This window comes from Nonomuraea sp. NPDC049269 (assembly GCF_043197155.1).
GTDB lineage: Bacteria > Actinomycetota > Actinomycetes > Streptosporangiales > Streptosporangiaceae > Nonomuraea.
This window is the reverse complement of the sequence record NZ_JBICSO010000005.1, coordinates 111,778-168,153: the sequence shown is the minus strand read 5'-3', so window position 1 is coordinate 168,153 and position 56,376 is coordinate 111,778. Positions and strand designations below refer to the sequence as shown.

The window sequence follows — 56,376 nt, the reverse complement described above, 5'->3', positions numbered from 1 at the left end:
AAAGTCGTCCAGCGCGGCCAAGTCCAGCGCGGCCAAGTCCACCACGTCCGCCCGCGAGTTCGACATCGAACGCGGCCACGTTAGCGGCAGGCAGTGACGCCCGCACTGCGGTGATCGTTCGCTCGATCGCTGAGCTGGAGACCCGAGGATCAGATGAGCGACACGGAGATCGTCATATCCGTTGCGTTCGACCAGCTCGGGATATGCGCGGCGAGGGCCGTGACACCCAGGTCAGCGCCTCAGGGCCTGCCGGCCAACGACTCCGGCTTTCAGCCGACCGTTGTGCTGAGGGGAAGCCGCAGCACGAAGCAAGCGCCACCGGTTGCGGACTCCCTGGCGTGGAGGGTGCCCATGTGTGCCTGGGCGATGTCGCGGGCGATCGCCAGACCGAGGCCGGCGCCTTTGTGGTCGAGGCGGCGGGCGGCGCCCAGGCGGGTGAAGCGTTGGAAGATCCGTTCCCGCTCGGACTCCGCGATTCCGTCTCCGTCGTCGGCTACCGTCATCTCGGCGCTGTCGCCCATGCGGCTCACCCGGACCTCGACCATCCGCTGGGCGTGCCGTTGGGCGTTGTCGAGCAGGTTGGTGAGCAGCCGGGCTATCCGGATCGGGACTGCCTGGACAGTAACGCCCCGTTCAAGCCGGAGCTGGACCGTGAGGCGATCGACCCGGCGGGAGATCTCGTCCTGAACCAGATCTGCGAGGTCGACCTGCTGCGGCTCCACGGCCGGACCTGCCTCCAATTCGCCGATGACTCGCAGGTCGGTGAGAATCGCATCCAACCGGTCGACGCCTCTCAGCGCCTTGGCGAGCAGGTCGTGGAGATCGGTCTGGTCGGGATGCAGGCGGGCCTCCTCTAGCTCAGCGCGCAATCCCGCGACGGCCGTGCGCATCTCGTGCGAGGCGTCGCAGGCGAACTGCTGGTTCTTCTGAAGCTCCTGCTCCATCTCTCTCCGCATGTCAGGGACGACCGGGATCGTCGTCGCGGCTCGGCCCTCATAGCGCGAGTGTGGTTCCTCACCGGGGCACCGGGCTTTCAGCGGCGTCATCGCCGACGATCCCTTCTCTCGATCAGATTCGGCAGAGTCGGGGCTGCGCTCTCCCCGGAAGACGTACGGGTCGGCGATGGAGGGAGCCAGGTCGAGCCGGCCGTCGGAAGCCGGCCGCACCAGCTCGGAGACGGACTCGGGGAAGCCGCCGTAGTGGCCGCGTACCTGCTTGCCCATGTAGTTGAAGGTCAGGCCCTCGCTGATCTCGCGCGGGGATCGAATGGGACGAAGGCCGGTGACGGACTGCGTGGTGGTCATGAATTTCTCCTTCGCATGCTGCGGCAGCAGGCGGTCGCTCCGGGCGCCCCTCATATCTGACGATTTCGTCATTTATGAACAGTATCGTCAGTCGTGTAATGGTTCACCAAAGCAGTAGTGAGGATTCCGTCACTCTTGACGGATCCCACTACAGTGAAGGCGCACCACAGCCCGACAGGAGAAAGACCGACCGCCACGGCGCAGCACTGGACGAACTGACCCGCGACATGAACGACCCCGCCGAAGTCTTCGCCTACAGCTTCCGGCTCACCGGCCGCCTGCACCGCCGCAACCCCCAGCTCAGCAAGGTCCTGCTCCGGCGCCTCAGGAGGCCAACCGGTCGCCTTGATGCGCTTCAAGGGGAAGTGCTCGACCAGTCAGGTGGCCGAGCACCCGGGCCGCCTGAGCAGCCGTCCGCAAGGCAGGTCAGTCGCGGATCCCGTCGATGTCGACCAGGACGTGCCGCGGACCGCGGAAGATCTGGTTGTGGCGGTATGGCGGCGGGTCGACGACGAGCCGTGGATTCTCCACCCGGCGGACGAACTCCCCGACCGCGGCCTGGACCTCGAGCCGGGCGAGCGGAGCGCCGAAGCAGAAGTGGATGCCCTGGCTGAAGCCGAGGTGCTGGTTGTCGGGGCGTTCGAGATCGAGCTGGTCAGGGTGGGCGAACCGTTCCGGGTCGCGGTTCGCCGAGCCGTACACCAGGAAGATCGGCGCGCCCTTCGGGATGGTGGTGCCCGCGATCTCGATGTCCTCGACGGCCGAGCGGGTGTGCCAGAACTGGACCGACGACTCGAACCGCAGCAACTCTTCGACCGCGGGCACGATCAGGTCGGGGCGGCGGCGCAGCTCCTCGAGCGCCTCAGGGTGCCTCAGCAGGGTGAGCACGCTGTGGGCGATCAGATTGACCGTGGTTTCATGCCCGGCGAAGAGCAGGAGCACGGCATTGCTGGCGAGTACGCCCTCGGACATGCGCCCGTCCGGGCCGTCGTCGTGAACCATCGCCGAGAGCATGCCCGGGCCGGGCTGCTTGGCGTACTGGTCGAGCAGCCCGGCCAGGAACTGCTCGAACTCCTTCACGCTCCGGCGCCCGCCCTCCAGCCGGCGCCGCATCTCCTCGGAGGCCGCCTCCGGACCGAAATCCAGAGCGTCCAGGGCCGTCTCGATCCAGGCGTGGAAGCGCCGTTCGTCTTCCAGCGGCACACCCAGGACCTTGCAGATCAGGGCTACCGGCAGGGGGTAGGCGAACTCGTCCACGACGTCGATCCGGGTCTTGCCCCGCATCCTGTCCAGGAGGTCGGCGACGATGCGCCGGATATCGGGCTCCAGGTCAGAGATCAGGTGAGGGGAATGGGGCGGACCGAAGAAGTGCCGCGTCATCATGCGGCGATCCCGATCGTGTTCGGGCGGGTCGCAGGTGATGATGTTCGGCTCCAGATTGATGACGGCTTCCGTGATCGGCTCGGCCCCCGGCTCCGCCGCGCCCGCCGCTGGGGCATGGGCGGGCGCGGGGATCTTCCTGACATCCGAGCTGACCCGGGGATCGTGGAGAAGCGCGACGATCTCTCGGTAGGTGCTGACGACGTAGATGCCATCCGGCTGCCGGGCCACCGGGGTCTTGCGGAGCTCGGCGTAGAAGGGGTACGGATTGGCGCGGTTGGCGTAGCGGAGCGCCTGCTGCCAGGGTGTTTCCTCGCCCATGCTGTCCCTCTCCTTCCTGCTTGCCGACCGGGTTATCCGCGATCATGAAAGGCGCGTCAGTGGCCTCGAGGCCGGAACTCGGCGCTCCGCCCGCTCGGGTCGTGGCCGGTCAGGACAACGTCGGGTATCGCCGTCGGGGCACCCGGTGCCGGGAACTCCGCCGGGACCGGCTTCATGACGTCCGGCCGATCCCAGCCCGGCGGCGGGGGCGGGAACGGAGCCGATTGCTCGATCAGCCGCGCGTAGTACTCCAGCCACTTCCCATGATCGAAGCTGACGGCGGCGACGACGCGTCCCCGGCGACCGTAGGCGGCGGCAAAGCAGCGCTCCTTCACGGATCCCTGCGTGAAGACGATCTCGTCGCCGAACGGTGGTACGCCGACGGACTTGATGTTGACGCCGAACTGACCGGACCAGAAGCCGGGCAGCAACAGATTCGGGCGGTAGTCGGGCTCGAGGTTCACCATGTTGTGGGCCGCGACCTCGGCACCGAAGACGGCATTGTCCCAGTGCTCCATCGCGAGAAACTGGTACTCGTACAGCACGTGGGGCGCACGCGCCACGTCCCCCGCCACGTAGACGGTGTCGGTCACCACGCCGTTGATGTCGAAAGCGCGACCACCGGCGTCGCAGCCGACACCCCAGAAGCCGGCCGCCAGCCCGGAGCCTTCCAGCCATTCCACGTTACGGATCGACCCCAGCGCGGCCAGCACCACGTCGGCCTCGATGGTGGCCCCGTCCGAGAGCCGAGCACGCCGTACATGTCCGCCCGCGTCGCCCTCCAGCGACGACACGCCAACCCCGCAGCGCAGGTCCACGCCGTGGTCGCGCTGCATCTCCGCGGCGATCTCGCCGATCACCCCGCCCAGCGCGCCCACCAGGGGGGCCGAGCCCCGCTCGGTGAGGGTCACCGGGATGTCGAGTTCCCGGCAGACGGAGGCCGCCTCCGAGCCGATGAACCCACCGCCGATGACCAGCACCCGCGATGGCCGCTCGGCCAGCGCCTGTCGCAACCGTGCGGCGTCATCACGCGAGCGCAGCGAGAACACCCCCTCCAGGGCGGCTTCGGCCGGGTTGGGCCACTGCCGCGCGCGGGTGCCCGTGGCGATCAGCAACCGGTGGTACGGGACCTGGTCGCCGTCGGCCAGGCGCACCTGCCTGGTGGCCCGGTCCAATCCGGTGGCGGCCACGCCGAGCCGCCACTGCGCGTCCAGTTCTCGAAAGCGGGGCAGCAGAGTGTGGTCAGCCGGCACCCAGCCCTTGAGCACCTGTTTGGACAGCGGGGGACGGTCGTAGGGCTCGTACGGCTCGTCTCCGATGATGGTCAAAGACCCGCTGAAGCCCTCCTCACGCAAGGCTTCGGCGGCCCGCAGTCCCGCCAGGGAGGCACCGACGATGACGATCCGGCCGTTGGCCTTGAAGTCGCGCACCAACTCGGCGAGCGTTGCCGACATGGTCATGACGGCGCACCCCGCTCCGCACCGTCCAAGCGGTCAATCATGATCGCTCGCACCGGGCAGGCCGCGGCCGCTCGCTGAACCTGCAGGCGCCGCGCGTCGTCGGGGTTCGGCTCGTAGGTAAGCGCCTCCGCACCGTTCAGCTTGAAGATCTCGTGGGCCAGATACACGCATTGTGCGTATCCCTGGCACCGGTTCAGGTCCACGACAATACGCATGGGCCGCCCCCTTCCGTCTTCGCTTGCCCGACCATCGAAGCGGTCATTCGGCTACGCGGTCACCCAGCCTTCCGCCAGGTGACCCAGCTGGACAGCCCCCCATCATTGCCAGTGAGCGTCAGGTGACGTCGGCACGGAGGTGTGCCCCGGCCGACCCCCCACAAGACGATTTTCCGCTCCCGGGTTTCATCACCACAACCACTACCAGTGAAAACATGCTCCATGCCGGGCGTTCCGGCCGACACGGGCGGCGTGCGCGGTGACGGTGGAACCGGACTGCTACACGGTGGCGTCGGGGAGAAGCCGGTCGAGGTCGGGGAGGGGGCGTTGGCAGATTTCGTGGGCTTCGTCGGTGGGGATGCCGAAGGTGCGTAGGAGGTCTTCGGTGATCTGGTCGGTGGCGTGGGTGTCGTCGCGGTCGGGTTGGGTGTGCAGGAGTTGGCCGAGGCATAGTGCGGTGCCTGTGGCGATGACGAAGGCGAGTTCGGGGTCGTTGATGGTGAAGCGGCCGGTTTGGATGGCGGCGTGGATGTCGCGTCGGACGCGTGGGGCGATGCCGTGCTGGGAGGTGGTGATGGTGAGGCCGGTGTTGAGCAGGACCTTGCTGAGCTGGGGGTTGCGGCGGTGCAGGCGGCCGGTGAGCCGGAAGCTGTAGGCGAAGACTTCGGCGGGGTCGTTCATGTCGCGGGTCAGTTCGTCCAGTGCTGCGCCGTGGCGGTCGAGGGCGTCGTCCACGGCGGCTCGCAAGAGTTCGTCCTTGCTGGAGAAGTGGTTGTAGAACGAGCCCATGCCGACGTCGGCGGCCTGGGTGAGGTCCAGTATCGCCATGGTGGTGTTGCCGTCGGCGATGAAGGTCTGGGCCGCGTGGATGAGCGCGGCGCGGGTGCGCGCCTTACGCCGGTCCAGGCGGCTCGGTGCGGCGTCGGCCATCTGTCTGTCTCCTGTCGGGCTGTGGTGCGCCCTTCACTGTAGTGGGATCCGTCAAGAGTGACGGAATCCTCACTACTGCTTTGGCGAATCGTTACACGACTGACGATACTTTTCATAAATGACGAAATCATCAGCAATGCTGAATGAATACGACGCCCTGAAGGCGGAGGAGCGGCAGCGCATCGGCGTGCGCGGCCAGTTGCTGTACGCCACGCTCACGGCGGTCGCCGGTATCAGCACTGTCACCGCGACCGTGGGCCGGCTGGAGTTGCTGTTGCTGCTACCGCTGGCCGCCACGGTGCTGGGCTGGGGCTACGTCACCAACGATCACAAGATCACCGCCATTGGGCGGTACGTTCGCGGCCATCTGGGACCGCGCTTGGCCGGCCTCGTCGACGACGGCTCCAATGACATCGACCTGTTCACGTGGGAGAAATACCACCGCGAGGATCCACTTCGCCCCTCTCGCAAGCGGCTACAACTGGCGGTGGACCTGGCTGCGTTCTGCGTGCCCTCGCTGACCGCTCTCACCCTGCTTTGGCTGCTGGGCCCACACACTCCCATGGTCCTGCTCGGCTCGGCCGCCGCGCTGGCCGCAGTGGTGGTCCTGGCGGCCCAGATCATCCGCTACGCGGACGTGGCCGGTCCTGCACTGCGGGCATGAGCGACGGATTGGTCCACGCTCAGCCGAGGAACCGTCGGACGTCCGCGATCTCGGCGTCGAGTTGCGGCCCCGGCGCCGGCTCGCCGAACGGGGACACCGTCACCTCGCTCCCCTTCCGCCCCCACACCCCGGCGATCATCCCGTCGACGAGCACGACAGGGCGGAGGATCCCGCCGCCGGGGAACACCTTGCGGGAGTGTTCGGCGGGCAGGATGGGGTCCCGGCTCTTCCAGCCCAGCAGGTATTCGTCGAAGGCGGGTGCCAGGCGTACGAGCTGGGTGGACGCGGAAAGATCGACGCCCGCGGGCGGTCCGGCGAGGGACCAGGCGGTGCGGGCGGCGCCCAGGGACAGGCCCGACCAGGCGGCCAGGTCCTCGGGGGTCGACGGGTGGTGGGCGCGACGGTAGCGGTGGGCCAGTTCCGCCAGCGCGCGGTCCCTGTCCGGTTCGGGGACGACGGGGGCGCCGAGCCAGTCGGCGGCGTGCACGTACGTGGGCTTGCCGCCGCGTGCAGGGCCGAGCACGGCCAGGCCGTGGTGGGCGGCCAGGGCGACGAGGTGCACGATGCCCTGGCCGCTCGCCCTTCCCGCCAGCCGTTCCGCCAGCTCGGCCTTGGTGAGTGGGCCCTGGCCCGCGAGGGCGCGGTCGATCAGGGGGAGCAGGTCGTCGCCCGTCACACCCTCCTGGTGGAGGCGGCGGGTGGTGTTCGTGTCGACGCTTCTCATGCCCTCGATCTTCCCGGAACGCCGAACTCCTCCGGGATGAACCTTTCATCGTGTTCACGCTGGTCGTCGGGGCCGGGAGGGGGCGGATCTTGCGGCGGTGCGGTCCTTGTCGTCCAATTCACGGTGATCGCTCTTCGCGATTTCCGGCTCTTCCTGAGGAGAGAACTGGTGCGTCGCCGAATCACCGCCTTGTCGCTTCTCGCGGTCACCGCCCTGGCGCCCGCCCTGGTCACGAGCACGCCAGCGCACGCCTCGTCCACGCTCCAAGTCGTCTACACCAACCTGCCCTATGACGTCTGCATCAGCTTCGGCCGATCGGGCCAGGAGACCGGACGCTGGCAGACCTGGTGGTGCAGCACCCACCAGCCCGAGAACCCGATGTTCTACACCTACGACCTGTGGGCGTACGTGAACTGAGGCGTTCTTCCGATACGGGTGCTGCCGTCGTCCCCATGACGGATCGAGCAGCACCCGCAAACCTTGCTCGACAAGCCTCAGCGCGCGCGGAATCGGTCGACCGCCGCGCTGACGGCGGTCACCACCTCGCCGGGGTCGGCGGGGTTCGGGGCTGTGGTGAACGGTGTGGCCAGGCCCTCGACGGCGGCCATCGCACGGGGTCGCCAGGTGTCCTCCCATTCGGTGAGGGTTTTCAGGTTCTCCGGGCGGGCGGCGATGGCGTACTGGGTCAGCGCCGAGCTCCAGTCCTGGCTGCGGGCGGTGTCGGCCCCGGAGTCGCGCAGGAGTCGCGTGGTCAGGCCGTCGCCGTTGGCCAGGGCGAGATCGGCGAAGCACTGCTTGAGCAGGGTGTCCAAGGCGGGTTTGACGACGAGGTTGAGCGCGGTGAACGCCTCGCCCCAGTCGTAGGCGAGCAGGAGCCGCTCCAGGGTCTCCCGGGCGGGCTGCCAGGCCGGGTCGTCCTCCCAGAGGGCGCGGGCCGTCTTCCCGTCGGCGAGTGCGGCTCCGTGGGTGAGTGACAGCGACTTGGCCCGGTAGGCGATCCATTGCAGCGCGCGTAGTTCGTCGGCGCCCTGGAACAGTGCCGCGTTCATGATGGCGGTGCTCGGGGCGAGCTGGCCGACGTACTCGCTGGTGATCTGCAGGACGTGGAAGGCGAAACGGGCCGGTAGGTACAGGCGGCCGAGTACGGCGACCCAGGCGGGGTCGAGGCGGGCGTCGTGGTCGTCGGCCTCGAAGCTGTCGACGACGCCCTCGGCATAGATCTCGCGTTCGTGCTGCAGCGCGATGTAGCGCCGGTAGTTGAGCTGCGCGGGGTCGCGGAAACCCTCCCAGCCGGGGGCCTGCAGGGGCGATCCCTCCCGGTGCCGCAGGTACCACTGGTTGATCGCGCTGCCGGGGTCGAGGTCGAACGGGGCCGGTCGGCGGCCGAAGTGGTAGTGGAAGCCACGGGTGACGATGTCGTACTCGGTGGGTCTGCGGCGTTCGCCGTCGAACAGGCTCCAGGTACGCCGCCGGGTCGTGGCCATGGTCAATCCTCCCTGGTCAGGTACCAGACGAGTTCGTCGTCACCGATGTAGCGCATGCGGCCCGCGAAGCTCGCGATCGCGGGTTCGAGTCCTGCCAGCGGGAAGGGGTGCCCCGCGGCTTCCTCCAGGCTGGCGCGGGTCAGGCGCAGCAGGTGGGGAGCGTGGATGCGGACGTAGCCGCCGTGGTCCTCGACGCGGAGTTCCTTGTCTGGATTGTCCTTCTCCAGCGCGGTCACCAGCGCCTCCACGACCTCGGGATCGAATCCCCTGGCCACGGGTCCCACCAGTTGTTCGCGGTCATCGGCCACGACGGTGCTCCTCATCCCCGGCATCGGTTGTGGTGGCGCCTGCCGTCGGCCGGCACGGCTACGTAGATCCGCTCGCCGTCCAGGCGGACCGGGAAGGTGTACAGCCGGCAGGTGTCCGGGTTGTTCCCCTGGCCGGTCGTCAGATCGAACTCCCACCCGTGGCCCGAGCAGGTGAGCACCTCGCCGTCGAACTCGCCTTCCGCCAGCGGGAACTCCGAATGCGGGCACATCCCCTGGTAGGCCCGTAACTCGCCGCCCGGCAGATGGGCCAGCAGCACCTGGTCCTCCCCCACCGTGACCTCGGCGATGTCGCCCTCCCACAGCTCGTCGAGGGTGCAGACGCCCGTCCAGGACAGCTCCTCAGGATTCATCGAAGAACGCCTCCACGTGATCGAGCGGCCCCACCCCCGCCTCGCCGATGCGCTGCTCGGGCGGCAGCACGCGGCCCTCATGGCGAACGCGGATCGGGGCCGACCTGGCCGCCACCCGGTGGCCGACCGCGAGCTCGGCGATCTTCTGGCCGACGACCCGCGCCGTGTCCTGATCGTCGACGGGGACGAGCATCGCGAAGACGTCGTTCTCGAAATTCGCGCTCAGCGGTAGCAACGCCATCAGATCCCCCTCATTCGGCGGCCGGGCCGAACGCCCAGGCGTAGTCGGTGGCGTCGCGGCCCTGCTCGGCCTCGGACAGGCCCATGTAGGCGAGCGCTCCGGCCAGATCGGGCGGAACGATGTCGCCGGCCAGGAAGCGGTCGATGAGCGACTTGTGCCCGGCGAACCGTTCCGGCCGTCGGGTGAAGATCCACTTGCACGGCTCCGAGCAGAACAGGTACGTCCGGCCGTTGTGGGTGTGCCGCAGCGGGGCGGCCGAGTCGAGCGCGCCCGCCATGACGCCCGCCGCGCGGACGATCGGGATCTGGCAGAGGTTGCAGGTGATCGGCAGCGTCTGGGGGAAGGTCGCCGCGGTGTTCCCGCTGCGCAGGTTGTCCTGGATGACGTCCCAGTTGCGGCCGAACGTGCTGTTCCAGCCCGGGTACTTCTCCTCCAGCCATTCGCGTTCCGCGGCGGAGACACCCGCGTCCGGGTTCCACCACACGGTGGGCCGGTAGTTCCAGACACCGAGGTGGATGGCGTGGTGGTACCAGGTGAGTTCGTCGATGAACTGGTCCCAGTACCAGGGATAGTCCAGGCCGAAGTCGCGGAACTGCTCGGCGAACTGCTTGACGACCCAGTCCTCGATGAATTCCTTGAACGACATCCGGCGGCTTTCCAGCGGCGTGTAGTAATCCATCGACAGCCCCGTGAGCACCGCGAACGCTCTCCAGGAACGCCAGAACATGTGGTCGATCAGAAACTGTCCCCATTCCTTGTGCCCGTTGTCGATGAGCACCTTGATGGTCGGCTCGCCCTGCTGGGAATGGCGCGCCTCATCGGTCTGGATACTGGAGATCAGCGCCCCGAATTCCAGGTCGCCGACATCCATCGCATCGGCCGCCATGCCGAGGAACTGCAGGTTCGTGAAGCCCGTCTCCAGGGTGAAGGTAAGTTGCAGCGCGATGGAGACCGCGTCGTTGGCGACGAACATGTCGTCGAAAAGATGCCGGACGGCGAGCACCACCCAGTTGTTCGTGTGGAACGCCTTCAACGCCCAGTCCGCGCGCGGCTCCTTGTCCAGCAGCCCGTACGGGAAGAACGCCTGGATCTGGCCGTGCCGCATCTCGTCCAGCGCGCCGAAGGTCGCCGTGTTGCGCCAGGCCGCCGACCTGCCGAAACGCGCCATGCGCGCCTCTCCGATGGCGGCCAGGTACTCCGGCATCGTGATGGCCCCGTAGTGCGCGAGAATCACCGACTTCCAGCCGGGATCCAGTTGGTCGAACAGCTTGGAGCGGCTGATCGCGTTCTTCAGCGAGTAAGTGGCGGTGTCTTTGGTGACCTGGTTGTGGACGTACTCGCGGTAGCTGATCTTGTACGGTTCGTCCCACCGCGTCCATGCCTCACCGGAAACCCGATGGGAGCCGGATAACTCCTCCGGGAAGACCTCTTCTTCGGTGACATAGCGGAAGGTCCAATTGGTGTCGCGCGATAGGTCATACCAGTCGCTACGTGAGAGCTTCGGCATCACTGCCCCTTTTCGATTCCCCGAAGGAGTGACAGTCCCAGACTCTTCAATGTCACGGAATCGCGCTTGGGTCAAATGACGCTGATTTGTCAGCGCAGGAGCAGTCGCTTGCGGAGGCGGGTTTTTAGGGGCGTTCTGACGCGTACGGCCTGGCGGACGGCGTCGCTGTGGCGCCAGGCCGCGTCGGCGGCCTCGTGGGCGACAGCGTCGGGGGCGTAGCGGACGAAGTTGGAAATATCGGCGAGTGGCCGGAGATGGGCGGATATGTCGGCGGGATGCCGGGCCACCACGTCCTCGGCGGTCAGTGCCCGCTCCCCCTTCAGGCCGAGGTCGTCGCAGGTCTGCCACCAGGCGCCGAGCACGCGCCGCTCCGCACCCGCCACTCTCCTGCGCGCCCGCCTGCGCCACCACGGCAGCACCATCGCCGTGCCCGCGTACACCACCAGGATCCCTGCACCCACCGCCGGGACGATCACCCACAGCGTCGGCCCAGCGGAGGGCTTGTCCCCCTCCGTTGTCTTCTGGCCGGGCTTCGGCTTGTTCACGGTGCCCTGGGTGAACTCGCCCTCCAACTCCTCGCTCTCCTTGATCGCGGAGGACACCACGTCGTGGTCGTCCTTCGCGCCGCCACGGCCGGGCGTGGGGTAGAACGGCCGCCAGCCGAGCCGGTCGAACTTGATCTCCGCCCACGCCATGACGTGGCCCGATTTAACGTGATAAACCCCGCCGGACGCCTGCCCCGGCCGGAACCCGACCACCACCCTCGACGGCAGCCCGAGCGTCCTGGCCATGAGCGCGAACGTCGACGCGAACTGTTCCGACGTCCCCCTGTGCGTGGTCTCCAGGAAGAACTCCAGGCCCTTGAGCGAGTGCCCCGGCGGCGCGGTGACGTCGTACGTGGCGTTGGTGCGCAGGTAGTTCTGCAGCCGGTACGCCTGCTTGATCGGCACGTCCGCGCCCTTGGTGGCCTGCTGGGCGAGCTTGCGGAACAGCGCCTCCTGAGGCCCGGCCGGGAACGCGGTCAGCGCGGGATCACCGACCGGCGTGGCCGCGAGCAGGTCGGCCTTGGACGGCTCCGCCACCCGCGACGTCACCTCGTACGTGAACCCCTTGTCCGGCCTGCTCGCGGCCAGCAGCGCCCCGCTCCCCGGATCCACCGCCAGCCCGCGCACGCCGTCGACCTCGACGGGACGTTCCGCGCCGGGCAGCCACGTGCCGGGCAGGCCGCTGAACGTGATCGTCTGGCGTACGGTCTGCGCCTTGCCCGTCCAGTCCCCCGCGGGCACCCGGCCGCCCGTCGGCTGGAAGCGGGCGCCGGACGTCCAGCGGACGCCGTCATAGCGATCGAGTACGGCCAGCCGCCAGTTGAGCGGCTTGGCCGCCTTGACGGTGAACAGGTCCCGGTCGGGGAGCTGCAGCCAGGCCGACACGCGATCGAGCGGGCTGACGCTGTCGACGCGCATCGGGGGTGGGAGCTCGGCGTCGTCCCTCGGGTTGTACGGCTCGGCGGCGATGGGCAGCAGCGGCCCGGCGACCAGGGCGACGGCGGCCAGCGCGGCGGCGGCCGGGATGCCCGCGAGCAGCCACAGCGGCGAGCGGTCGTCCCGGATCAGAGCCAGGGCCGCCATGAGCACCACGATCGCCGCGGCCAAGGGCAGGTTCGAGCCTTCGCCGTCCACGCCGAACAGGAGCGCCACCCCGTACACGACGAGCGCGGGCAGCGCGGCGTTGAGGCGGGTCCTGGTGCGGGTCAGTGTCTCGGCGGCGACCACGGCGGCGGCCCAGACGAGCGTGTGCACGAGGATGAGCAGCCGCGGCTCCGGCTGGGCGGGGAGGAGCGTGGTGAGCAGCGCCCGCCACGAGTCGGCCAGGTCCGCGAGCAGGCCGGGGGCGACGCCCTTGTACAGCGGTACGGTCCCCGCGAACCACAGGACCAGGTTGAGCACCAGCGCCAGCCAGAGGGGCCGCCGCCAGATGAGCGCGGCCACGACGGCGGGCACGGTCGCGGCCGGCACGACGGCCAGAAGCAGTTCGGTGCCGGGAAAGACCCGATGGAACCCCCACCCACCGACCCCGGTGACGGCGGCCACGACGACCAACCCCGCGAGCCGCCGCCATACGGGGCCACCGTCACGTCGTGCCCCACCGGCCGGAGAGGCAGCGGTCCGCGGGGGTACGGGCATCCGGGACTGCGCCGACGTCGGTGGCGTCGGTGGCGTCGCCGACGGGAGACCCATCGGCGGGGGCCCCATCGGAGATGACGCCATCGTGGGTGCTGCGGGCATGGGCGGCATGGCCGACGGGGGCGCCATTGACGCGGGCGTCCAAGGCGCGGCCGATGAAGGCGGCGCCGGCATCGAAGGCAGCGGCAGAGGCGGCGGAGGTGGGGAGGCAGGGGTCGGGCCAGGGCCCGGCTGAGGACCGTCGCCGGGCTCTGCTCGGCGGCGCTTCATCGTGTGCCCCAGGCCAGCGGTAGCGTGGCCAGTTCCGCGATGGGGACGACCGTCACGCCGGGGGCGCTGAGCGGACCTGTGCCGAGATACACGCAGATGATCCGGTCGAACCGCCGCCGTGCCCCCGAAGCCCGAGCGGCCTCGGCGGGGTCTCCGGTGACCACGACCAGCGAGCCGCCCCGGGCCAGTCGCACCGCCTCACCGATGCCGGCCGTACCGGCGGACCCGACAAGGGCGAGGCGGTCCAGCACGAGCTCGGGATCGGACTTGGTCTCAGCGAGAGGGCCCTCGCCTGTGAGCACCCGCACCGGGAAGCCGGACCTGGCGGCGGCGACGGCGGCCGAGGCGGCGGCGTCCACGGCCAGTTCGGTGAGGTCGCGGGTGTCGAGGACGACCGTCGTGGTGGGCAGGCTGGCGTCGATGAGCTGGCGCACCATGAGCGTGCCGGTGCGCGCGCTGGACTTCCAGTGGACGTGGCGCAGGTCGTCGCCGACGACGTACTCGCGCAGGGTGTGGAAGGTGACCGTGCCGCTGGGCGCGTTGTCGCTGGTGGGGCCCTCCAGGTGGTGGGCCCGGCCCGATGGGGGCACCGGCAGCGCGACCGTGCGGGGGCGGACCAGGAGCGTGGCCGCCTGGCCGTACTGCCTGATCCTGCGGGTGAGGCCGAGCGGGTCGGCGCGGACGAGCTGGAGCGGGCCGACGGGGATCTCGCCGCGCACGCCGGTGGGCAGCGGGTACGACACCGTCCTGGCGGCGCGTCTGGGCAGGCGGGGCAGGTCGACCGTGTGCTCGGCCGTACCGATCCGGTCCTGCGCGCGCAGCCCCGACAGGCCCCGGCGGCCGAGATTGCGTACGTGAAGGACCGCGACGGCCGCGTCACCGCGCGCCACCTTGAGCGGCGTGACCTCGCGGTGCACCTCCAGCTTCGGGCTGGGGGCGGTCCAGGCGAGGGCGGCGGTGAGCGCGAGCAGCCCGCCGGTGGCCAGCACGACGGGTTCGGGGTAGCCGAGCCCGAACCCCGCCGCGTACAGGATCGCCGAACCGGCGAGCGTGCCCCAGCCCAGCGGTGTCAGCACCTAGGCCGCCTGCGGCACCGGCATCCCGGCGAGGAGCTCGCCGAGCACGTTCGCCGCGGTGACCTCGCGTAGTTCGGCCTCGGGGGTGAGGATCAGCCGGTGCGCGATCACCGGGACGGCCAGGGCCTTGACGTCCTCCGGCACGACATAGTGGCGTCCGGCGGCCGCGGCCTTGACGCGGGCGGCCCGCAGCAGCGCGAGGCTGCCGCGCGGGGAGGCGCCGAGCCGCAGGTTGGGGTTGGTGCGCGTGGCGGCGCAGAGGGCGACGATGTAGTCGTAGACGGGGTCGGCGACGTGGATGCGGGTGGCGAAGTCGATCATCCCGGCCACGTCCGACGCGCGGGCCACCACGGGCAGCCGTTCGACCTGTGGTCCGGTGGGCATGCCCTTGAGCACCTCGACCTCCGACACGTGGTCGGGATAGCCGACGGAGATCTGCATGAGGAACCGGTCGAGCTGCGCCTCCGGCAGCGGGTACGTGCCGTCCATGTCGACCGGGTTCTGCGTGGCGACCACCAGGAACGGCCTGGGTACGGGGTGCGGCTCGGCGTCGACCGTGACCCGGCGCTCCTCCATGACCTCCAGCAGCGCGGACTGCGTCTTCGGCGAGGCGCGGTTGATCTCGTCGGCGAGCACGATGTTGGCGAACACCGGGCCCTGGTGGAACTCGAACTTCTGGTGCGCCTGATTGAAGATGGACACGCCGGTGATGTCGCTGGGCAGCAGGTCGGGCGTGAACTGGATGCGCCGCCACTCGGCGTCGACACTAGCCGCGATGGACCTGGCCAGCGTGGTCTTGCCGGTGCCGGGCACGTCCTCGATCAGCAGGTGACCCTCGGCGAACAGGCAGATCAGGGCCAGCTCGATGGCTTCGTGCTTGCCGCGGATGATGCGCTCGATGTTCTGGGCCAGCATCTGGAAGCGCTGGGCGAACTGTGCCGCCAGCTGTTGCGGTTGCTGCGTCTGCTCGTTGTACAACTGAGGTTCCCCTATCTCAGTCGGTGCATTCGTAGAGCGGAGCCTCCGGGAACCCGCCCCCGTCCGGTGTGGCCACCAGTGTGTCGTTGAGGTAGCCGTTGCCCGCTGACGACTCGATCCGGTTCCAGATGTCGCTGGACTTGCCGGTGGACCTGTCGGTGTAGGCCGCGCCCTTGACCTGGCAGATCACCGTCAGCGTGATGTACTGCCCCTGCGGGATCTTCCCCGTCTCAGTGCCGCCGGTCGACGGACCGGGGCGGATGAGCGTGTTGGTGTCGTTGTTGCTGACGTTCTGGTACTGCTGTTTCGGATAGGCCAGGTCCACGTCGGTCGTGGCGGCGTCCTGGCTCTCCCCCGCGTCGTTCTTGGCCTTGAGCGTGAACTCGTGCTTCTGGTTGTTCTTGAGCCCTTCGGCGGTGAACGACGTGCCCTTGATGCTGTCATTGGCAGCCGCGCCGGAGAGCACGTACGTGACGCCTTCGGCGCCGTTCGCCGGGGCGTCCCAGGTCAGCTCGGCGCCGCGGTTCTTGGGCTTGGCCGCGAAGTTGGCCGGCTTGCCGGGGGCCACACAGGGCTTGACTCCGGCGCTGGGCTCCGACTCGACCTCGCCGCCGGACCAGTGGGCGACGACCGTGAAGGTGTACTCGCCGTCACAGCTCCCCCCGGAGAACTCGAACTGGAACGGCCCGTCGCCGTCCACCGACTGCGGCGTGGTCCTGCCGTCGCCGCCGGACACCTTGAGCGTGTACCGGTCGACCTTGCCGCCGCTGGACGGGCTGAAGTTCACGCTGACGTGGCCGGGGCCCGACTTGGCGCTGACGGCGCCCGGTTTGGTGGGCGCGCTGGGCGTTGGTGTCGGCGTTGGTGTCGGCGTTGGTGTCGGCGTCTTGGTGGGCTTGTGGGATGGCTCGGGGGCGTCCGTCTGCGTCGGGCGCGGGTCGGCCGTCCTGGTCGGTTCCGCCGTCCTGGTCGGGTCGGGCCGGGTGTCGGTGTTCGTCGGGTCGGGCCGCGGGGTCTGCTTGGGCTTGGGCGTGTTGGTGGGTCCTGGTACGTCCGAGTCGTCCTTGTCGACGTCGTGCTTGCGACCTTCGGTGTCGATGACGACGGCCTTGTCGCCGTCCTCGTCGTTCGCCCAGAGCAGGCCGTCCTTGACGAACACGTCGACCTGACCGGGCCCCTGAGCCACCTGGAGCGTGGTGGGCCGGCCGCCCGCCGCGCTGTCCCACACGATCAGGCCGCCCGTACTGCGGTCCGGGACGTACACCTTCGAGCCGAGCACCTGCGGCACGCCGAGCGCGGCCGGGTCCTTCACCGCGAACTTGGTGTTGAGCACCGAGTTCGACGCCGTGTCGACCACCACGAGGAGCCCGGAGTCGCCGGGCGTGAGCAGCGGCACCAGTGAGCCCTCGGTCGAGGCCGGCGCCAGCACGCCGCCCTTGGCGGCCTGCGCGACCTCCTTGGGCAGTGTGATCTCGCCGACTCCGCCGTCGGCGCCGACGACCGTGGCGGTCGCGGCGCGGGTGTTGACGATCACCGGCAGACCGCCCGCGATCGTGACGGCCAGCTCCTCGCCCGGTTCGCCGACCTTGAGGGCGGTCGCGGCGACGCCCTTGGTCACCGGTACGACCTCGCCTTTCGCGGTCACCGGCACCCAGAGCCGCCCGCCGCCGTCGATCCGGGCCGAGCCGAGCGGGCCCGGCAGCGACAGCGGCGCGCCGACCGAGTTGAGCGTGGCGGGGTCGATCGGCTGAACCTTGCCCGCCGGATCCACGGCGTACCCGGCGGCGCCCGAGACGACGATCTGAAGTCCGGCCGTACCGAAGTTACGGGTCTGCGCGACGCTGAGCTGGCTGGGCTCGATCCGGCTGACGTAGCCGCTGCCGTCGTCGACGAGCAGCACGTTCGAGCCGTCCTGAACGACGCGCAGCTGCGTGGCCGACTTCTTGTTCAGATAGCCGTCGACCTCGCCGGACAGGCCGTTGACGTGCACGATCTTGCCTCGGGCCTTGGTCCAGAGCCAGGCGCCGACGTCGGCCAGTTTGGGATTGGCGCTGGAGACGCCCACGCCGAAGACGGCCGCCACGGCTACCAGGATCGCGGCCACCACACCGGCGATCACGGCCGTAGCGCGGTCTCCACGCAGTACGTGGATACGCAATGCGTCACTCACCCCGTACGTACGATTACTTAACGTTTGCCCCCGTATTACCCTGAAGCACACTAGCGTGCGGCCCTGACTACCCGCAGGTAAGCGCGTCAGGTCAGGCCAAGATTGTCGGTCGGAAGCCGTACCTTAGTGCCCGTGCCCGAACAGCTCTTGACTCTCGACGCCGCGCTCTCGGAGGAGGCGGTGCTGTCGACCTACCGCCGGATGTTCGCGGCGCTGGCCCGCGACAGCGGCGCGGTCGTCGACGACCCGGCCCTGGTCGACATCACCGAGACGCTGTTCGCGGCGTTCGCGGAGGCGGGCGAGGAGTGGCTGACGCACGAGCAGATGCGCTTCGCCTGCCGTGCCTACCCCGGCGACCAGTTCGACAACCGGCTGCGCGTGCTCAAGGGGCTGGGCGCGATCCGCGAGGTGTTCCCCAAGCCCAACCAGTTGCGTTATCGGGCGTCGTTCACCAGCGTGGTCGGGCTGATGTTCATCAGACGGATGATGGACGACGGCGGCCAGTCCGAGATGCACCGGCTGCTCGCGCTCGAAGACCTCAACGTCGCCGACCCGCGCACCACCATGGAAGAGGCCAGGCAGAGCGCCGCCAACCTGGCCAGGGCGTTCCGGCTGTGGGCGCTGGAGCTGATCACGCTCACCACCGGCACGATCGAGGAGCTGCGCGAGCAGGCGCCCAAGCTGTGGGGCACCGAGGAGATCGCCCGCCGGGCACAGAGCCTGCACGGCACGATCCTGACCCGCTGGCCAGTGCTCGACCGAGTCTGCACCGACCTGCGGGCGGCCATCTACGCCTACAGCGACGCCTCCCGGCGGGCGGCGGGTCGCCTGGCCGACTCGGCGGGCACGACCCGCAACCTGACGCTGCTGCCCACCGAGACGTGGCGCACGTTCTCGCAGACCGCTTCGCGCGAGCGGCTCGCGGCGGTGCTCGACGGCTTCGTGTTCGACGCTCCGGCGCCCTGGCACGACCCGGCGGCGATCGCCCGCGCGGTCGACGAGGCGCCCCGCCCTGCCCCGGCCCAGCCCACTCCCCCGCGCTCCACCCTTCCCGACCAAGGCCCGGAAGACTCACTCGGCTCCTCACCGAGCGCGGCGATCGAGCGGCTGACCGAGGTGGCGGAGTCGCTGCTGGGGTCGTCGTCGCGGGTGGCGCTGGCCGGCGTGCTGCGGTCCGACTGGCCGTCGGCGCGGCGGCTGCTGGCCGATCTGACGACGGTCGATCTGCGGCCTGAGCTGCCTTATCGGCTGGTGTGGGCCGACGATCTCACGATCTCGCCAGGGGAAGAACCGGCCTGGCTGTCGCACGGCTACCTGGAGCGCATCTCATGAGCGGCACTCGTCAATCTGCGGCGTCTGATGATGCGGGCCGCTCTTCGGGCGGTGTTGATGCGGGCCGCGCTTCGGCGGGTGCCGGTGCTCGTCGCCCGCTGGGCGACGGCGCGGTCGCTCACGCGCGGGCGCGGTCGGGCGGACCGCTGCGGCTGGGGGCCGGTGTCGCCGCGCCTCCCGGGATGGTACGGCTCACGCGGCCCGATTCCACCGGCCAGGCACTGCCCGTGTGGCCCGATTCGGCCACCCCGTCGCTTCTTGACGAATACCAGGTGCCCCCGGTCCCGGTCGAGCGCGCGGGCGAGACCCGGCGGGTGCTGGCGGCGACGCTCAAGTGCTGCTGGAGCGACCTGTCCGTCGATCCGTGGCCGGGCACTCCGGCACCGGCAGAGCTGATCCTCGACACCTACCGGGCGTTGATCGGCCGCTCCGACGACCTGATGCGCAACTGGGCCGTCGGGGCACTGCGCCGGTTGCACGACTCGGCGTGGATCGTCATGTCCGACGGCGTGGTCTCGCTGGGCCCCCGCTGTGCCCTGTGGCCGGTCGAGTCGCACGCCCAGCTCAAGGAGCTGGTCCGGCGCATCCCCGTGCCGGAACACCGCGACCTCAAGGTGGTGGCGGACGCCGACATCGTGGCAGCCGCCACAGAAGAGCCCTCTTCTGCAGCCGCGGAAGAACCCTCGCCGACGACCGACACAGATCAGTTGTCGGTGGCGGCCGCGGAAAGACCGCCGGTGACGGCCAGCACGGAAGAGCCATCGGTGGCGGCCGCGGAAGAGCCTATGCGAACGGCGGATCCCGCGATGGCAGCGGGTCGGGTCGAGGGGGGCGAGGCGGAGTTCGACGATCTGCTGGGCGGTTATGACGAGCGGCGGCGGGCCGAGTTGGTGGCGGCGTTCATGGCGGTGGAGCATGGGGCCGAGCCGGTGCTGGAGGCCAGGTTCGGCGGGCTCCGCGACCCCGCGCTCCGTCACACGCTGGGCGAGATGCTCGCCCGGCGCGGCCGGACACTGATCCAGCACCGCGAGCGATGGACCTCCGGCTACGACGACGTCTACCGCGACGAACTCGCCCCGGAGTCTGTGGTCGGGTCAGGGGCCGCGTCGGGGCTTGGTGAGAGTGAGCGGGCGGTGTTGACGCTGGTGCTGGTGCATTCGGTGGCGATCCCGCGAGCGGAGGGGCTGCTGCCCGACGACACCTGGCTGTCGCCGCACCCCACTCCCGTCGATGAGCTGCGCCGCCACACCCAGCTACCGATCGGCGAGCTGGAGGCGGCGCTGCGGGTGCTGCGACACGCCGGGCTGCTGACGCAGGTGAAAGCGGGCGAGGAGGCGGGCGGCTACGCGCCGGGGCCGCAGTTCCACCGGCTCACTCCGGCGGCGCGGCGACGGCTGCAGGAGGAGCTGATCCTGGCGGCCGGACCGCACAGCCCGCTGGCCGCGGCCGTACGAGCTCGAAGATCGGCCGGGTAGCCGCCCGGACCTGGCAGGCAACGAGCGTGGGCCCCTGCCGGGGGCGACGCGGCACAGGCCACGAACGTCAGCCCCCACCAGGGGCGGCGCAATGCAAGCAACAAGCACCAACCCCAGCCGGGGACGGCGCGGTGAAACGGAAGGGCTACGGGGGTCACAGGTGTCGCAGGTGGAGAACGTCGTCGGGGACCGGGTGCTGATCGCCATGCAGGCGGTCAACATCTCACGGCTCTCGACCCATCCGGTGCCGACCGTCCCCGGCACGCTCATCGTCGTCGCGGGCGCCGGGCCCAAGGACTCCAACGGTGCGGGCAAGTCGTCGTTCATCGCGTCGATCACGGCGCTGCTGGGTGACGAGCAGTGGCGTTTCGCCTCGGGCGCCAAGGCGGTGTCTGAGCTGCTGTTCAACGCCGAACTGGCCAGCGGCGCCGGCGCCCGCCAGTGGGCCAGCGCCGACCACGGCTACATCGTCGGCGTCTTCGGCCCGCCGGGCGCCTCCTTCGACCTCCCGTCGCACCCCACCGAACAGCCCACGACCCCTGCGGAGGCGGTGCCGACCGACCTCGTCGAGGCGCTGGCCTCGGTTTCCCCCGGCTCCGCGGCTCCCGGGGCAGGGTCTCCCCGACTCGGCGCGGGGCCGGAAGCCGCGGAGTCCGGCCCCGAGAGCGGTGAGCTGTTCGCCGTGCCCGACACGTCCGGCGGGGCCGTCACCGTGTGGCTCAAGGTCAACCAGGAGGCCCCCCACCTGGAGATCCGCTGGCGTGACGGCGTACACCTGGCCTCCGCGGCATCCGAGGCCGAGCGCGTGGTGCGCGCCGACGAGATGTGGGCGACGCTGCCCAAGTCCGCCGGGCGCCGCGACGTGGTGGCCCGCGACCTGACCAAGGTGCTGTACGGCGACCGCATCCGCTGCGTGTCGTTCCTGTCGACCTCGGTCCGGAGCAAGGTCGCCACCAACCTGCTCTCCCAGCCGCTCAACGAGATCTCGCCGGAGCGCGTGTTCGAGGCCATCGCGGCCCTCACCGGGCTCGACGCCGAGCTTGAGCAGGAGCGTGAGGCCCGCAGGGACGAGCACGCCAAGCGGGTGCGGGCGGCGCAGGCGGGTGATCGGCTGGCCGAGTTCGAGGCGGAGTCGAGGGCGTTGCTGACCACGTTCGACCGGCGCGATCAAGCGCGGATCCGGCTGGCCGACGCGCTGCGCTGCTGGCGTGGGCGGCAGGCTCGCAAGCTGGACGACGCGGCGGCCAAGGACGAGCTGCTGGTGGCCGAGCTCGAACGGCACCGGGGCGCGGGTGAGGCGGCGGCCGAGGCGATCTCCATGGTGAAGGCCGAGATCGCCACGCTGAAGGACGACACGCTCGACCGGCGGGTGGCGGAGGCGCGCAAGGAGCTGGCCGTGATGCAGGCGCGGGCCGCCAAGCTCGATGCCGACCGGGCCGTGGCGGAGAACTCCGCCGACGAGTTGCGCGGCCTGATTCCGGCGCTGGAGGAGACGCGCAGGTTCGCCGACGGCCGTGATGTGCCCACGGCCGAGCGGGAGCTGCGGGAGGCGCGGCTGCGGCTCAACGAGGCACTGAAGGCGCTGGGGGTGGCCGATCGCGAGGTGGCCTCCGCCCAGGCGGCGCTGGACGACGCCGAGGGCGGTCCGGCCGCGGCGCAGCTCAACGCGCTCGCCGCGGCCGGCGTCGGGGCGACCGGCCTCCTGGACGCGCTGGACGTGGCCGAGCAGGCGCGCGACTACGCCCGCGCCCACGGCCCCGAGAACGGATCCGCTGGTAAAGCGCCTCACGAGGGCGCCCGAGGAGCGGTCGAAGCAAGTGAGCTTGGGGCGATTGGGCCGAGCGGACCGGTCGGGGCCAACGGAGCGAGCGGGCTTGGGCTGGAGGAGTTGCGGGGTTGGCCGCATGAGCATGCGGTGATCGTCGACGCCGGTCAGCTTGAGGCCGCGGTGGCCGCGCTGGCCGGTCTGCCCGGGTCGGTGCTGGTGAGCGCTGCCGGGGTGAGCGTGGTGGGGGCGTTCGACGGGGAGGCGACCGGCCGGGAGGCGCGGATCAAGGCCGCCGAGCACCGGCTCAACCGGGCCAGGGACATCCAGGAGACGGCTGCGCAGGCCGTACGAGATGGGGAGGAAGGCGTCGCGGAGGGTCAGCGGCGGCTGGAGGGGGCCGAAGCGGGTGTGCGGCTCGCCGAGCTGGAGACGAAGCTGGCCGGGCGGCGGGCGCGGCTGGGCGAGCTGACGGCGGCGCTGGAGGAGCTGGCGCCCGCGGTGGCGGAGGCCGAGCGGCAGGCGGGCGCGCTCGACTTCCGGGCCCGTACGAAGGACATGGAGATCGAACGCCTGGAGGGGCGGCGGCAGCGGCACGAGGGCGAGCGGGCCCGGTCGCGTCAGGACGAGACCAGGGTGAACGGCGAGCGGGAGGCGCTCAAGGTCGAGGCGCTGACCGCCGACTGGGGCGGCACCGCCGAGGGGGCGCGTGAGTGGCTGAAGGCGCTGCCCGAGGACGAACGATCGCGTACCGCCGAGGAGTGGTGGCGCATGGCCGAACGCCATTTCGAACAGGCGCTGCAGGACACGTTCCCCGAGGAGGACGCGGAGATCCCGGAGGAGCTGCGGTTCCTGCTGTCCGAGCGTGGGGGGAGCACGGCGAGGGAGCAGGCGACGTTCACGGCGGTGTGCGGCTCGCTGGCCTCCTATCTGCGCGGGCAGGAGGAGTACGAGAAGCATCAGCGCCGCCAGATCGAGGCGCAGGTCGTGTCGCGGCAGCGCGACCTGGCCGCCGCCGACAAGGGCGCGGAGGAGGCGGCCAGCTCGACGGCCGTGCATCGGGCGGCGCTGACGGCGGCGATCAAGTCCAGGCTCACGCGGGTGGCGGAGGAGTTCGAGCAGCTCGACACGTCGTACGGAGGTTATGGGGCGACGCTGGAGTTCCCGGTGCCACCGGCGCCCGCGGACCCCGAACAGCGCTGGCAATGGCGCGTCACCCCGAAGTGGCGGCGTGGCGAGGGCCAGGGCTACGTCCCGTACAACCGGCGGGCCAACACCGCGCTCATGGACGAGAAGGCGGTCAAGCTGGTGTGCGCCGCGGCGATCGCGTCGTCCGGCGGCGGGCATCTGTGCCTGGTGCTCGACGAACTGGGCCGCAACCTGGGCAAGGAGCACCGGCGGGAGGCGGTGGCGCTGTTCCGCCGGATCGGCGAGACGTACGGGATCACGGTGATCGGGGCGCTCCAGGACGACATGGAGCCGTACGCGATCGACGCCTGTGGGCAGTACATCAAGCTCAGGCGTTCGTCGGACGCCATGCCGTACAACGAGCCGCCGGTGATCGTCGGACACGACGAGCACGCGGAGCGGGTACGGGCGTTGGCCGCTTATGTGGACAGGAGCGTTTGATCGGCGGAAGCGCCTCGCCTGTGCGGGGCCTACGTGATCGGCGACCCGCCCCACGTGTGTGCGGGGCTGCTATCTGAGCGCGGACGTGACTCACGTGTTTGCGGTGCTGCTACATGAGCGCGGACGTGCTCCACGGCTGCGGGCCGTCGTCTGATCGGTGGGCACGTCCAGGGCCGTCACCTGATCAGCGGGCCGACGTACGAGGCGCGGAGTCGGAGTAGGGAGCCCTTGGCGTACTCCTCCATCGCGTGGGCCAGCCATCCCGCCACCCTGGCCACCGCGAAGATCGCCTCGCCGGACCCAGGCAGCATCCCGGCGACGCCCACGAGGGTGGCGAGCGCGAAGTCGACGTTCCGGTCGGGCAGGCGTCGCCGGCGGACTTCGGCCAGTACGGCCCGCGCCACGGCGACGCGTTCGTGGTCCGGTGCGGCCTCCGCCACCAGGTCGAGCAGGAAGCTGCCGCGGGCGTCGCCGTTCTTGTAAACGCTGTGGCCGAAGCCGGGGATGCGCTCGCCCCTGCGTACCCGCTCGGCGATCACGCGGGTGGCCTGGCCGGGCTCGTTGACCTCGGTCAGCAGCCGTTCGGCCGCGTAGCACGCGCCGCCGTGCAGCGGGCCGCCGAGCACGCCGAGGCCGGTCAGCACCACGGCGTACGGGTCGGCCCGAGCGGAGGCGGCCACCCGGGCGGCCAGGGTGGAGGCGGCCAGTTCGTGGTCGGCGAGCAGCACGAGCGCTGCCCGCAGGGCGGCGAGGAGGGGCGGGCTGGCGGAGTGCGGAGACAGGCGGGACCAGAGCCGCTCGGCGATCGACTCGCCGCCTGGGGTGTGGAGGGCCGGCAGGGCGTCGACCAGGCCGGAGATGAGGCGACGGCCGGTGGCGGCGACGGAGGCGGGATCGAGCTGGTAGCGGAGCGAGTCGGTGGCGCCGAGCACCGTGGTGATCACCTGGAGGCGGTCCAGGGGCAGCAGTCCTTCGGGCAGGCCGCGCTGAGCTGCGACGGCGGCCTGCGACGTCTCGGGATCGCGCACCCAGCCGTGCACCCGACCGGGCATCCGGCCAGGCATTCCGCCAGGCCCACGCGGCATGCGCGCTGAGCCGGAGCCGTCCGCCGTACCGGAGCGGTGCTCGGAGGCGAGGGCCGTACCGGAGCGGTGCTCGGGGGCGAGGGCCGTACCGGAGCGGTGCTCGGATCCGTGGACCGTATCGGAGTGGTACTCGGAGGCGGGGGTGAAGACCTCGGGGTCTCCCGTCCACAGCCACTCGGCCACCGTCTCGAAGTCGGTGGTTCTGGCCAGGTCGAGGGCGTCGAGACCGCGATAGTACGGGCGGTCGAGGCCGAGTGCGGTGATGCCCGACTCGATGACCAGCTCCGGCGGCTGGTTGCGCGGCCGCCCGCGCCGGGCCAGCTGCTCGATCTCCCCCGCGTCGAACAGGCTGCGCCGATCATCACCGTGGCGGCGCTTGAGCACCCCGCGGCTCACGTACGCGTAGAGGGTGGCGGGCTTCACACCGAGCCGCTCGGCCGCCGTCGCCGCGTCGATCCACTCCACGCCCAGCCTCCCATGTTGATGAAAATCAATATTGATACACATTGAATGTGCGTGTCAACGTGTGGGCATGCCCAAAGTTCATTTCCTCGATGTGACCAACCGGGACGGCGTGCAGACCGCGCGCACCGGCCTCTCGAAGTTCGGCAAGACCATGGTCAACTTCTACCTGGCCAAACTCGGTGTGGCTCAGTCCGAGATCGGTTTCCCCTTCCTGTTCCATGAGGTCCCCTACGTACGGGCGCAGACGGCGCTGGCCGAGGCGGGCGCGTTCGGCGAGCTGCGACTGTCGGGCTGGTGCCGCGGCGTGCCGCAGGACGTGGAGAAGGCGGCGCCGCTCGGCCTGAAGCACTACAACCTGTCCATCTCCACGTCGGACTACATGATCCAGAACAAGTTCCGCGGCCGGCTCGACCGCGACGCGATCATCAGGGAGATGACGGCGGCCGTGCGGGCGGCCAAGTCGGCGGGCGCGCTGACCGTGGGCGTCAACGCGGAGGACGGGTCGCGGACCGATGACGGGTTCCTGCTGGAGTTCGCGCTGGCGGCCAAGGAGGCGGGCGCCGACCGGGTCCGCTACTGCGACACCATCGGCGGCGACACGCCCGACCGGATCCGCGAGCGCTTCGCCAAGCTGGCCTCGGCCGTCGGGATGCCGGTCGAGACGCACTGCCACAACGACCTCGGCCTGGCCGTGGCCAACTCCATCTCGGGCGCGCTCGGCGACCTGGAGGCTGGGCAGGACGCGTGGATCAACACCTGCGTGAACGGCATCGGCGAACGCTCCGGCAACGCCGACCTGCTGTCCACCATCCTCGCCTTCGAGCACGGCTTCGGGCTGGAGGCGGAGATCGGTGACGCCATCGATCTGTCATGGGCGCGCAGGTTCGGGCTGTGGGCGAGTTACGCGTTCGGGCAGGCTCTGCCGTACAACCAGGTGGGGGTGGGGCGGAACGCGTTCGCGCACGAGTCGGGCATTCACGCGGACGGGGCGCTGAAGGATCACGGCAACTACGAGTTGTACGACGAGGCGACGCTCGGGCCGTTCCCCGAGGACTGGCACGCGCGCAGCGGGCGGGTCGTGCTGACCGGTGAGTACGGCGGGAAGGCCGGGTTCAGGCACGTCATGGACGGGCTCGGCGTCGAGGTGCGGGAGGAGGAGCTGGCGTTCCGGCTGGTCCAGCTCTGCAACGCGATGACCGGACGGCCGCTCACGGACGACGAGCTGCGGCTGATCGCGGCTTATCCGCGGGAGCTGTCACTGCTGTTCCCCGGACAGGACTGAGCACCCTCCAAGCCCAGCGGTCGCGCCTGAGCACTCCCCGGCTGCGATGATCTCGCCGGCGTACCATCCGGTGTTCCGCTCCGCCGCGTCCACGGCAAGCTTCCAGTGATCGTGGTCAGTGCGTACTGGCCGCCGGCGCGACCGGCCTGCGACTGGGCGTCGTATGCGCTGGTCATGCAGTGGTAACTGCTCGTCCGTAGCCGGGCCGGTCGGAATGGTCGACGCCGTGCCCCGCCCAGCTGTACAGATGCAGGCTGATCCCGTCGGGGTCGTCGAAGACCAGGAGCCAGCCGACCGTTGCCTCGATCACCGGTGAGTGGGCGACGCCGAGGGTGTCGAGGTGGGCCGCCCAGGCATGGACGTCGGCGAGGTCGTCAACGGCGAAGCTGACCGGGTCGAACCCGACACATCCCTGTGCGGCGTCTCGGTTGACGCGCAGCGTGAGTTGGGTGTCGCCGAGACCGGGCACGGTGCCGGCGACACCGAGCACCGTGCCGTCGGCCTCTGGGAACTCCGTGGTCACGGCGAAACCGAAGACCTGCCCGTACCACTGCACGGACCGAGTGAGGTCGGAAACCGGGATCTTCACGTGATGGATGCCGGACAGGATCGGGCTGGTCATCGGACCCCCATATTGGGCGCAGTGCAACTGCGGCTAATATCTGTAGGATGAAGGGCATGGGCGGCGACGTCAAGAGGGCATATCGATCCGCGGCGCGCGCCGCGTCGGCAGCGGCCACTCGTGCGCGCATCCGAGACGCCGCCGCACGGCTTTTCGTCGAGCGCGGGTACGTCGCCACCACGATGCGGGAGGTCGCCTCCGCGGCGGGTGTCGGCGAACGAACGCTCTACGATGCGTTCCCGACCAAGGCGGCGCTGTTCACCCATACGCTGAGCGTGGCCACGGTGGGCGACGAGGAACCGGTACGGGTCTTCGACCGTCCCGAAATGACCGCCGCTCGCCACCAGGTCGACCCGCGGGCCACGATCGCGCAACTGATCACCTACAGCACCCATCTACTCGAACGCGCCGGCGACCTGATCATGGTCAGCGTCGAAGCGGCCGGCGCGGACCCCGACATGCGCGCCGCCGCCGACGCCGGGGCTGATGCCACCCACCGGGTGCATCTCGCCCTCACGACGGCGCTGCACCAGCGTGGCGCACTCCGCGACGGCCTCGATCCCACTACCGCGGCCGACACCCTCTACGCGCTCGCCTCACCCCACATGCACCAGCTACTGCGCCGGCACCGCGGCTGGCCGGTCGAGCGATACGCCGCCTGGCTCGAAAACGCCGCCACCCGCGAACTGCTCGGCTGAATTGACAACTGTCGTCTAAAAGGCTGCTACGGAATATCTCCAATAATTCGATCCACATCAGCGATCGCCCGCCTCTCACCCACAGCCCATTCGCTTATGCCAAGTCGCTCGATGTCCAGGACCTCTCCCGCATCCACCAACTTCAATTTATCAATATGGCGTAGTAGGCCGTTGACGTGAGAACATCAGGGGCGGTCCTGCGTGTGGGTCAAGCTATATGTACGTTCACCGCATGAAGTACATGCCACTCTGACTTGAGGAAGTTCACCGACCGTCCGAGCAGACGTGCCTCACGGCTTGCCGAGGTTTCTGAAGGAGAGACGTTGAACGACACGGTCGAAGCGCCGGGACGCGGCCGGCCGCTCGGGAGAATGCTCCCTGTCGCGCTCGCCGCCTCGCTGGTCTTATGCCTGGCGGTCATGGGGTCGGCGGTGTGGCGCGAGCACGAGCGGGCATCGGCGCAGGAGCGTGTCGCGGTGGCCCGCGGGCTCGCGCTGCATGCCGCGGAACTCCGCGATGACGACCCGGGCAAAGCACAGGACCTCGGATTGGCCGCGGTCAAAATCCACGCGGATGAGCAGACCCGGGCAGGGTTGATAGACACTCTCGTCATGTGGCGTCGTACGGACGTCTACTCGCTCGCCAGTAGCGGCGTCGATGGGGTGGCTCTCAGCGGCAACGGACGGATCGCTCTCACCGGGGACACCGATGGGGTGGGCGTGTGGGACCTCAAAACCTGGCTTGATCCCGAGGTCGCATTCACCGACAAAGCCGATCGGCTCGCCGTCCTGACGGGAAACAAGAAAGGCGTCAGCACACTGGAGTTGTCATTCGACGGCCACACCGCGTTGATCGGCGGCGACGATGGCGCCACGATCGTGTGGAATCTGACGGACCCGGCACATCCAGTCCGGCTCGCCACTTTGCCGGGCGAGCCGGAAGACGATTTCGCGAACAGCGTGCAGGCTGTGGCATTGACCCGTGACGCGCGCATCGCCATGACGGCCGATTTCAGCGGCAATATCATCGTGTGGGACCTAGCCAAACCCTCTCGTCCGGTGCGCCTGTCGATCACCAAAGCCCACGGTTCCCACATAGGAGATGTGAGACTGAGCGCGGATGGCCGGACCGCCGTCACCGGCGAGGACCATTCGGTGAGCGTCTGGGACCTGGCTGATCCCGTGCGGCCGGTCAAACGGGCCGATCTAGCGCTTCCTGCCGGCTTCGCCGAGGCGACGGCCATGAGCGCGGACGGGCGTACGATCGTCGTTGCGAACTGGAACCGGGCTGATGTCTGGAGGCTCGACGACCGGACGCATCCGACTCACGCCGCCATGCTGGCCCTGCCCGCAACGGACATGTACGACGTGGCCTTGACTCCAGACGGCAAGACCGCCCTCATGGCCGGTGGTAGTGGCACGGGTTTTCTGTGGGACCTTTCCGATCCGGCCCGCCCTGTCCGGCTGGCCAACCTGAAGGGATACACGCAGGAGATCAACAGCGTGGCGCTAGACGCTGATGGCGGAGTCGCCCTGATGGCCAGTCCCGACAGGGGGTTGTCCGTGTGGAACCTCGCCGATCTGCGGGAGATCGTCGCGGATCCAGTGGAAACCATGTGCGGGAGCATGGCTGACCAGAAGACCATCAGTAAGGCGGACTGGACTCGGTTCGCGGGCGACGCGGACTGGTCCGACTATGGCGAGGACCCCGTCACGGGCAAGCTTTCCGTCTGCTTCATCCGCTGAGTTTCGGGCTGGCGATCGCCTCCGCTTAGGTCGAAGCCGACTCCACAGGCCTCAGCGCTTGCTCGGACTCCCGTCCCGGACAGCGAAGGGTGTCAAAAGCAGGCCCAAGAGGCTGACTGCGCCATCGCCGCCGGTGCGCGGAGGTGGTGCCGATCACCGAGTCCCGATAGCGGTTCAGCCGGCGGATTAATCAGCTCATAACATGTGTGCATGCTGATCGAGGAGCGGACCGTTGCCGATGCCGACCTGGCCGGGTTGCTCGATGCGGCGTTCGCCGAGTTGGTGCGCCGTTACGGTGCCGAGGGTCGGTCTGTTGTCAAGGCGGGAGCTCGCTATCTCGTCGCCTACGTCGGGACCTGTGCTGCCGGGTGTGGCGCCATTCAGCCGGCGGGTGCGGACATGGGTGAGCTCAAGCGCATGTACGTCGCGCCCGAATTCCGTGGGCGGGGAATCGCCCGCATGCTTCTGGCTGCGCTGGAGGACCTGGCCCGGGAGATGGGATACCAGACCGTGCGCTTGGCGACAGGCGTCAAGCAGCCTGAGGCGATCGCTCTGTACGAAGACAGCGGATACGTGCTTGGCGAGCGCTATGGGATGTACACGAATCAGCCGTTGACCCGCTGCTATGAGAAAGCGCTGGGGCCCGGCACCGAAGGGCGACCGGACCCCGCGGTAACCACGGAGATGATCCGGCCGTGATGCGGTGACACCCACTCAGCGCGTGTAGAGGCCGTCGAGGCGGCCGCGGGCCAAGGCTGGGCCGATTGCGGTGACGAGCACCGCCCTGGGCTTGGCGGTGTCGAGCGGCGCGTCGCCTTCCGCCGAGGTGATGGCGGTGGGCAGGGCGAACAGCTGGAAGACGGGATGCGGGTGGGAGAGTCGATGTCCTGGACGACCAGCAGCAGCTGGGCTGTGCCTTCGGGTGTGCCACTCCAGGCAAGAGCGGGAGAGCGGTTCTCGCCACCGGCGCGCTTGCCGGCGTGGGCCTTGGGGATCACACCCTCGTGTTCGAAATCGGAGCTGTTCAGGCCCAGCACCTCAGGTCCGGCCAAGGCGGGGAGGTTCCAGGCCAGATGAGCTTCGCCGGCGCGCTTGTTCTTGAGCAGGGTTCCCAGAATCGTCATGGTGTATCGTCCCTCACCAGCGAACTGCCGTGAAGTCGATCGGGCCGGGCCGTAGTAGTCGCGTACGTTCTGCCAGCGCTCGCAGCCGCCGGGACATCTCGTCGGCGGTCAGGCGGTGGCGGTCACCGTGGCCTGGCAGGATCCATTGGAATCGCAGCCGCCCGGCCGTCCTGGTCAGGGAGGCGGCCAGTTCCTCGATGGAGTACCAGGTCACGCTGTCCGCGACTTCCAGATCGCCGGTGGTGCGTGACCAGTAGAAGCTGTCTCCGCTGAAGCAGTATCGATCGTCCGCGAGATAGAGCACGCTGCCCCGGGTGTGGCCGGGCAGCGGATGGGCGGTGACGCCCTCGCCGATCTCCAGAGGTTCCAGGCCTCGGATCACCTTGTCCGCGTTCGGTGCCGCGTCGAGGTCGCCCTCATGGATCCACAGGTGGGCGCCGAAATGGTCCGCGTAGCGGCGGCCGTGTGCGGCGTGGTCTCGGTGTGTGAGCAGTACATCGGTGACCTGGCCCGAGGCCGCGTAACGCGCGGCGAGTTCACGGCTCCAGCGCGGTGTGTCGATCATCATGACCGTGCCGGAAGGCCGCAGGAGCAGGTAGGAGTTGGCGCCGGCGGCCTGCCGGGAGTTGTGTCCGCACAGCAGTACGTCGTCGTCCAAGGCCATCGGAAAAGGGTCGAGCGCCTGGTCCAGCGGCCCGGATGCCGGGCGGATCGAGCGGGTGGGGCAGGCGAAGGCGGCCGCGTGGAGGCGCTGTATCTCCGCCTCGTCGCTCGGCGGGCGCAGGACCTGCGACCTTCCGCCGACCTCGCCGATCAGGTCGGGCGCGAGTTGCCGGGCGGCATCGCAGTTCATGCAGCGGTCGTCCACATACCAGTCGTCCATGGCAGGACTCCTTCCCATGGGGGGACGCCCCGGAAATCAGGCCCTCAGGAGTGACATATTAGCTTCTCAGTTAAGTATCTGAACGATGAAGATAAATGGCGACCCGCGTGCCCGTCAAATCGCAGGGCGACCAGAACGACGAACCGGCCATCAGCTGACGTGGGCGTACAGGGGCGTGCTGACCGTTGGCCCGCTCATCGAGTGAAGGCCCAGCGGCGGCATCAGACCGGCGAACCGGGTACGCCGTAGTACAGGCGGCACGATCACCGGGAGACACCACGATGTTGATCGACGCGACACCGATAGGCGGCCCGACGGCATGGACCAGGTCCACCCTGCGCGAACCGGACTGGCTGCACCACATCGACCAACCGCTCTTCCACGCCTCAGCGCTGACGCTGCCGGCCAAGAAGGCCAAGGCCGCCCTCGAAGAGGGTCCCGGTCTGATGGTGATCCGGGGGTGGCCGGTCGAGGGCTGGTCTGAGGAGCAGATCGACCAGCTGTGCTACACGTTCGGCTCGCTCATCGGCACGCCACGCGCCCAGAAGACCGGCCTGGTGACCACCGGCGAGAATCAGCCGCGCAGAGGCATGGACGACCAGGGGCTCGCCTTCCACACCGACCGGGGCGGCCCGCCCGGCCCGCCGCATCTGGTCGGCCTGCTCTGCCTCCGCGCGGCCGTTCGCGGCGGAGAGTCGCTGATGGTGAGCGGCCACTCCGTACATGACCGGCTTCTGGAAGAGCGTCCCGACCTGCTGCCGGAGCTCTACGAGGACTTCCACTTCGGCGCGGGCACGGTCACCGACTTCGACCGCGTCTATCCGGTCTTCGAGCGACGGGCGGGCCGGGTCCGGGTCCAGTACAACCGCCACTGGATCGAACGCGGCCAGGAAGCCGCCGGGAAACCACTGACGCCAGGCGCTGTGGCCGCCCTGGACGCTTTCGACGAGATCCTCACCGATCAGGGCCTGGTGCTGCGCTTCTCGCTACGGCCGGGCGATCTCCTGCTCGTCAACAATGACGTGGTCCTGCACGGCCGTACCGCGTTCACCGATGACTCGCGCGCCCGCCGCCGCCTCGCCCGGATCTGGCTCGACTAGAGACGGGGCGCGGGTCATGAGCCGGCCTTGTCATAGATCCCCAGCGTCCAGGTGCTGCCCTTCTGAGGGCCGAGCTCGGCCGCCAGCCGTTCCGGCATCTTGGGGACCGCCTCGCGATCCCACGGTCGATCGCATCTCCCCTCCCGCCGGTCGGCAAGCGTGCAACTGGGCGAGCCCATGATCGGCGTGTCGGCGGGGAAGACCCAGATCTCCAGGGTCTGCTGTGCCCACAGCCAGTCCGGTGTCACGGACTTCTCGTCGTTCTGGATGTCGAGGCCGCTCCCCCGTACACCGCATCGGCCGAAAGTGCTCCATGTGGCCTTCGCGTCCCGCACCAGCAGCCACACCTTCGGATCGGCGCACTTGATCGCGAAGCCGGTGTAGACGCTGGTCGGCTGGAACGTGACCCGCACCCTCTCCCCCACGGCCCGGTAGGTCTGGCCGAAGAGCAGCGACAGCGGCCCCTGCGGGCTCGTCACGGTCGGCGGGAGTCCAGTCGCCGTCAGGACGTGTGCCGTGGAGCCCGCGATCGGAGCGCCGAGCGACGGCACCATCACCCCGGCGAAGGCCACGACCGCCGCGGCGGCCCCCGCCAGCGCCGCTCCCGTCGTCACCCGCCTGCGCAGCCGCGTCCTGGCTCCCCGCCGCCTGATCTCGCTCACCAGGGGCGCCCGCCCGTCGTCGCGGGCGCTGTGCTCGGCGAACACCATCCGCAGGTCGTCCTCGGTGTACTGGGTCATGAAAGCGCCTCCATCTTCAGCTCGTGCAGTCCGGGATCCACCCGAAGCCGCGCCAGCGCCCTGCTGAGCTGCTTCTTCACGCTGCCCTCCGAACAGCCGAGCGCGTCGGCCACCTGCTGCGGGGTCAGATCCTCGAAGTAGCGCAGGACGAGGACCGCCCGTTGCCGGGGCGGCAGGTCGCCGACCGCCACCCAGAGGGCCGAGCGTTCCGCGACACTCGTCTCGAAGCCCGGCTCGATCAGGCCCTCGGGCAGCACTTCGGTCGGCACCTCGTTCCGCCAGCGCCGCCGCCACCACGAGGCGTGCGTGTTGACGAGGATCCGGTACACGTACCGGTCGGGGTCGGCCTCGATCCTGCGCCACACCCCCCACGCCTTGACCAGCGCGGTCTGCACCAGGTCCTCGGCTGTCGCCCAGTCCCTGGTCAGCAGGTACGCCGTACGGCACAACCGCTCATGTCGTTGCCCGACATACTCGGCGAACCCATCCGCCATCGTGTCCTCCAGCTCGGTACCGCCTCACGGTGTACTACCGGCTGGAGGGGCGCTCCGGGTGACAAGACCGCCGACTTGCAGGCCGGTGGCGACCAGCGGCGGCACCGCTCCGCCCAGCACGCCGCCGAGGCCGTGGGCGCGGGGCCATGCCGGGGAAGAACGCGGTGTTGAACACCAGCGCGGCGGCCGTGCCGTAGATGTAGAAGTCGTAGAACTCGACTGGTGACCGCGACCCTCGAACGGCTAGGCACCGCGTCCTCTCGCTATGTGGAAGAGCGTCTTGTGCAGTGGTACGGAGACGCTGCCACCTGGGTAATCAAGCGACCCCTTGACTCATTCTCGGTACGAGTGAGAACGTTATCAAAGCATGACTGAGAACGTTCTCAAACGGAACTGGGAGACATCCGTGACCGACCTGCTGCCGCTCAAACCGATCGAGTCCGACCTGGCCGAGAAGACCCGCGAGACGCTCGACCAGCGCGCCCGGCTGGACGAGCTCGTCTCGGGCGCCATCGACAGGGGCCTGCGCAACGTGTTCTTCGTGGGCGCCGGCGGCTCACTCATCGCCGCCTACCCGGGCCACTACCTGCTCGAGAACGAAGGCACCTGGCCCGTCTACAAGCTGCAGAGCGACGAGCTCAACACCGGCCGCCCGCGGCGTCTGGGGGACGGCTCGCTGGTGTTCCTCGCCTCGTACACCGGCAAGACCAAGGAGACCGTCGCCGCCGCGCAGTACGCCAAGAGCACCGGCGCGACCGTGGCCGTGGTGACCAAGGAGGGTGGCCCGCTCGCCGAGGCGGCCGACGTGGCCTTCACCGGCAAGAGCGACCTGTTCATGCAGTTGGCGGCCTACGCCCTGCTGCGCAGGTCAGGGGTGGAACGCGACTGGGCACTGCTCGACCGGGCCCTCGACGCGCTCCCGGAGGCCATGGTCGCCACCGCGCACGAGGGTGAGGAGCGGGCGCGGGTCATCGCCGAGGCGCTGAAGGACGAGCCGATCACCTATGTGCTCGGGTCGGGCCCCAGCTATGGCTGGGCGTACGGGCTGGCCATGTGCTTCCTGCAGGAGATGCAGTGGAAGCACGCGGCGGGCTTCAACTCGGGCGAGTTCTTCCAGGGCGCGTTCGAGGTGATCAACGACGACGTGGCGGTGATCAACCTGCTCGGCGAGGACCCGTCGCGGGCCATGGCCGAACGGGCGAAGCGCTTCCTCGACACGTACGCGACCAAGAAGACCTTCCACATCGACACGGCGGACCTCACGCTGCCCGGCATCCCGACGGCGCTGCGCGGCGAGGTGTCCGCGCTGGCGATCGCCGTGCTCATGGACCGGCTGGCCCGCCACTACGAGGCCGTGCGCGGCCACGACCTGGACAAGCGCAACTACATGTTCCAGGTGGATTACTGATCCCCTCGCCGGGCGGCGACCCCTCTCAGAGCGATTCGCCGCCCGGCGACACTCTCGGAAAGGAGGCGGTTTGTCGGTCGAGCTCGTCATCTTCGACTGTGACGGGGTGCTCGTGGACAGCGAGCGCATCTCCGTGCGCGTGGGCACGGCAGCGCTGCGGGAGCTGGGGTGGTCGATCGATGAGGAGGAGTACGCCGCCCGGTTCGTCGGGTGCAGCGACGAGGAGTGGGATCGGGTCGTCGGGGACGTCCCGCCGGGGTGGCGTGAGCGGCTGACGGCGGCGCACGAGGCGGCGCTGGCGGCGGAGCTCGTTCCCGTGCCGGGGATCGTGGCGGCCCTGGACCAGCTCAGTGTGCCGGTGTGTGTGGCGTCCAACGGGAGTCACGCGAAGATCCGCCGCAGTCTTGAGCTCACGGGGCTGGCGGAGCGGTTCGGCGGGAACGTGTTCAGCGCCGAGGATGTGGCGCGGGGGAAGCCCGCGCCCGATCTGTTCCTGTTCGCGGCGCGTGCGGTGGGGGTGCCGGCCGAGCGGTGCGTGGTGGTGGAGGACAGCGCTTACGGGGTGATGGCGGCGGAGGCTGCGGGCATGCGCTGCCTGGCGCTGGTCAACGGCCTGGTTCCGACGTCACGCCTCTCCCCCGCCACCCTGATCTCCGACGCCGCCCTGCTGCCGTCCCTGATCGCGTAGCTTCCCGTTTCATGCGAAAGGCGATCTTCCTGTACGGCAAGCATGGGCCGGCCCCACCCACCGCACGTGGCTGAGGGCCTCCAGGAATACGCCCGCTGAACCCGCACGGGGCGAGCCGCCGATACGTGCGCCCGTGAGGTTGTGCGGCGGGGGCGGTCACCCCGGCACGAGGGCGGCGGCAAGGCACAGACCTCGGATCATGCCCGCTCTGCGCCGGCCGCCCAGGGCGAAACCGGCCCGGCGGTGACCGCGCTGGGCAGGAGCAGTGCCCCGAGTGCCAGCCCGATCAGCCCGGCGATGACCGGCGCGCCGGTCCACAACTCGGGCACGGTGGGCAGGCCACCCCCCACGGCCGAGGCGACCCCGATGTACAGCGACCAGGTGGCGAAGGCCGACAGTCCGGCGAAGGCCCAGTAGGCGGCGCGCCGCTCACCCGACGGCCGCAGCCGGCGGATCAGCAGGTCGCTCACGAACCCGGCGGCCACGAACGACAACAGGATCGGCACGTTGCGGAACCCCGTCTGGGCACCCGGCATCAGCACCATGATCGCGTACATGACGGTCACCGAGCCGAACGGCAGCAGCCAGCGGCGCACCAGGAACAGCACCGGGCTGAGCATGATGACATTGGTAATGACCATCGCGGCGGCCATCCGCTCGGCGCTTGGGCCCACCGGCGCGGGGCCGGCACCCCCCGGCCCGGCGCCCTGCGGCCCGGCGCCCGAGTCCTGCAGCATGGAGAACGCCTGGACGATGCCCGCGGGGCGGTACTGCATGGCGTCGCCGTACGACAGGAACAGCAACACCAGCGTGGTGGCGAACGCGAGCCCGATCAGCGCGGGCAGCAGGCGGCCGAGTGCCGGCCGGGCGCCGATGTCGGGGGCGTTCCACGCCGAGCGCAGCGGTGTCGTGATGATGAGCATCATCGTCACGACGAGGCCGAGGTGGGACGGGCTGAAAAAGATGTTGATGGTCGTCTCGATGCCGAGAATGGTGTGCCACATCATGTCGGCGAGCCCGAAGGCGGCGAACGCGGGAATCGCTACCAACCCGGCGAGATAACCGGTGGGGACGGCCACCAACCCCTGCCGCCCGGCACGCACGTTGCGCCAGACCTGCCAGATGATCCAACCGGAGACCACGGCGAAGCCGGAATAGAACACCGCGTGCCATGGAGTGAAGAAGGTCTCCAGCTCCGCCAGGTTGCTGTGCGCCCAGGCGTCGATCATCAATCCGACCCCGAACCAGATGCCGAGCAGCGCCGTCACCAGATCTGTCCTGGGGGACACCCACCCACGGGGCTCCCCCGTGTCCACCATGAATCGCCGAATGCCGGATGCCACTTCATGCTCCCTTTCCGTCAAGCCGTCGCTGGGGTCGTCAAGGCGATACAGCGCTGCGCCTTACGCTCCACCCCCTAACGGTTAGCCAATAGATAGCGGTTAGCCGTCAGGGGTGTCAAACGCCGTACACTTCGCGATCACCCGGGGCAGACGGGTTCCCTGAGGCAGGGGAAGGCAGCTCTTACCGGTGGGATAGTTCGAAAGCGCGTTCGAGCATGGAAGCCTCTCCCTACCGGGCACACGGGGGCCCGCAACGCGAGGAGACTTTGTCATGCCCGTCCCGACGTCCTTACGCGCGATCGCGCTCACCCTGGTGACCGCCACCGCGCTCGTCCTGCCCGCCTTACCCGCGCATCCGGAGGCGGCGACGACGGCGCAGCCCAACGTGGTGGTCAGGTGGAACACCGCGCTGCTCGCGGCGGTGCGCGGCGGCACGCTGGGGCCGCCGTTGGTGGCCAGGGCGCTGGCCACCGTGCACACCTGCGCCTATGACGCGTGGGCCGCCTACGACCCGGTCGCCGTCGGCACCCGGCTGGGCGGGTCGCTGCGGCGGCCCGCGGCCGAGCGTACTGAGGCGAACCGCGCGCAGGCGATCAGCTACGCGGCCCATCAGGCGGCCGTCGATCTCTATCCGGCGCAGCGGGCCGGGTTCGACGCCCTGATGACCGAGCTGGGCTACGACCCGGCCGACCAGTCCAGCCAACCGGCCCAAACCGGTCTGGCCGCCTGCACGGCGGTGCTCGACTACCGGCACGCCGACGGCGCCAACCAGCTCGGCGGCTACGCCGACACCACCGGCTACGCGCCGGTCAATGCCCCGATGGTGGTCGCCGACCCGCTGACCACGGTCAACGATCCGAGCCGGTGGCAGCCGCTCACGTACCGCAACAAAGCGGGGGTGGTGGTGACGCCGCCGTTCCTGGCGCCGCACTGGGGCGGGGTCGCCTCCTTCAGCGGTCGCGCGCGCGATCTGGCCGGCGGTGTGCCCGCGCCCGCGACGTACGGCACGGCCGCCTACCGTGCGCAGGCCGCCGAGATCGTGGCGGGCACCGCCGCGCTGACCGACCGCCAGAAGGCGATCGCGGAATACTGGGCCGACGGCCCCAACAGCGAGACGCCGCCGGGACACTGGTGCCTGTTCGCCCAGCAGATCTCCCTGCGTGACGGGCACAGCCTCGACCAGGACGTGAAGATGTTCTTCGCGCTGGCCAACTCGGTGCAGGACGCCGGGATCGCCTCGTGGGAGGTCAAGCGGCACTACGACTCGGTACGCCCGATCACCGCGGTCCGCTTCCTGTACCAGGGGCAGCAGATCGCGACCTGGGGCGGCCGGGTGATCGACGGCGCGACGTGGGTGCCCTACCAGGTGCCGACGTTCCCGACGCCGCCGTTCGCCGAGTACGTCTCCGGCCACAGCACGTTCAGCGCGGCTGCGGCCGAGGTGCTGCGGCGCTTCACCGGCGGCGACGCGTTCGGCGGCTCGACGGTGATCGCGAAGGGCTCGTCGCAGGTGGAGCCGGGTGTGACCCCCGCGAACGACGTGACGCTGCGCTGGCGTACCTTCAGCGACGCAGCCGACGAGGCCGGGCTGTCGCGCAGGTACGGCGGCATCCACTTCCGCGCCGGCGACCTGCAGGGCCGGGCCCTCGGCCGGGCGGTCGGCAGCGCGGCGTGGCAGCGTGCGGCGGCCTACTGGTCCGGACGCGGCTGAAGCCGGATAGTCAGCCGCGTCCCGGGCTGGTCGGGACGCGGCTCAAGCAGCGCGGTCAGCCGCGCCACGGCCTGCTGGTCGGGACGCGGCTGAACCGGCGCGGTCAGCCCTTGGCCACCAAGGTGAGCACGTCGTACTTGGCGACCACGGCGCCGTCCTGGTTGGTGACCTCGGTGTCCCAGCGCACCTCGCCGTAGTCGGCATCCTCGCGAGGGGTGATCTGCTTGGCGGTGAGGGTCACGGTCAGGGCGTCGCCGGGGAAGGTCGGGGTGAGGAAGCGCAGGTTCTCCAGCCCGTAGTTGGCCAGCACGGGGCCGGGGTCGGGCGAGACGAACAGCCCGGCCGCGAACGACAGCACGAGGTAGCCGTGCGCGACCCGCCCGCCGAAGAACGGGTTGGCGCGGGCCGCCTCCTCGTCCATGTGAGCGTAGAAGGTGTCGCCGGTGAACTCGGCGAAGTGCTCGATGTCCTCGAGGGTCACGGTGCGCGGCCCCGCCACCACCGTGTCCCCCACCTTCAGCTCTCCCAGGTGCTTGCGGAACGGGTGCTCGCCGTCGGCCCTGGGCGCGCCGGGCACCCAGCGGCCGGTCAACGCGCTGAGCATGGACGGCCCGGCCTGCACCGCGGTGCGCTGCATGTGGTGGAGTACGCCCCGGACGCCGCCCATCTCCTCACCCCCGCCGGCCCGGCCGGGGCCGCCGTGGATGAGGGCGGGCAGCGGGGAGCCGTGCCCGGTGGACTCCTTGGCGTCCTCCTCGTTCAGCACCAGCAGCCGCCCGTGCCAGGGGGCGGCGCCGATGATCACCTGCCGGGCGAAGGCCGGGTCCGCGGTGACGATCGACCCGACCAGGCTGCCCTGTCCCCGCGCGGCCAGCTCGACGGCCTGCTCGGCCGTGCGGTAGGGCAGCAGGGTGCTGACCGGTCCGAACGCCTCCACCTCGTGCGGTTCGCCGCGTTCTGGGTCGTCGGCGCGCAGCAGGATCGGTGACAGGAACGCGCCGCGTTCGGCGTCCGCGTCGATCACGTCCACCCGGTCGGGGCTGCCGTAGACGAGGCGGCTCGCGTCCAGCAGCGCCTTGAGCGCTCGCCGGACCTCCTCGCGCTGCTCCAGGCCGGCCAGCGCGCCCATGCGTACGTCCGGGTTGGCGGGATTGCCCACCTTCACCCGCGCCAGCCGCTCCGCGGTCGCCTCGGCGACGTCGTCGATCACCTCGGCGGGGACCAGCGCGCGGCGGATCGCGGTGCACTTCTGCCCGGCTTTGACGGTCATCTCGGTGACGAGCTGCTTGACGAACAGGTCGAACTCGGCCGTGCCCGGACGGGCGTCGGGCCCGAGGATCGAGCAGTTCAGTGAGTCGGCCTCGGCGTTGAAGCGCACCGAGCGGCCGGTCACCGCCGGGTGGTGGCGCAGCCGCAGCGCGGTGGACGCCGATCCGGTGAAGGCCACCAGATCCTGCTCGGTCAGGTGGTCGAGCAGGTCACCGGCCTCCCCGCAGAGCAGTTGCACGGTCCCTTCGGGCAGGATGCCGGACTCGGCGATCAGCTCCACCAGGCGAGTGGTCAGGTAGGCCGTCTGACTGGCCGGTTTGATCAGGCTGGGCATCCCGGCCACGAACGCGGGCGCGAGCTTCTCCAGCGGCCCCCAGACGGGGAAGTTGAAGGCGTTGATCTGCACCGCGACGCCGGGCAGCGGCGTGCAGATGTGCTGTCCGAGGAAGGTGCCGCCCTTGCTCAGCGGCTCGGCGGGGCCTTCGACCAGGATGGTGTCGTTGGGCAGCTCGCGCTTGGCCTTGCTCGCGTAGGAGAACAGCACGCCGAGGCCGCCGTCCACGTCGAAGCGCGAGTCGGCGAGCGTGGCGCCGGTGTGGGCGGACAGCGCGTACAGCTCCTCGCGGTGCTCGCGCAGGTGCAGCGCCAGCGCCTTCAGCAGCGCGGCGCGCTGGTGGAAGGTCAGCTCCCGCAGCGCGGGACCGCCCACCCGGCGGCCGTACGCCAGCGCCGCCGCCCGGTCGACGCCGGTCGCGGAGACGCGGGCCACCTCCTCGCCCGTCACGGCGTCCTTCAACGGCACACCCTCGTCCGGCGGGACCTGCCACCGGCCGGACACGTAGCTGCGTAGCGGAGTCACCGCGGGGCCCCTCCTGGATGAATTACCTACCGGACGTTCAGTCAGCAGGTTAACCCGGTGGTCGGGAGGATGGAAGCGGCAGCGCCGTGGCTCAGGAGCTCAAGGGCCCGTCCCGACGGACTCGGCCGAGTCGCGTTCGATGAACCGGGTGGGCAGGCGGCGGTGTACGGGGCGGCGGTCGGTGCCGTGGACGCGGTCCAGGAGCAGGCGGCCCGCCTCCGCCCCCAGCTCGTACACCGGCTGGGCCACCACGCTGAGCGGCGGGGAGATCGCCTCGGCCCAGTCGGCGTCGTCGAAGCCCACCAGCGACACGTCGGCGGGACAGCGCAGCCCCAGCCGCTTGAGCGCCTGCAGCACCCCCAGCGCGAGCAGGCTGTCCAGGGCGAGTATCGCGGTCGGCGGGTCGGGCAGCGCGAGCAGGCGGGTGGTGGCCGCGGCGGCGTCCTCCCTGCGGAAACCCTCGGCGCTGACCAGCTCGGGCCGGGGTTCGATGCCCTTCTCGAGCAACGCGTCGCGGTATCCGGCCGCGCGGGCGCCGACCGTGGTGGCGCCCAGGCGTTCGACGCCGCGCAGCCCCGGGCGGGCGAGCCGGGGCCGCAGCTTCTCATCGCCGCCGGTCAGTAAGGCGATGGAGCGGTGTCCCAGCGCGAGCAGGCGTTCGGTGGCGTCCTTGGCGGCGGCGCGGTTGTCGATGCCGACCGTGTCGGCATCGAGACCCGGAACGCGCCGGTCGAGCAGCACGATCGGGATCCCGGCGTCGATGACGCCCTGCAGTGCGTCGCGGTCGGCGGTGTCGGTGGGCGCGACGATGAGGCCGTCGACGCGCCGCTCGGTGAGCACGCCGAGCGCCTTGCGTTCGAGCGAGAGGTCCTCGTCGGTGTTGACCAGCAGCACCTCCCAGCCGCGCTCGTGCGCCACGTCGGCGACGCCGCGCAGGGCGCGGGAGAAGAACGGGTTCTCGATGTCGGGTACGAGGACGCCGAGCGTGTGGGTCAGCCCGGTGATCATGCTGCGGGCCAGGCTGTTGGGCCGGTAGCCGAGCCGTTCGGCGGCGGCCAGCACCGCCTCGCGGCTCTTGCCGCTCACCGAGCCGTAGCCGCCGAGCGCCCGCCCGGCCGTCGCGGTGGAGACCCCCGCCTCCTTGGCGACGACCTCGATCGACGGCATGCTCCGCCGAGCGCTGCCGCTCATCCGCACCCCCGGGCTGCTAGATCGTGTCCAGACCATCATGCTCTCACTGACGAGAGGCGATCACCGTAGCGGATTTCACGAGGGCTATTGACATGCGTCTCAGCGATTGAGAACGTTCTCACTCAAGCGAGTGAGAACCTTCCCAGTCACAGGAGAACGTGTGGAGCCACGCTTGATTCGCCTGGTGGCCGTCGGGGACAACGTCGTCGACTGCTATCCCGACCTCGGCGTCATGTATCCGGGCGGCAACGCCGTCAACGTCGCCGTGCACGCCCGCCGTACGGGCGCCGAGTCGGGCTACCTGGGCGCGGTCGGCACCGACGCGGCCGGGCGCGTGGTGCGCGACGCGCTGGCCGCCGAGGGCGTGGACCTGTCACTACTCCGGACGGTGGACGGGCCGAACGCCGTCGCCACCGTCCGTCTCGTCGCGGGCGAGCGCAAGTTCACCGGCGGACGCGAGGGCGTCTCGCGCTTCCGCCTCTCCCCCGCCGATCTGGTACGGCTGGCGGAGGCCGACATCGTGCACACCGGCGAGTGCTCGTTCCTGGAGGGCCAGCTCGACCAGCTGGCCGCGCACGCCAGGCGGCTGTCGTTCGACTTCTCCGAACGCCCGTGGGAGTACGTCGAGGCGCATGCCCGGCACGCCGGGATCGCGATCCTGTCCAGCCCGTCCGGCTCACGGGACGAGGCGCTCGCGCTGGCCCGGAGGGTGCGGGCGCTCGGCCCGGCCACGGTGGCGGTGACCCTCGGCGCCCACGGCGCCGTCCTCGTCTCCCAAGCCGCCGGATCTGCCGGGACCGCCGTCGGGACCGCCGCCGAGACCGCCGTCGGAGCCGCCGTCGGGGCAGCCGACGTCCTGGCGGTCGCTGAGGACGTGGTCGTCTGGGGCGCGGCCGAGCCCGTCGCCGTGGTGGACACGCTCGGGGCCGGGGACGCGTTCATCGCCCGCCTGCTGGTCGGCCTCGCCCGCGGCGAGGACCTGCCCGCGCTCGCCGTCGCGGCCACCGCCTACGCCTCCCACGCCTGCACCTCCTACGGCGCCTTCGGGCACGAAGCCCCCCTGCCAAGCACCAAGGAGACCCCATGAACACGCATCGCTGGACCGCGCTGCTCCTCGGTACCGCGCTGGTCACCGCGGGTTGCGGCGGCGGTTCCGCCGGAGCGCCCGCGAAGGCCGACCTGTCGGCGCCCAAGGAGAAGTCGGGCACGCTGACGATGGTCACCAAGTTCGCCGATCCGAAGTACGCGCCCTACTTCGAGAAGGTCGTGGCGGCCTACAAGGCGGCCAACCCGAAGGTCGACATCAAGCTCGAACAGGTCGGCGACCAGCCGTACAAGGACAAGATCCGGGTGCTCACGGCGTCGAAGGACCTGCCGGACATCTACTTCTCGTGGGCGGGCGACTTCGCCAACAAGTTCGTCCGGGCCGGGCTCGCCGCCAACCTGACCGGTGTCATCGGCCCGGACACCCCGTGGGGCTCGACGTTCGCGCCGGCCGCGCTGAAGACGTTCCAGTACGGCGGCAAGTACTACGGCATGCCGATCGACCTCGACGCCAAGTACCTCGCCTACAACAAGGCCGTCTTCACCAAGGCCGGCGTGCAGGTGCCCAAGTCGTTCGAGGAGCTGCTGACCGCCTGCGACACGCTCAAGGCCGCGGGCACGCAGCCCATCGCCTTCGGCAACCAGTACGGCTGGGCGGCCATCCACTTCATCACCCAGCTGAACGCCTATGACGTGCCCGCCAAGACGCTGGCCACCGACTACGCCCCGGCGACCGGGGCCTTCACCGACCCGGGCTACGTCACGGCGCTCAAGCAGTTCGCCGACCTGGTGTCCCGCTGCGGCACCAAGGACGCCAACGGCCTGTCGCACGAGACCGCGCAGGCGCAGTTCCTGGACGGGAAGGCGGCCATGCACTACCTGGAGTCGGTCGAGTTCGACGTGCTCGACAAGTCGAAGCTCGACTGGAGCTTCCTGCGGCTGCCCGCCCCGGCGAGCGCTCCCGGCGACACCGGCGCGCTGACCGGCGCCCCCGACGGCTTCCTGGTCAACGGCCAGAGCAAGAACGCGGGCCTGGCCGTCGACTTCCTGAAGTTCCTGTCCAGCAAGGAGAACGCGGCCACGATGACCAAGGACATCGGCTGGCTCAGCCCGGTCAAGGGCTCGGCCACCGCCGAGAACTCCTACCCGCAGCTCACCGACGCCCTGAAGGACATCGACAAGGCCGGCAGCTTCGCCGTCTGGCTGGACACGATCACGAACGCCGAGGTCGCCGGCGCGTACCTGTCCGGGGTCGAGGGCATGCTGTCGGGCTCCCGCACCGCCGAGCAGGTCATGGCCGGCGTCCAGAAGGCGGCGGCCAAGGCCAAGAAGGACGTCGGGTGACCGTGCTGAGGCGGTGGCGGACCTGGGCCTGGGTGCTGCCCGCCGTCGTCCTCCTGCTGGTGTTCGTCTATTACCCGATCGCCGACAACCTGCGGTTGAGCCTGTTCTCCTGGAACGCCTTCTCGCCCGAGCCCCGGTTCGTGGGCCTGGACAATTACGTTGAGGCGTTCGGCGACCCGGTGTTCTGGCGGGCGCTGGGCAACAACACCGCCTATGCCGTGATCTCGCTGATCTTCCAGGGCGGGTTGTCGCTGGTGCTGGCCGCGCTGCTGGAGGAGCTCGTCGGGCGGCGGATGCGCGGGGTGCTGCGCACGCTCTACTTCATCCCGGCCGCGATGTCGATCACGGTCGTGGGCGTGCTGTTCTCCTTCCTCTACAACCCCCGGTACGGCCTGCTGAACGAGGCGCTCAAGGGCGTCGGCCTCGGCCGGCTGGCCAGGGCCTGGCTGGGCGAGGAGGGGTCGGCCATCTGGAGCGTCATCGCGATGAGCCAGTGGCAGTCGGTCGGCTACACCGCCGTGCTGTTCGTGGTGGCGATCCAGCGCATCCCCCGCGAGTACTACGAGGCCGCCAAGGTCGACGGCGGCGGCCCGGTGCGTATGTTCTTCTCGATCACGCTGCCGATGGTCCGGGAGATGACCACGCTGGTGGTCATCCTCACGATCTCGGGTGCCTTCCTGGTGTTCAACGAGGTCATGGTGATGACGGCCGGCGGGCCGGACAACTCCAGCCAGGTGCTCGGCACGTGGCTGTACCGCAAGGCGTTCATGGAGGACGACATGGGCTACGCGGCCACGGTCGCCACGGTGATCTTCGTCATCACGTTCGCCATCGCGGCCGCGCAACTGGCCGTCTCCCGCCGACGGAGGTACGACGCATGAGCTCGACCAGCCTGACCCGCCCGGCGGGCTCGGCGCACGGGACAAGGGTGCGCACCGGGACGTCCGTGCGGATGCGGACCATCGTGGCGCGGCTGCTGGGGTGGAGCCTGCTGGCCGGGTTCGGGGTGGCCGTGCTCTATCCGGTGCTGTGGATGGTGCTCAGCGGGTTCAAGGACAACCAGGAGATCTTCAACCAGCCGTGGGGGCTGCCCGGCGAGCTGCGCTGGGAGAACTGGGCGCGGGCCTGGGACCTGGGTGTCGTCCGCTACTTCACCAACAGCGTGATCGTCACCTCGGCGACGATCGTGGCCACGACGTTGATCAGCGCGTGGGCCGCTTACGGGATGTGCCGGTTGCAGCTGCCGTTCGGCAACGGGATGGCGTTGCTGGTGCTGGGCGGGCTGCTGCTGTCGCCGACTGTGGCGCTGATCCCGCTCTTCCGCCTCTTGACGTCTGTCGGGCTCTTCGACACGTACTGGGCATTGATCGTGCTTTATACGGCTTTTCGGGTGCCTTTCACGATCTTTCTGATCCGGGCGTACATGATCGAGCTGCCGCGGTCCGTGGACGAGGCGGCCACCATCGACGGGGCCTCCAGCACGCAGATCTTCTGGCGGGTCATCCTGCCGATGTCGCGGCCGATCCTGGTGTCGGCGGCGTTGCTGCAGGCGCTGTTCGCGTGGAACGAGTTCGCGTTCGCGCTGGTGTTCGTCAGTGACGATTCGCTGAAGACGCTGCCGGTCGGGCTGATGGCCATGCAGAGCCGGCTGCTCACCGACTGGCCGGTGATGCTGGCGGGGCTGAGCATGGCCGCGCTGCCGACGATCGTGCTGTTCCTCATCGGTCAGCGCCAGTTCCTGCGCGGCCTCACGGAGGGCGTCGGCAAGTGAACCTTCACTGTTCAGCGGCCACGTCGACGATCGTCTTCACGACGTCGCGCGGCGGGTCGGCCAGGCCGCGCGCCACGGCCTGCGAGAGCGGGACGGTCTGGGTGGGCAGCCGGTGGACGCGGACGTGCCCGCCGTGCAGCAGGGCGACCGCGGCCCGCAGGTCGGTGTCCCACCGGTGGGAGGCCGACCCCACGATCCGCTTCTCGCCGAGCACCACGTCCAGGGTGGGAAGGGCGGCCGGCTCCGGCGACACGCCGAGCAGGACCGTGGTCCCGCCGCGCCGGCACAGCGACAGCGCGCTCTCCACCGCGGCCGCCGGCCCCGCGCACTCCACCACCGCGTCGGCGCCGCGGCCGTCGGTCAGTTCGCGTACGGCGTCGACGGCGGAGCCGGGCGCCACGCCGACCAGGCCGCACGAGCGGGCCAGCGCGCGGCGGCCCGGGTCCGGGTCGACCGCGACGACCGTCGCCGCCCCACGGGCCCTGGCCACCTGGGCGACCAGCAGGCCGACGGCTCCGGCGCCGACCACCGCGACCACCGCCCCGGACACGTCGCCGGCCTTGTCGAGCGCGCGGACCGCGACCGCCGCCGGTTCGGCGAAGACGGCCACGGCGGCGGGCATGCCGTCGGGCAGGGGGACGCAGCGAGCGGCCGGCGCCACCAGGTACTCCGCCAGCCCACCGTCGGCCTGCAGCCCGAGCGCCGCGCCGCGCTCGCACAGCGGGTAGTCGCCGCGGGCGCACCACCAGCACCGGCCGCAGCCGAGCACGACATCCGGCACGACCGGGGTGCCGGGGTCGAGGGCCACGCCGGGCCCCGCCTCCGCCACCACGCCGACGACCTCGTGTCCCAGGGTGAGCGGCGCGGCCCGGCCGGTCAGCGGGTGCGGTTCGACCGGCACCACGACCGGCCCGAACCGGTACTCCTCGCTGTCGCTGCCGCACACGCCGCACAGCGTGACCGCGATCAGGACCTCTCCTGGACCCGGCGCGGGCACCTCGGCGTCGACCAGCCGCACGTCGCCGCGGCCGAACCAGCGCAGCGCCCTCATCAGCGGCCGACTCACGACCGGGTCCCGGACAGCCGGGTGGTGACGTCGGCGCGTTCGGTGAGGCCGGGGACGAGCTCCACCCCCAGTCCCGGGCGTCCGTCCAGGGTCACCGTGCCGTTCTCCACCTTCGGCAGGCCGGTCGCGAGCTCCTGGTACCAGGTGTGCTGGAACGCCCGCACGCTCTCCTGGACCAGCGTGTTGGGCTGGCTCAGGGCCAGGTGGACGCAGGCCGCGAAGGAGATCGGCCCGGTGCAGTCGTGCGGCGCGAACGGGATGTCGTACGAGTCGGCGAGCGCGGCGATCTTGCGCGCCTCCGTGAGGCCGCCCGACCAGCCCATGTCGATGATCGCCACCCGGATCGCCGAGCGCGCCAGCAGTTCGCGGAACGACCGCTGCCCGGTCAGCGTCTCGCCGGTGGCCAGCGGCACGGACGTCCCCGCCTGCAGGGTCGCGTAGGAGCCGTGGCTGTCCGCCCGCAACGGATCCTCCACCCAGAACGGGGCGAACCTCTCCAGCTCCCGCATCAGGGCGGCGGCCGCGTACAGGTTCCAGAGCCCGTGCAGCTCGACCATGACCTCCATCTCCGGCACGGCGTTCTTGATCTCGTCGAGCACCCGCAGACCGGCCCGCAGCTCCGCCCGGTCCAGCCGGGTGCCGCCGGTGCGCTCGGCCGCCTGGTCGAACGGCCACACCTTCATCGCGCGGAAACCCTCGTCCCACAGGGACTTGGCCAGCTCCGCCGGCCGCTCCAGGAAGCCTTGGAGGTCGTCGTACGGCGAGGCGGTCGCCAGCCCCCAGTTGGACACGGCCTGGCGCGGCTCGTTCTTGACGTACGCGGGTCCGGCGCAGGTGTTGTAGACGGGAAGGCTGTCCTGGTACGGCCCGCCGAGCAGGGTGGACACCGGCTGCCCCGTGGTCCTGCCGAGCAGGTCCCACACGGCGAGGTCGACCGCGCCGTTGCCCCGGGTCTCCACACCGCTGCCCTGGAAGCCGACATGGCCGGTGAGCAGCCGGCGCAGCCGCTCCGGGCCGGGCAGCGGCGCGCCGACGAGGAGTGGGGCGACGGTCTCATGCAGGTACGCCTCGACCGCCTCGGCCCCGAAGAACGACTCGCCGAGGCCGGCGTGCCCGTCGTCGGTGTGCAGCCGCACCAGCAGCACGTTGGGCTGAATCGAACAACGGATGGTCTCCAGTCCGCGCACGGCCGCTCGGGTACTCATGGTTCCAGGACGTTATCTGGTAAGACCAGTAATCCGCAAGAAACAATTAACTCTTGACAGTAATGCTCCTACCAGCAAAGCTCTTGCAATCTGGTAAGACCACGGTCGGGACGGATGTTGAGGCTATGACGTTGACCGACAGACCCCTGGCGATCACCATGTGGGACTTCTCCTGGCTCGAACGGCGCTGGGACGGCGCCGGGTACGAGGACTGGGACCGCGCGCTCGACGAGCTCGTCGAGCGCGGTTACGACGCGGTGCGCATCGACGCCTTCCCCCATCTGGTGGCGACCGATCCGCATCGGACCTGGCGCCTGCTGCCGGTCTGGCACTTCGAGGCGTGGGGCGCGACCGAGCCCGTGTCCGTGCGCGTGCTGCCCGAACTGCTGGAGTTCATCCAGGCCTGTGCGACCCGGGGCCTGCGGGTGGCGCTGTCCTCCTGGTTCCGCCGGGACGAGCTCGACACCCGATCCCAGATCCGGACCGCGGCCGACCTGGCCCGTGTCTGGGACGTCACGCTGTCGGCCATCGAGGACGCCGGTCTCGCCGACGCGATCTACTTCGTCGACCTGGTCAACGAGTGGCCGATCCCGATGTGGGCGCCGTTCCTGTACGGGAACGACCCGGACGCCGTCATCCTGTCGCGGGGCGAGGAGGTGGTGCGGGGCTGGACGCGCGAGGCCATCGCCACTCTGCGCGCGGCGCATCCGCGCTACCGCTACACGCTGTCCATCGCCACCGAGACCACCGGCGCCGACGGCGAGGACCTCACCGAGCTGGACCTGCTCGAACCGCACGTCTGGATGACGCCGCAGGCCACCGGCTTCTACACCGAGATCGGCTACGACCTGGAGCGCTCCCAGTTCGACCCGCACGCCTACCAGGCGCTGTCCGGCCCGGCGGAACGCCTCTACCGGGCGGACCCGCGGCGCTGGGCCGACGGCCTCACCGCGCACATCGAGCGCGTCGCCGAATGGTCGCGGTCGGCCGGCAAGCCGCTGGTGACGACCGAGTGCTGGGCGGTCGTGAACTACAAGGACGGGCCGGGGCGCGACTGGGCCTGGATCAAGGAGCTGTGCGAGGTCGGGGTACGTGCCGCGCTGGCCACCGGCCGCTGGGAGGCGCTGGCGACCAGCAACTTCTGCGGGCCGCAGTTCATCGGCATGTGGAAGGACGTGGCCTGGCACCGGAGCATGACCGACGCCATCCACGCGGGGGTAACCGAGTTCACCGCCGTTCCCTGAACGGCCTGTGTTTTGGAAGGAACCGCACACATGAGTGCCATCCCCCGTCGAGACCTGCTGCGTGGCGCCGCCCTGCTCACCCTCGGTGGCGCAGTGAGCCAGCTGACCCTGACCGGGTGCGGGTCGGCCGAGCAGCCGGTCGGCTCCAGCAAGGCCGGGCCACAGGGCCAGGTCGTCGTCTGGATGCATGAAGAGCCCGCGAACACCAAGTACTTCAACGCCAAGATCGCCGAATATCAGAAGAAGTACCCGAAGGTGTCGATCAAGCCGCTGTACGTCCCGATCGCCAACCTCGACACCAAGCTCTCCACGGCGTTCACCACGGGCGCGCCGCCCGACCTGATCAAGGTCGGCGCCTGGACGCTCGCCGAGCGGGCGTCGAAGGGGCAGCTCGCGCCGTTGGCGCCGGCGGACTTCGGCGCCGGCTCGCTCGACCAGCTCAAGAGCAGGTTCGAGGCCAACGCGTTCGCCGCGCTGACCTACGAGAACCAGGTCTACGGCACGCCGATCGACTTCAACTCCGTCCACCTGTGGTACCGCCGCGACCGCTTCGAGCAGGCCGGTCTCGACCCCGACAAGCCCCCCACCACCTGGGAGCAGATCGCCGAATACAGCCAGAAGCTCACCAACGCCGACGCCTCCAAGGTGGGGCTCCAGTGGCAGCTCGCCGACAACATCTGGGCGATGCTGAACTTCATCCCGCTGATCCGCGGGCTGGGCGGGCAGATCATCGACGAGAGCTCCCGGCGCGGCATGCTGAACACGCCGGAGGGCATCAAGGCGCTCGAATACTACGGCAGCCTCGGCAACCCCAAGCTGAGCGACCCGGTCGGCGCGTTCGGCCTGTTCGCCAAGGGCACCTCGGCCATGCTGATGTCCGGCCGGTTCACCTCGAGCCTCATCCCGGCCATCAACCCCGAGGCCAAGCTGGGCAAGACCTTCGACAGCGCCATCGTGCCCAGCTGGGAGGGCAAGGAGAAGGTGGCCGCCGGCTACTCCTGGGGCTGGTTCGTGGCCAAGAAGGCGAAGAATCCGTACACGGCCTGGCATTTCATCAACTGGCTCACCGAGGGCGACAACGTGAACCAGCAGCTGTCCGCCACCGGCCTGGTCACCCCGACGGCCGGCTGGCAGAAGCTGCCCAGCGCGAGCGACAAGGCCAGCCAGCAGCTTGAGGAGCAGATCCCGTACACCGATTTCGGCCCGGTGCTGCCGCAGTGGACCGAGACGATCAAAGCGCTGCTCGACTCGCTCGAATCGGTGATCCACAAGAAGCAGGACGCCAAGACAGCCGCGACCGCGTTCGACGACGCGGTGGGGCGGATTCTCAAGTGAGAGCCCGCTCCATGACCACGGTCGAGGCCCGCGCCGGCGCGGGCCTCGCCGCCCCGGCGATCGTGTACTTCGTGCTCTTCTGGGCACTGCCCGCGCTCGCCGCCCTGTACCTGAGCTTCACCTCCTACGACCTCTCCGGCACCCCTCAATGGGTCGGGCTCGACAACTACCGCGAGATGGTGACGAGCGACGAGTTCTGGAGCAGCGCGGGGGTGACCCTGCTGTACACGGTCTTCGCCGTGGGCCCGACGATCGTGATCGCTCTGGTCGTGGCCGTGCCGCTGGCCAAACCCGGGCGGTTCCGGGCCTGGCTGCGCGGGCTGATCTTCATTCCCGCGGTGATGCCGCTGGTCGGCGCCACCGTACTGTGGCAGGTGATCTACTCGACCGGCGGCCTGGCCGACGCGCTCGCCCGCGCGGCCGGGGTCGGCGCCCGCCCGTGGCTCACGGACTCCGACTACGCCATCTGGGCGCTGCTCGTGATGGTCATCTGGAAGTACGTCGGCCTGTACGTGATCATCTTCGTCGCCGGGCTGCAGGCCCTGCCGGCCAACGTCTTCGAGGCCGCGGCCATCGACGGCGCCCGCACGCTGCGTACCTTCTTCCTGGTCACCGTGCCGCTGCTGCGCCGCACCTTCACCTTCGTGATCGTGGTGGCGGTCACCGGGGCCATGCAGTCCTTCGTGCCCGCCTACCTGCTCACCAAGGGCGGACCGGTCAACGCCACCCAGGTGCTGCCGTTGTACCTGTACAACAACGCGTTCTCCTACTCCCGGTTCGGCTATGCCTCCGCGATCGCGATCGTCCTGCTGGTGGTGCTGCTGATCTTCGCCTTCACCCAGTTCACGTTGGTCAGGAGTGACGAGGAATGAGAATCGGCCGGTCGCTCACCGCCGTGGCGCTCGTCGGCTTCGTGGCGCTGATGCTGCTCCCGCTCTACTCCATGGTCGTGCTCGCGTCCGCGCCGGACGACGGCGACCTGTCCGGGCTCGGGTTCCACGGGTTCGCGCTGTTCGACAACATCGGCCAGATCATGACCGACGGCCGCTTCCCGCGCTACCTGATGAACAGCGTCCTGATCGCGTCGGCGGTCTCCGTGCTCGACGTGGCGATCTCGGCGGCCGCCGGGTACGCGCTGGCCCGGCTGCGCTTCCCCGGCCGGGCCGCCCTGCTCAACCTGGTGGTCGTCGCGCTGTCCCTGACCCCGGCGGTCGTCATGATCCCGGTGTTCGTGATGCTCAGCGAGATCGGGTGGCTCAACAGCTATCAGGGCCTGATCGCGCCGTTCGCCGCCAGCGCGCTCGGCGTCTTCCTGGTCCGGCAGTTCGCGCTGGGCATCCCCGTGCAGATGCTGCACGCCGCGCGGGTGGACGGCGCCGGCGAACTGCGCATCTTCCTCCGCATCGCCGTACCGCTGCTGCGACCGGCCCTGCTCACCGTCCTGCTGCTGCAGTTCCTCGCCCAGTGGGACAACCTGATCTGGCCCCTGATCGCGGCCAGCGAGCAGGACCTGTGGACACTGCCGCTCGCGCTGTCGTCCTTCGAAGGTGAGCACGGGATCGTCTACCACCTGCAGACCGCGGCGGCGCTCATCTCGATCCTGCCCCCGCTCGTCCTGTTCTCTTTCCTGCAGCGTTACTACGTCTCGGGCCTCACTCTCGGAGGAGTCAAAAGATGACCGACGGCATCCGCGTCGAGCAGGTCACCAAGCGCTACGGCCAGCAGGTGCTGTTCGCCGACATCGACCTGCACGTCCAGGACGGGGAGTTCCTGGTGATCGTCGGTCCGTCCGGGTGCGGGAAGTCCACGCTGATGCGCATCGTCGCCGGCATCGAGCCGGTCAGCTCCGGCCGGGTGACCGTGGGCGGGCGGGACGTCACCCACGCCCACCCCGGCGACCGCGGGATCGGCATGGTCTTCCAGGACTACGCCCTTTACCCGCATCTGAGCGTCGAGGGCAACCTGGCGTTCGGGCTGCGCGCCCACCGCGTGCCGAAAGACGTCATCCGGCAGCGGATCGCCGACACCGGCGCGGCCCTCGGGCTCACCGACCAACTCAAGAAGCGGCCCGGGCAGCTCTCCGGCGGCCAGCGCCAGCGGGTCGCGCTCGGCCGCGCCATGATCCGGGAGCCGGCCGCGTACCTCATGGACGAGCCGCTGTCCAACCTGGACGCCGCGTTGCGCGTGCAGATGCGCGCGGAGCTCATCGAGTTCCACCGCCGCACCGAGGGCACGGTTCTGTACGTGACGCACGACCAGGTCGAGGCCATGACCATGGGAGATCGGGTGGCGGTGCTCAACGAGGGCGAGTTCGCGCAGATCGGCACCCCGAGCGAGATCTACGAGAGACCGGCCACCGTGTTCGTCGCCACGTTCCTCGGCAGCCCCCGGATGAACCTGCTCGACGCCACCGTGCACCCGTCCGAGGAGGAAGTGGAGCTGACCAGCGGCGAGCTGAAGTGGCGGCTGCCGCGCAAGGGGCTGCCGGCGGACCTGCCGGAGTCGGTGCGGATCGGCTTCCGGCCTGAGTCGGTCCACACGCGCGTCGACGACGGGACGCCCGCCTATCCGCTGGCGGCGACCGTGTCGTACCGGGAGAACCTCGGCAACGAGAGCATCCTCCACCTGCGCGACAGCACCGGACGAGCCATCGTCGCCCGCCTCCCGCCCCGTACCGGACCGCGCGACGGAGAGCCCGCGACCTTCCAGGTGCCGCTCACCGATCTTCACCTCTTCGGCCCGGATGGGCGGGCGTGCTGGCACGGCATCGAACTCGCCGCCGACGGCCAGCCGCTACCGTGGTCGGCATGACCGCTGGGCGCGCGTCGGCGACGAACCTGAGTACGCTCATCGCCGTCCTTGAGAACCGGATCCTGACCGGAGGCTGGGCCCCCGGGGTCCGCCTGCCGTCCGAACGCGATCTGGCGACCGAGTTCGCCGTCAGCCGTCCCGTCATCCGGGAGGCGCTCAAGGCTCTGCAGGAACGCGGGCTCGTCGAGGTCTCGCCGAAACGCGGCAGCTTCGTCCGCCACTACACGGCCGAGAACCTGATGCGACCGATGAACCTCGCGGCCCGCGCGGCGGGCGTCACCGCCCGGCAGCTCATGCGCGCCCGCGTCATGCTGGAGACCGAGGCCGCCGGCCTGGCCGCGACCAACGCCACCAAGCAGGACCGCACCGACCTGCTGCGCATCCACCAGCTCTTCGCCCAGCCGGGCAACCTGCACGCCAGGGCCCGCGTCGACCTCACCTTCCACGAGACCATCGCCAGGGCCTCCGGCAACCCGGTCATCCACATGATGTTCACCGCGATCCAGGACCTCGCCTACGGCCTGATGCTGCGCAGCCTCAGCGACCGCGAGGTCCGCGCCGCCGGCGAACCCCTGCACACCGTGATCCTGGAACACATCCTCGACCGCGACCCGGACGGCGCCCGCGAGGCGATGCGACGGCACCTCGACCTCGCCGAGGAGCTCTACGGCCCAGACCTGGACACCAACCTGGCCGAAGTCGTCGAACACCAGCTCGCGGCCCCCTTGGCCGAGACCCCGTTCGGCGACAACCTACCGGCGGACCCCACCCTCGTCTGACTCCCTGGAGCATCACCGCGTGACCCGCAGGGCCCATTCGACCGAGTCGGGGGCCTGAACACGGATACTCAGCGCCTTCTTGGACTTGAGATCGAGCTTGTTCAGGGTCGGAGTAAGCGAGTTCGCCAAGCAGGTCAACGGCATGTTCACCACCGACTCCACGATGATCTCCGCCTTTCCCGCCCCTCGGCAGTCGAACAGCACCCAGACGCTCCCCTTACCGCCGGGGATGACACCGACCTGGCGAGATCCCTTGGCCGGCCCGGCGGTAAGCAGGGATGTGGTGCCCACCTCCATACTCGGCACCCGCAGCGAACCGGACTCAGCCGGCGGAGATGTACTCGCTTCGGTCTGGGATGGATCGCCCGGCGAGGCGGCGCTCCGTGGTGATGACCGGGCCTCCGGAGGCACGGGCGTGCAGGCAGCCAGCGTACAGGCCACGATGAGAGACGCTATGACGGGCGCCGGCTGCCGGATTCTCATATCCACCTCGAAGATCGAAGTGATGATGGTGGGCGCGCATTCAGGCGTCCAAGACGCTACGACGCGGGGAACAGTTCCGGTAGGGCGGTTCTGGCGAGCGGGCGGAGCCGCTCGGCGTGCTCCTCCTCTACCGAGCGGTACGGCCAGCGAACCCGGGTGCCGATGTCCGCCCAGCCGCCGACGTGGGCGAGGAACTTGTCGAGCGCCGGGTTGGCGTAGCCCTCGGAGGCGAGCGGCTGGACATGCTCGGCGAAGAACAGGCCGATCCGGCGTTCCACCTCGCGCGCCGCCACCGGATCGGTGCGCATCAGATGCTGCCAGGCCATGGCGCCGCTCGGGCTGAACGCCGCGATGTTGGAGTAAGACCCCGCCGCACCCAGTTCCATGCCGGTGGCCAAGGTGTGCCCCGCCACGAACAGCGGCAGACCGGCCGCCTCGGTCCGCATCTGGCGATACCAACCCGCGTCGCCGCCCGCGACCTTCACCCCGACCAGCGCGGGGACCTGGGCGGCCAGCATGCCGAAGTCGGCGGGCGTGAGGCGGGTCTTGGCGTGCGGCGGGTTGTACAGCACCAGCGGCACGGGGTCGGCGACCTCGGCGACCCGCTCCAGGAAGGCCACCACCTCGGCCCGCGATGGTGGCGCCCAGTCAGGCAGGATCACCTGGATGGCCCCTGGCCGGAGCTCGCGGGCCAGCTCCACCCGTCGCAGGCACGTGGTGGCGCTCATGTGACTGGCGCCTATCTGATTCGGCAGGCCGGCGCAACGCTCCGCGAGCAGCTCGTTGACCTGCTGGTATTC

At 69.9% G+C, this 56,376-nt stretch carries 53 protein-coding genes (2 of these 53 cut by a window edge); 23 read left to right on the top strand and 30 right to left on the bottom strand.

The window, feature by feature from the left end; genetic code table 11:
- The 7 genes from ACGFNP_RS28335 to ACGFNP_RS28305 form a co-directional block, all read right to left on the bottom strand.
- On the bottom strand, positions 1–66 hold the start of the coding sequence (locus ACGFNP_RS28335) for a hypothetical protein (RefSeq protein WP_393324016.1). The gene continues 66 nt to the left of window position 1, outside the view; the window shows 66 of its 132 coding nt (coding positions 1–66); it begins with the start codon at positions 64–66; its stop codon lies off the left edge, out of view.
- A gap of 203 nt (positions 67–269) precedes the next feature.
- The gene (locus ACGFNP_RS28330) at positions 270–1,304 is read right to left on the bottom strand and encodes a sensor histidine kinase (RefSeq protein WP_393324013.1); all 1,035 of its coding nucleotides are present in this window, start codon (positions 1,302–1,304) and stop codon (positions 270–272) included.
- Between the two features lie 68 nt (positions 1,305–1,372).
- The gene (locus tag ACGFNP_RS28325; protein ID WP_393324010.1) at positions 1,373–1,663 is read right to left on the bottom strand and encodes a hypothetical protein; all 291 of its coding nucleotides are present in this window, start codon (positions 1,661–1,663) and stop codon (positions 1,373–1,375) included.
- Positions 1,664–1,730: 67 nt separating this feature from the next.
- The gene (locus ACGFNP_RS28320; protein ID WP_358313244.1) at positions 1,731–3,005 is read right to left on the bottom strand and encodes a cytochrome P450; all 1,275 of its coding nucleotides are present in this window, start codon (positions 3,003–3,005) and stop codon (positions 1,731–1,733) included.
- Between the two features lie 56 nt (positions 3,006–3,061).
- Positions 3,062–4,465: an NAD(P)/FAD-dependent oxidoreductase gene (locus tag ACGFNP_RS28315; RefSeq protein WP_393324007.1), complete on the bottom strand. Its 1,404-nt coding sequence runs from the start codon at positions 4,463–4,465 to the stop codon at positions 3,062–3,064.
- On the bottom strand, positions 4,462–4,680 hold the full coding sequence (locus tag ACGFNP_RS28310) for a ferredoxin (protein WP_358313250.1): 219 nt from the start codon (positions 4,678–4,680) through the stop codon (positions 4,462–4,464). The genes ACGFNP_RS28315 and ACGFNP_RS28310 overlap by 4 nt, the downstream gene beginning before the upstream one ends.
- A 279-nt stretch (positions 4,681–4,959) precedes the next feature.
- Positions 4,960–5,610 (bottom strand): TetR/AcrR family transcriptional regulator, encoded by a 651-nt coding sequence (locus tag ACGFNP_RS28305; protein ID WP_393324004.1) that lies wholly within the window; start codon positions 5,608–5,610, stop codon positions 4,960–4,962.
- A 136-nt stretch (positions 5,611–5,746) separates the two neighbouring features.
- Here ACGFNP_RS28305 and ACGFNP_RS28300 point away from each other — a divergent pair, with 136 nt between their 5' ends.
- On the top strand, positions 5,747–6,274 hold the full coding sequence (locus tag ACGFNP_RS28300; protein WP_393324001.1) for a hypothetical protein: 528 nt from the start codon (positions 5,747–5,749) through the stop codon (positions 6,272–6,274).
- 19 nt (positions 6,275–6,293) lie between these two features.
- On the opposite strand, the gene ACGFNP_RS28295 is transcribed toward ACGFNP_RS28300, so the two are convergent.
- Complete coding sequence (locus ACGFNP_RS28295; protein ID WP_393323998.1) at positions 6,294–6,998, bottom strand: DNA glycosylase AlkZ-like family protein; 705 nt, start codon at positions 6,996–6,998, stop codon at positions 6,294–6,296.
- Between the two features lie 168 nt (positions 6,999–7,166).
- Between ACGFNP_RS28295 and ACGFNP_RS28290 the strand changes: the two genes are divergently transcribed.
- The gene (locus ACGFNP_RS28290) at positions 7,167–7,415 is read left to right on the top strand and encodes a hypothetical protein (RefSeq protein WP_358313295.1); all 249 of its coding nucleotides are present in this window, start codon (positions 7,167–7,169) and stop codon (positions 7,413–7,415) included.
- A 77-nt stretch (positions 7,416–7,492) separates the two neighbouring features.
- Here the strand turns inward: ACGFNP_RS28290 and ACGFNP_RS28285 are convergent, their stop codons facing one another.
- The 9 genes from ACGFNP_RS28285 to ACGFNP_RS28245 all read right to left on the bottom strand — a co-directional run bounded on the left by ACGFNP_RS28285 (position 7,493) and on the right by ACGFNP_RS28245 (position 17,574).
- A complete protein-coding gene (locus ACGFNP_RS28285) occupies positions 7,493–8,482 on the bottom strand; it encodes an aromatic/alkene monooxygenase hydroxylase subunit beta (RefSeq protein WP_393323995.1) in 990 nt (329 codons plus the stop codon).
- Positions 8,483–8,484: 2 nt separating this feature from the next.
- Positions 8,485–8,790, bottom strand: coding sequence for an MmoB/DmpM family protein (locus ACGFNP_RS28280; protein ID WP_358313301.1), 306 nt, complete (start codon positions 8,788–8,790; stop codon positions 8,485–8,487).
- Positions 8,791–8,801: 11 nt separating this feature from the next.
- Positions 8,802–9,161, bottom strand: coding sequence for a Rieske 2Fe-2S domain-containing protein (locus tag ACGFNP_RS28275; RefSeq protein ID WP_358313304.1), 360 nt, complete (start codon positions 9,159–9,161; stop codon positions 8,802–8,804).
- Positions 9,151–9,402 carry a toluene-4-monooxygenase system B family protein gene (locus ACGFNP_RS28270; RefSeq protein WP_358313307.1) on the bottom strand — a complete coding sequence of 84 codons (252 nt, stop codon included), beginning with the start codon at positions 9,400–9,402 and terminating at the stop codon, positions 9,151–9,153. Before ACGFNP_RS28270 ends, ACGFNP_RS28275 begins: the two co-directional genes overlap by 11 nt.
- 10 nt (positions 9,403–9,412) lie before the next feature.
- Positions 9,413–10,909 (bottom strand): aromatic/alkene/methane monooxygenase hydroxylase/oxygenase subunit alpha, encoded by a 1,497-nt coding sequence (locus ACGFNP_RS28265; protein ID WP_393323990.1) that lies wholly within the window; start codon positions 10,907–10,909, stop codon positions 9,413–9,415.
- Between the two features lie 89 nt (positions 10,910–10,998).
- Positions 10,999–12,999, bottom strand: coding sequence for a DUF3488 and transglutaminase-like domain-containing protein (locus tag ACGFNP_RS28260; protein ID WP_358313313.1), 2,001 nt, complete (start codon positions 12,997–12,999; stop codon positions 10,999–11,001).
- 359 nt (positions 13,000–13,358) lie between these two features.
- Positions 13,359–14,438 (bottom strand): DUF58 domain-containing protein, encoded by a 1,080-nt coding sequence (locus tag ACGFNP_RS28255; protein WP_393323987.1) that lies wholly within the window; start codon positions 14,436–14,438, stop codon positions 13,359–13,361.
- Complete coding sequence (locus ACGFNP_RS28250; RefSeq protein ID WP_246653396.1) at positions 14,439–15,416, bottom strand: MoxR family ATPase; 978 nt, start codon at positions 15,414–15,416, stop codon at positions 14,439–14,441. It lies immediately after the preceding gene.
- A 16-nt stretch (positions 15,417–15,432) separates the two neighbouring features.
- Positions 15,433–17,574, bottom strand: a complete 2,142-nt coding sequence (locus ACGFNP_RS28245) for a hypothetical protein (protein WP_393323984.1) — start codon at positions 17,572–17,574, stop codon at positions 15,433–15,435.
- Positions 17,575–17,718: 144 nt separating this feature from the next.
- Here ACGFNP_RS28245 and ACGFNP_RS28240 point away from each other — a divergent pair, with 144 nt between their 5' ends.
- From ACGFNP_RS28240 to ACGFNP_RS28230, 3 genes are all read left to right on the top strand, one after another.
- On the top strand, positions 17,719–18,918 hold the full coding sequence (locus ACGFNP_RS28240) for a hypothetical protein (RefSeq protein ID WP_393323981.1): 1,200 nt from the start codon (positions 17,719–17,721) through the stop codon (positions 18,916–18,918).
- Between the two features lie 182 nt (positions 18,919–19,100).
- Positions 19,101–20,393 (top strand): hypothetical protein, encoded by a 1,293-nt coding sequence (locus tag ACGFNP_RS28235; protein ID WP_393323978.1) that lies wholly within the window; start codon positions 19,101–19,103, stop codon positions 20,391–20,393.
- A 160-nt stretch (positions 20,394–20,553) separates the two neighbouring features.
- The gene (locus ACGFNP_RS28230) at positions 20,554–23,787 is read left to right on the top strand and encodes a chromosome partitioning protein ParA (protein ID WP_393323976.1); all 3,234 of its coding nucleotides are present in this window, start codon (positions 20,554–20,556) and stop codon (positions 23,785–23,787) included.
- Positions 23,788–23,963: 176 nt separating this feature from the next.
- On the opposite strand, the gene ACGFNP_RS28225 is transcribed toward ACGFNP_RS28230, so the two are convergent.
- Positions 23,964–25,337, bottom strand: coding sequence for a citrate synthase (locus ACGFNP_RS28225; RefSeq protein ID WP_393323973.1), 1,374 nt, complete (start codon positions 25,335–25,337; stop codon positions 23,964–23,966).
- 67 nt (positions 25,338–25,404) lie between these two features.
- Between ACGFNP_RS28225 and ACGFNP_RS28220 the strand changes: the two genes are divergently transcribed.
- Positions 25,405–26,619, top strand: coding sequence for a LeuA family protein (locus ACGFNP_RS28220; RefSeq protein ID WP_393323970.1), 1,215 nt, complete (start codon positions 25,405–25,407; stop codon positions 26,617–26,619).
- A 172-nt stretch (positions 26,620–26,791) separates the two neighbouring features.
- On the opposite strand, the gene ACGFNP_RS28215 is transcribed toward ACGFNP_RS28220, so the two are convergent.
- The gene (locus tag ACGFNP_RS28215) at positions 26,792–27,241 is read right to left on the bottom strand and encodes a VOC family protein (RefSeq protein WP_358313349.1); all 450 of its coding nucleotides are present in this window, start codon (positions 27,239–27,241) and stop codon (positions 26,792–26,794) included.
- A gap of 47 nt (positions 27,242–27,288) precedes the next feature.
- Here ACGFNP_RS28215 and ACGFNP_RS28210 point away from each other — a divergent pair, with 47 nt between their 5' ends.
- The 3 genes from ACGFNP_RS28210 to ACGFNP_RS28200 all read left to right on the top strand — a co-directional run bounded on the left by ACGFNP_RS28210 (position 27,289) and on the right by ACGFNP_RS28200 (position 30,383).
- Positions 27,289–27,939, top strand: coding sequence for a helix-turn-helix domain-containing protein (locus tag ACGFNP_RS28210; RefSeq protein ID WP_358313352.1), 651 nt, complete (start codon positions 27,289–27,291; stop codon positions 27,937–27,939).
- Between the two features lie 323 nt (positions 27,940–28,262).
- A complete protein-coding gene (locus ACGFNP_RS28205) occupies positions 28,263–29,684 on the top strand; it encodes a WD40 repeat domain-containing protein (RefSeq protein WP_393323966.1) in 1,422 nt (473 codons plus the stop codon).
- A gap of 210 nt (positions 29,685–29,894) precedes the next feature.
- Complete coding sequence (locus ACGFNP_RS28200) at positions 29,895–30,383, top strand: GNAT family N-acetyltransferase (RefSeq protein WP_393323963.1); 489 nt, start codon at positions 29,895–29,897, stop codon at positions 30,381–30,383.
- Here ACGFNP_RS28200 and ACGFNP_RS28195 read toward each other — a convergent pair.
- Together ACGFNP_RS28195 and ACGFNP_RS28190 are read right to left on the bottom strand one after the other, a co-directional pair.
- Positions 30,308–30,808 (bottom strand): hypothetical protein, encoded by a 501-nt coding sequence (locus ACGFNP_RS28195; RefSeq protein ID WP_393323960.1) that lies wholly within the window; start codon positions 30,806–30,808, stop codon positions 30,308–30,310. The two genes, ACGFNP_RS28200 and ACGFNP_RS28195, sit on opposite strands and share 76 nt — an antisense overlap.
- Before the next feature lie 13 nt (positions 30,809–30,821).
- The gene (locus tag ACGFNP_RS28190; protein WP_393323957.1) at positions 30,822–31,691 is read right to left on the bottom strand and encodes a 4Fe-4S domain-containing protein; all 870 of its coding nucleotides are present in this window, start codon (positions 31,689–31,691) and stop codon (positions 30,822–30,824) included.
- A gap of 281 nt (positions 31,692–31,972) precedes the next feature.
- Between ACGFNP_RS28190 and ACGFNP_RS28185 the strand changes: the two genes are divergently transcribed.
- Positions 31,973–32,791 (top strand): TauD/TfdA family dioxygenase, encoded by an 819-nt coding sequence (locus ACGFNP_RS28185; RefSeq protein WP_393323955.1) that lies wholly within the window; start codon positions 31,973–31,975, stop codon positions 32,789–32,791.
- A gap of 14 nt (positions 32,792–32,805) precedes the next feature.
- On the opposite strand, the gene ACGFNP_RS28180 is transcribed toward ACGFNP_RS28185, so the two are convergent.
- Both ACGFNP_RS28180 and ACGFNP_RS28175 read right to left on the bottom strand, forming a co-directional pair.
- Positions 32,806–33,531 (bottom strand): hypothetical protein, encoded by a 726-nt coding sequence (locus tag ACGFNP_RS28180; protein ID WP_393323952.1) that lies wholly within the window; start codon positions 33,529–33,531, stop codon positions 32,806–32,808.
- Complete coding sequence (locus tag ACGFNP_RS28175; protein WP_393323949.1) at positions 33,528–34,025, bottom strand: SigE family RNA polymerase sigma factor; 498 nt, start codon at positions 34,023–34,025, stop codon at positions 33,528–33,530. The genes ACGFNP_RS28180 and ACGFNP_RS28175 overlap by 4 nt, the downstream gene beginning before the upstream one ends.
- Before the next feature lie 367 nt (positions 34,026–34,392).
- Here ACGFNP_RS28175 and ACGFNP_RS28170 point away from each other — a divergent pair, with 367 nt between their 5' ends.
- Positions 34,393–35,433 carry an SIS domain-containing protein gene (locus ACGFNP_RS28170; protein ID WP_393323946.1) on the top strand — a complete coding sequence of 347 codons (1,041 nt, stop codon included), beginning with the start codon at positions 34,393–34,395 and terminating at the stop codon, positions 35,431–35,433.
- 70 nt (positions 35,434–35,503) lie between these two features.
- Entirely contained in the window at positions 35,504–36,121 is a 618-nt protein-coding gene (locus ACGFNP_RS28165) for an HAD family hydrolase (protein WP_393323943.1), read from the top strand.
- A 197-nt stretch (positions 36,122–36,318) separates the two neighbouring features.
- On the opposite strand, the gene ACGFNP_RS28160 is transcribed toward ACGFNP_RS28165, so the two are convergent.
- On the bottom strand, positions 36,319–37,410 hold the full coding sequence (locus ACGFNP_RS28160; protein ID WP_393323940.1) for a hypothetical protein: 1,092 nt from the start codon (positions 37,408–37,410) through the stop codon (positions 36,319–36,321).
- Positions 37,411–37,735: 325 nt separating this feature from the next.
- On the opposite strand from ACGFNP_RS28160, the gene ACGFNP_RS28155 reads away from it, so the two are divergent.
- Positions 37,736–39,175, top strand: coding sequence for a vanadium-dependent haloperoxidase (locus ACGFNP_RS28155; RefSeq protein ID WP_358313445.1), 1,440 nt, complete (start codon positions 37,736–37,738; stop codon positions 39,173–39,175).
- Between the two features lie 103 nt (positions 39,176–39,278).
- Here the strand turns inward: ACGFNP_RS28155 and paaZ are convergent, their stop codons facing one another.
- Both paaZ and ACGFNP_RS28145 read right to left on the bottom strand, forming a co-directional pair.
- Complete coding sequence (gene paaZ, locus ACGFNP_RS28150; protein WP_393323937.1) at positions 39,279–41,303, bottom strand: phenylacetic acid degradation bifunctional protein PaaZ; 2,025 nt, start codon at positions 41,301–41,303, stop codon at positions 39,279–39,281.
- 99 nt (positions 41,304–41,402) lie between these two features.
- Positions 41,403–42,494, bottom strand: coding sequence for a LacI family DNA-binding transcriptional regulator (locus tag ACGFNP_RS28145; RefSeq protein WP_393323934.1), 1,092 nt, complete (start codon positions 42,492–42,494; stop codon positions 41,403–41,405).
- 160 nt (positions 42,495–42,654) lie between these two features.
- Here ACGFNP_RS28145 and ACGFNP_RS28140 point away from each other — a divergent pair, with 160 nt between their 5' ends.
- The 4 genes from ACGFNP_RS28140 to ACGFNP_RS28125 are packed head-to-tail and all read left to right on the top strand — an operon-like array spanning position 42,655 to position 46,653.
- A complete protein-coding gene (locus ACGFNP_RS28140; RefSeq protein WP_393323931.1) occupies positions 42,655–43,581 on the top strand; it encodes a PfkB family carbohydrate kinase in 927 nt (308 codons plus the stop codon).
- On the top strand, positions 43,578–44,882 hold the full coding sequence (locus tag ACGFNP_RS28135) for an ABC transporter substrate-binding protein (protein WP_393323929.1): 1,305 nt from the start codon (positions 43,578–43,580) through the stop codon (positions 44,880–44,882). The genes ACGFNP_RS28140 and ACGFNP_RS28135 overlap by 4 nt, the downstream gene beginning before the upstream one ends.
- A complete protein-coding gene (locus ACGFNP_RS28130) occupies positions 44,879–45,763 on the top strand; it encodes a carbohydrate ABC transporter permease (RefSeq protein ID WP_393323926.1) in 885 nt (294 codons plus the stop codon). The genes ACGFNP_RS28135 and ACGFNP_RS28130 overlap by 4 nt, the downstream gene beginning before the upstream one ends.
- The gene (locus ACGFNP_RS28125; RefSeq protein ID WP_393323923.1) at positions 45,760–46,653 is read left to right on the top strand and encodes a carbohydrate ABC transporter permease; all 894 of its coding nucleotides are present in this window, start codon (positions 45,760–45,762) and stop codon (positions 46,651–46,653) included. Before ACGFNP_RS28130 ends, ACGFNP_RS28125 begins: the two co-directional genes overlap by 4 nt.
- 4 nt (positions 46,654–46,657) lie before the next feature.
- On the opposite strand, the gene ACGFNP_RS28120 is transcribed toward ACGFNP_RS28125, so the two are convergent.
- Together ACGFNP_RS28120 and ACGFNP_RS28115 are read right to left on the bottom strand one after the other, a co-directional pair.
- On the bottom strand, positions 46,658–47,719 hold the full coding sequence (locus ACGFNP_RS28120; RefSeq protein ID WP_393323920.1) for a zinc-binding dehydrogenase: 1,062 nt from the start codon (positions 47,717–47,719) through the stop codon (positions 46,658–46,660).
- Positions 47,716–48,924, bottom strand: coding sequence for a mandelate racemase/muconate lactonizing enzyme family protein (locus ACGFNP_RS28115; RefSeq protein ID WP_393323917.1), 1,209 nt, complete (start codon positions 48,922–48,924; stop codon positions 47,716–47,718). Before ACGFNP_RS28115 ends, ACGFNP_RS28120 begins: the two co-directional genes overlap by 4 nt.
- A 131-nt stretch (positions 48,925–49,055) precedes the next feature.
- Between ACGFNP_RS28115 and ACGFNP_RS28110 the strand changes: the two genes are divergently transcribed.
- Genes ACGFNP_RS28110 through ACGFNP_RS28085 form a run of 6 tightly spaced genes read left to right on the top strand, consistent with a single transcriptional unit; the run spans position 49,056 to position 55,093 of the window.
- On the top strand, positions 49,056–50,168 hold the full coding sequence (locus ACGFNP_RS28110) for a cellulase-like family protein (RefSeq protein WP_393323914.1): 1,113 nt from the start codon (positions 49,056–49,058) through the stop codon (positions 50,166–50,168).
- A gap of 30 nt (positions 50,169–50,198) precedes the next feature.
- Positions 50,199–51,503: an extracellular solute-binding protein gene (locus tag ACGFNP_RS28105; RefSeq protein WP_358313475.1), complete on the top strand. Its 1,305-nt coding sequence runs from the start codon at positions 50,199–50,201 to the stop codon at positions 51,501–51,503.
- Positions 51,504–51,514: 11 nt separating this feature from the next.
- Positions 51,515–52,375, top strand: a complete 861-nt coding sequence (locus ACGFNP_RS28100) for a carbohydrate ABC transporter permease (protein WP_219536305.1) — start codon at positions 51,515–51,517, stop codon at positions 52,373–52,375.
- Positions 52,372–53,181 carry a carbohydrate ABC transporter permease gene (locus tag ACGFNP_RS28095; protein WP_358313478.1) on the top strand — a complete coding sequence of 270 codons (810 nt, stop codon included), beginning with the start codon at positions 52,372–52,374 and terminating at the stop codon, positions 53,179–53,181. Before ACGFNP_RS28100 ends, ACGFNP_RS28095 begins: the two co-directional genes overlap by 4 nt.
- A complete protein-coding gene (locus ACGFNP_RS28090; RefSeq protein WP_358313481.1) occupies positions 53,178–54,314 on the top strand; it encodes an ABC transporter ATP-binding protein in 1,137 nt (378 codons plus the stop codon). The genes ACGFNP_RS28095 and ACGFNP_RS28090 overlap by 4 nt, the downstream gene beginning before the upstream one ends.
- On the top strand, positions 54,311–55,093 hold the full coding sequence (locus ACGFNP_RS28085; RefSeq protein WP_358313484.1) for a FadR/GntR family transcriptional regulator: 783 nt from the start codon (positions 54,311–54,313) through the stop codon (positions 55,091–55,093). The genes ACGFNP_RS28090 and ACGFNP_RS28085 overlap by 4 nt, the downstream gene beginning before the upstream one ends.
- 12 nt (positions 55,094–55,105) lie before the next feature.
- Here ACGFNP_RS28085 and ACGFNP_RS28080 read toward each other — a convergent pair whose 3' ends face one another.
- Together ACGFNP_RS28080 and ACGFNP_RS28075 are read right to left on the bottom strand one after the other, a co-directional pair.
- On the bottom strand, positions 55,106–55,384 hold the full coding sequence (locus ACGFNP_RS28080) for a hypothetical protein (RefSeq protein ID WP_358313486.1): 279 nt from the start codon (positions 55,382–55,384) through the stop codon (positions 55,106–55,108).
- A 248-nt stretch (positions 55,385–55,632) separates the two neighbouring features.
- Positions 55,633–56,376, bottom strand: the 3' portion of a protein-coding gene (locus tag ACGFNP_RS28075) for a dihydrodipicolinate synthase family protein (protein WP_358313489.1). Its footprint extends 186 nt past the window's final position; only the last 744 of its 930 coding nucleotides appear in the window; the start codon falls outside the window, past its right edge; it ends in the stop codon at positions 55,633–55,635.

Bases quoted from the DNA above. Each gene is read 5' to 3' on its own strand.
- ACGFNP_RS28185 (WP_393323955.1), top strand. From the start codon at position 31,973: ATGTTGATCGACGCGACACCGATAGGCGGCCCGACGGCATGGACCAGG.
- ACGFNP_RS28170 (WP_393323946.1), top strand. From the start codon at position 34,393: ATGACTGAGAACGTTCTCAAACGGAACTGGGAGACATCCGTGACCGAC.
- ACGFNP_RS28295 (WP_393323998.1), bottom strand. From the start codon at position 6,998: ATGAGAAGCGTCGACACGAACACCACCCGCCGCCTCCACCAGGAGGGT.
- ACGFNP_RS28190 (WP_393323957.1), bottom strand. From the start codon at position 31,691: ATGGACGACTGGTATGTGGACGACCGCTGCATGAACTGCGATGCCGCC.
- ACGFNP_RS28105 (WP_358313475.1), top strand. From the start codon at position 50,199: ATGAGTGCCATCCCCCGTCGAGACCTGCTGCGTGGCGCCGCCCTGCTC.
- ACGFNP_RS28095 (WP_358313478.1), top strand. From the start codon at position 52,372: ATGAGAATCGGCCGGTCGCTCACCGCCGTGGCGCTCGTCGGCTTCGTG.
- ACGFNP_RS28175 (WP_393323949.1), bottom strand. From the start codon at position 34,025: ATGGCGGATGGGTTCGCCGAGTATGTCGGGCAACGACATGAGCGGTTG.
- ACGFNP_RS28115 (WP_393323917.1), bottom strand. From the start codon at position 48,924: ATGAGTACCCGAGCGGCCGTGCGCGGACTGGAGACCATCCGTTGTTCG.
- ACGFNP_RS28210 (WP_358313352.1), top strand. From the start codon at position 27,289: ATGAAGGGCATGGGCGGCGACGTCAAGAGGGCATATCGATCCGCGGCG.
- ACGFNP_RS28270 (WP_358313307.1), bottom strand. From the start codon at position 9,402: ATGGCGTTGCTACCGCTGAGCGCGAATTTCGAGAACGACGTCTTCGCG.
- ACGFNP_RS28100 (WP_219536305.1), top strand. From the start codon at position 51,515: ATGACCACGGTCGAGGCCCGCGCCGGCGCGGGCCTCGCCGCCCCGGCG.
- ACGFNP_RS28085 (WP_358313484.1), top strand. From the start codon at position 54,311: ATGACCGCTGGGCGCGCGTCGGCGACGAACCTGAGTACGCTCATCGCC.
- ACGFNP_RS28265 (WP_393323990.1), bottom strand. From the start codon at position 10,909: ATGCCGAAGCTCTCACGTAGCGACTGGTATGACCTATCGCGCGACACC.
- ACGFNP_RS28285 (WP_393323995.1), bottom strand. From the start codon at position 8,482: ATGGCCACGACCCGGCGGCGTACCTGGAGCCTGTTCGACGGCGAACGC.
- ACGFNP_RS28215 (WP_358313349.1), bottom strand. From the start codon at position 27,241: ATGACCAGCCCGATCCTGTCCGGCATCCATCACGTGAAGATCCCGGTT.
- ACGFNP_RS28220 (WP_393323970.1), top strand. From the start codon at position 25,405: ATGCCCAAAGTTCATTTCCTCGATGTGACCAACCGGGACGGCGTGCAG.
- ACGFNP_RS28310 (WP_358313250.1), bottom strand. From the start codon at position 4,680: ATGCGTATTGTCGTGGACCTGAACCGGTGCCAGGGATACGCACAATGC.
- ACGFNP_RS28125 (WP_393323923.1), top strand. From the start codon at position 45,760: ATGAGCTCGACCAGCCTGACCCGCCCGGCGGGCTCGGCGCACGGGACA.
- ACGFNP_RS28275 (WP_358313304.1), bottom strand. From the start codon at position 9,161: ATGAATCCTGAGGAGCTGTCCTGGACGGGCGTCTGCACCCTCGACGAG.
- ACGFNP_RS28330 (WP_393324013.1), bottom strand. From the start codon at position 1,304: ATGACCACCACGCAGTCCGTCACCGGCCTTCGTCCCATTCGATCCCCG.
- ACGFNP_RS28145 (WP_393323934.1), bottom strand. From the start codon at position 42,494: ATGAGCGGCAGCGCTCGGCGGAGCATGCCGTCGATCGAGGTCGTCGCC.
- ACGFNP_RS28200 (WP_393323963.1), top strand. From the start codon at position 29,895: ATGCTGATCGAGGAGCGGACCGTTGCCGATGCCGACCTGGCCGGGTTG.
- ACGFNP_RS28195 (WP_393323960.1), bottom strand. From the start codon at position 30,808: ATGACGATTCTGGGAACCCTGCTCAAGAACAAGCGCGCCGGCGAAGCT.
- ACGFNP_RS28300 (WP_393324001.1), top strand. From the start codon at position 5,747: ATGCTGAATGAATACGACGCCCTGAAGGCGGAGGAGCGGCAGCGCATC.
- ACGFNP_RS28305 (WP_393324004.1), bottom strand. From the start codon at position 5,610: ATGGCCGACGCCGCACCGAGCCGCCTGGACCGGCGTAAGGCGCGCACC.
- ACGFNP_RS28235 (WP_393323978.1), top strand. From the start codon at position 19,101: ATGGTACGGCTCACGCGGCCCGATTCCACCGGCCAGGCACTGCCCGTG.
- ACGFNP_RS28090 (WP_358313481.1), top strand. From the start codon at position 53,178: ATGACCGACGGCATCCGCGTCGAGCAGGTCACCAAGCGCTACGGCCAG.
- ACGFNP_RS28180 (WP_393323952.1), bottom strand. From the start codon at position 33,531: ATGACCCAGTACACCGAGGACGACCTGCGGATGGTGTTCGCCGAGCAC.
- ACGFNP_RS28320 (WP_358313244.1), bottom strand. From the start codon at position 3,005: ATGGGCGAGGAAACACCCTGGCAGCAGGCGCTCCGCTACGCCAACCGC.
- ACGFNP_RS28135 (WP_393323929.1), top strand. From the start codon at position 43,578: ATGAACACGCATCGCTGGACCGCGCTGCTCCTCGGTACCGCGCTGGTC.
- ACGFNP_RS28315 (WP_393324007.1), bottom strand. From the start codon at position 4,465: ATGACCATGTCGGCAACGCTCGCCGAGTTGGTGCGCGACTTCAAGGCC.
- ACGFNP_RS28155 (WP_358313445.1), top strand. From the start codon at position 37,736: ATGCCCGTCCCGACGTCCTTACGCGCGATCGCGCTCACCCTGGTGACC.